This is a genomic window from Actinomadura madurae, assembly GCF_900115095.1.
Taxonomy (GTDB): domain Bacteria; phylum Actinomycetota; class Actinomycetes; order Streptosporangiales; family Streptosporangiaceae; genus Spirillospora; species Spirillospora madurae.
In genome coordinates this window covers 110118-166589 of the sequence record NZ_FOVH01000017.1, presented here as the reverse complement: position 1 = coordinate 166589, position 56472 = coordinate 110118, and the positions used below count along the sequence as shown (strand labels likewise).

At 72.5% G+C, this 56472-nt stretch carries 51 protein-coding genes (2 of these 51 running past the window's edge); 32 read left to right on the top strand and 19 right to left on the bottom strand.

Annotation, left to right across the window (positions count from 1 at the left end):
* From BM339_RS36900 to truA, 3 genes are all read left to right on the top strand, one after another.
* Positions 1 to 645, top strand: the 3' portion of a protein-coding gene (locus tag BM339_RS36900) for a DNA-directed RNA polymerase subunit alpha (RefSeq protein WP_021596708.1). Its footprint begins 369 nt before the window's first position; the window shows 645 of its 1014 coding nt (coding positions 370-1014); its start codon lies beyond the left edge, outside the window; it ends in the stop codon at positions 643 to 645.
* Positions 646 to 740: 95 nt separating this feature from the next.
* Positions 741 to 1298: a 50S ribosomal protein L17 gene (gene rplQ, locus BM339_RS36895; RefSeq protein WP_021596707.1), complete on the top strand. Its 558-nt coding sequence runs from the start codon at positions 741 to 743 to the stop codon at positions 1296 to 1298.
* Positions 1299 to 1507: 209 nt separating this feature from the next.
* On the top strand, positions 1508 to 2404 hold the full coding sequence (gene truA / locus BM339_RS36890; RefSeq protein ID WP_024934176.1) for a tRNA pseudouridine(38-40) synthase TruA: 897 nt from the start codon (positions 1508 to 1510) through the stop codon (positions 2402 to 2404).
* Positions 2405 to 2425: 21 nt separating this feature from the next.
* On the opposite strand, the gene BM339_RS36885 is transcribed toward truA, so the two are convergent.
* From BM339_RS36885 to BM339_RS36875, 3 genes are all read right to left on the bottom strand, one after another.
* Complete coding sequence (locus BM339_RS36885) at positions 2426 to 4033, bottom strand: hypothetical protein (RefSeq protein WP_075023903.1); 1608 nt, start codon at positions 4031 to 4033, stop codon at positions 2426 to 2428.
* A gap of 24 nt (positions 4034 to 4057) precedes the next feature.
* Positions 4058 to 5245, bottom strand: coding sequence for a hypothetical protein (locus BM339_RS36880; protein WP_075023902.1), 1188 nt, complete (start codon positions 5243 to 5245; stop codon positions 4058 to 4060).
* A gap of 119 nt (positions 5246 to 5364) precedes the next feature.
* Positions 5365 to 6108 carry a CAP domain-containing protein gene (locus tag BM339_RS36875; RefSeq protein WP_024934174.1) on the bottom strand — a complete coding sequence of 248 codons (744 nt, stop codon included), beginning with the start codon at positions 6106 to 6108 and terminating at the stop codon, positions 5365 to 5367.
* A gap of 729 nt (positions 6109 to 6837) precedes the next feature.
* On the opposite strand from BM339_RS36875, the gene rplM reads away from it, so the two are divergent.
* The 3 genes from rplM (at position 6838) to glmM (ending at position 9365) form a co-directional block, all read left to right on the top strand.
* Positions 6838 to 7290 (top strand): 50S ribosomal protein L13, encoded by a 453-nt coding sequence (rplM, locus tag BM339_RS36870; protein ID WP_021598219.1) that lies wholly within the window; start codon positions 6838 to 6840, stop codon positions 7288 to 7290.
* Between the two features lie 100 nt (positions 7291 to 7390).
* On the top strand, positions 7391 to 7900 hold the full coding sequence (gene rpsI, locus BM339_RS36865; protein ID WP_075023901.1) for a 30S ribosomal protein S9: 510 nt from the start codon (positions 7391 to 7393) through the stop codon (positions 7898 to 7900).
* Positions 7901 to 8021: 121 nt separating this feature from the next.
* Complete coding sequence (gene glmM / locus BM339_RS36860; RefSeq protein ID WP_075023900.1) at positions 8022 to 9365, top strand: phosphoglucosamine mutase; 1344 nt, start codon at positions 8022 to 8024, stop codon at positions 9363 to 9365.
* Here glmM and BM339_RS36855 read toward each other — a convergent pair.
* Together BM339_RS36855 and BM339_RS36850 are read right to left on the bottom strand one after the other, a co-directional pair.
* On the bottom strand, positions 9362 to 9685 hold the full coding sequence (locus BM339_RS36855; RefSeq protein WP_021598216.1) for a hypothetical protein: 324 nt from the start codon (positions 9683 to 9685) through the stop codon (positions 9362 to 9364). The genes glmM and BM339_RS36855 overlap by 4 nt on opposite strands.
* A gap of 75 nt (positions 9686 to 9760) precedes the next feature.
* On the bottom strand, positions 9761 to 10447 hold the full coding sequence (locus BM339_RS36850) for an HNH endonuclease family protein (protein ID WP_075023899.1): 687 nt from the start codon (positions 10445 to 10447) through the stop codon (positions 9761 to 9763).
* Positions 10448 to 10569: 122 nt separating this feature from the next.
* Here BM339_RS36850 and BM339_RS36845 point away from each other — a divergent pair, with 122 nt between their 5' ends.
* From BM339_RS36845 to BM339_RS36825, 5 genes are all read left to right on the top strand, one after another.
* Positions 10570 to 11526, top strand: a complete 957-nt coding sequence (locus BM339_RS36845) for a DUF389 domain-containing protein (protein WP_075023898.1) — start codon at positions 10570 to 10572, stop codon at positions 11524 to 11526.
* A gap of 85 nt (positions 11527 to 11611) precedes the next feature.
* The gene (locus BM339_RS36840) at positions 11612 to 12556 is read left to right on the top strand and encodes an ABC transporter ATP-binding protein (RefSeq protein WP_021598212.1); all 945 of its coding nucleotides are present in this window, start codon (positions 11612 to 11614) and stop codon (positions 12554 to 12556) included.
* Complete coding sequence (locus BM339_RS36835) at positions 12553 to 13431, top strand: ABC transporter permease (RefSeq protein ID WP_021598211.1); 879 nt, start codon at positions 12553 to 12555, stop codon at positions 13429 to 13431. Before BM339_RS36840 ends, BM339_RS36835 begins: the two co-directional genes overlap by 4 nt.
* Positions 13428 to 14339: an ABC transporter ATP-binding protein gene (locus tag BM339_RS36830; RefSeq protein WP_021598210.1), complete on the top strand. Its 912-nt coding sequence runs from the start codon at positions 13428 to 13430 to the stop codon at positions 14337 to 14339. Before BM339_RS36835 ends, BM339_RS36830 begins: the two co-directional genes overlap by 4 nt.
* A gap of 4 nt (positions 14340 to 14343) precedes the next feature.
* Positions 14344 to 15060 carry an ABC transporter permease gene (locus tag BM339_RS36825; RefSeq protein ID WP_024934173.1) on the top strand — a complete coding sequence of 239 codons (717 nt, stop codon included), beginning with the start codon at positions 14344 to 14346 and terminating at the stop codon, positions 15058 to 15060.
* Here BM339_RS36825 and BM339_RS36820 read toward each other — a convergent pair.
* From BM339_RS36820 to BM339_RS36805, 4 genes are all read right to left on the bottom strand, one after another.
* Complete coding sequence (locus BM339_RS36820; protein ID WP_021598208.1) at positions 15057 to 15683, bottom strand: response regulator; 627 nt, start codon at positions 15681 to 15683, stop codon at positions 15057 to 15059. The genes BM339_RS36825 and BM339_RS36820 overlap by 4 nt on opposite strands.
* Before the next feature lies 1 nt (position 15684).
* A complete protein-coding gene (locus tag BM339_RS36815) occupies positions 15685 to 16854 on the bottom strand; it encodes a sensor histidine kinase (protein WP_033330108.1) in 1170 nt (389 codons plus the stop codon).
* Positions 16855 to 16859: 5 nt separating this feature from the next.
* The gene (locus tag BM339_RS36810; protein ID WP_075023897.1) at positions 16860 to 19016 is read right to left on the bottom strand and encodes an MMPL family transporter; all 2157 of its coding nucleotides are present in this window, start codon (positions 19014 to 19016) and stop codon (positions 16860 to 16862) included.
* An 89-nt stretch (positions 19017 to 19105) separates the two neighbouring features.
* Positions 19106 to 21325, bottom strand: coding sequence for a DUF4132 domain-containing protein (locus BM339_RS36805; protein ID WP_075023896.1), 2220 nt, complete (start codon positions 21323 to 21325; stop codon positions 19106 to 19108).
* A 205-nt stretch (positions 21326 to 21530) separates the two neighbouring features.
* Here BM339_RS36805 and BM339_RS36800 point away from each other — a divergent pair, with 205 nt between their 5' ends.
* Positions 21531 to 22901, top strand: coding sequence for an alkaline phosphatase PhoX (locus tag BM339_RS36800; RefSeq protein ID WP_075023895.1), 1371 nt, complete (start codon positions 21531 to 21533; stop codon positions 22899 to 22901).
* 168 nt (positions 22902 to 23069) lie between these two features.
* On the opposite strand, the gene coaA is transcribed toward BM339_RS36800, so the two are convergent.
* Positions 23070 to 24011 (bottom strand): type I pantothenate kinase, encoded by a 942-nt coding sequence (gene coaA, locus BM339_RS36795; protein WP_021594503.1) that lies wholly within the window; start codon positions 24009 to 24011, stop codon positions 23070 to 23072.
* 123 nt (positions 24012 to 24134) lie between these two features.
* Here coaA and glmS point away from each other — a divergent pair, with 123 nt between their 5' ends.
* From glmS to BM339_RS36780, 3 genes are all read left to right on the top strand, one after another.
* Positions 24135 to 25979 carry a glutamine--fructose-6-phosphate transaminase (isomerizing) gene (gene glmS, locus BM339_RS36790; protein WP_075023894.1) on the top strand — a complete coding sequence of 615 codons (1845 nt, stop codon included), beginning with the start codon at positions 24135 to 24137 and terminating at the stop codon, positions 25977 to 25979.
* A gap of 124 nt (positions 25980 to 26103) precedes the next feature.
* Positions 26104 to 27048 (top strand): ABC transporter ATP-binding protein, encoded by a 945-nt coding sequence (locus tag BM339_RS36785; RefSeq protein ID WP_075023893.1) that lies wholly within the window; start codon positions 26104 to 26106, stop codon positions 27046 to 27048.
* Between the two features lie 5 nt (positions 27049 to 27053).
* The gene (locus BM339_RS36780; protein ID WP_075023928.1) at positions 27054 to 28022 is read left to right on the top strand and encodes an ABC transporter permease; all 969 of its coding nucleotides are present in this window, start codon (positions 27054 to 27056) and stop codon (positions 28020 to 28022) included.
* A 163-nt stretch (positions 28023 to 28185) separates the two neighbouring features.
* On the opposite strand, the gene BM339_RS36775 is transcribed toward BM339_RS36780, so the two are convergent.
* From BM339_RS36775 to BM339_RS36765, 3 genes are all read right to left on the bottom strand, one after another.
* Entirely contained in the window at positions 28186 to 28392 is a 207-nt protein-coding gene (locus tag BM339_RS36775; protein WP_075023892.1) for a DUF397 domain-containing protein, read from the bottom strand.
* 260 nt (positions 28393 to 28652) lie between these two features.
* Positions 28653 to 28874, bottom strand: coding sequence for a DUF397 domain-containing protein (locus BM339_RS36770; protein WP_075023891.1), 222 nt, complete (start codon positions 28872 to 28874; stop codon positions 28653 to 28655).
* 40 nt (positions 28875 to 28914) lie between these two features.
* Positions 28915 to 29775: a helix-turn-helix domain-containing protein gene (locus BM339_RS36765; RefSeq protein ID WP_075023890.1), complete on the bottom strand. Its 861-nt coding sequence runs from the start codon at positions 29773 to 29775 to the stop codon at positions 28915 to 28917.
* Positions 29776 to 30001: 226 nt separating this feature from the next.
* Here BM339_RS36765 and BM339_RS36760 point away from each other — a divergent pair, with 226 nt between their 5' ends.
* Positions 30002 to 31510, top strand: coding sequence for a bifunctional ADP-dependent NAD(P)H-hydrate dehydratase/NAD(P)H-hydrate epimerase (locus tag BM339_RS36760; protein WP_075023889.1), 1509 nt, complete (start codon positions 30002 to 30004; stop codon positions 31508 to 31510).
* A 346-nt stretch (positions 31511 to 31856) separates the two neighbouring features.
* Here the strand turns inward: BM339_RS36760 and BM339_RS36755 are convergent, their stop codons facing one another.
* Entirely contained in the window at positions 31857 to 32735 is an 879-nt protein-coding gene (locus tag BM339_RS36755; RefSeq protein WP_075023888.1) for a helix-turn-helix transcriptional regulator, read from the bottom strand.
* A gap of 137 nt (positions 32736 to 32872) precedes the next feature.
* On the opposite strand from BM339_RS36755, the gene BM339_RS36750 reads away from it, so the two are divergent.
* From BM339_RS36750 to tsaD, 8 genes are all read left to right on the top strand, one after another.
* Positions 32873 to 33901: a zinc-dependent alcohol dehydrogenase family protein gene (locus BM339_RS36750; RefSeq protein WP_075023887.1), complete on the top strand. Its 1029-nt coding sequence runs from the start codon at positions 32873 to 32875 to the stop codon at positions 33899 to 33901.
* Between the two features lie 143 nt (positions 33902 to 34044).
* Positions 34045 to 35169 carry an alanine racemase gene (gene alr, locus BM339_RS36745; RefSeq protein WP_075023927.1) on the top strand — a complete coding sequence of 375 codons (1125 nt, stop codon included), beginning with the start codon at positions 34045 to 34047 and terminating at the stop codon, positions 35167 to 35169.
* Between the two features lie 11 nt (positions 35170 to 35180).
* Positions 35181 to 36257: an alpha/beta fold hydrolase gene (locus BM339_RS36740; protein ID WP_021594493.1), complete on the top strand. Its 1077-nt coding sequence runs from the start codon at positions 35181 to 35183 to the stop codon at positions 36255 to 36257.
* Positions 36254 to 36724 (top strand): tRNA (adenosine(37)-N6)-threonylcarbamoyltransferase complex ATPase subunit type 1 TsaE, encoded by a 471-nt coding sequence (tsaE, locus tag BM339_RS36735; RefSeq protein WP_021594492.1) that lies wholly within the window; start codon positions 36254 to 36256, stop codon positions 36722 to 36724. The genes BM339_RS36740 and tsaE overlap by 4 nt, the downstream gene beginning before the upstream one ends.
* Before the next feature lie 126 nt (positions 36725 to 36850).
* A complete protein-coding gene (locus tag BM339_RS49165; protein WP_111832386.1) occupies positions 36851 to 37939 on the top strand; it encodes a hypothetical protein in 1089 nt (362 codons plus the stop codon).
* A 35-nt stretch (positions 37940 to 37974) separates the two neighbouring features.
* The gene (gene tsaB, locus BM339_RS36725) at positions 37975 to 38655 is read left to right on the top strand and encodes a tRNA (adenosine(37)-N6)-threonylcarbamoyltransferase complex dimerization subunit type 1 TsaB (RefSeq protein WP_021594490.1); all 681 of its coding nucleotides are present in this window, start codon (positions 37975 to 37977) and stop codon (positions 38653 to 38655) included.
* Positions 38656 to 38675: 20 nt separating this feature from the next.
* The gene (rimI, locus tag BM339_RS36720; protein ID WP_033330102.1) at positions 38676 to 39143 is read left to right on the top strand and encodes a ribosomal protein S18-alanine N-acetyltransferase; all 468 of its coding nucleotides are present in this window, start codon (positions 38676 to 38678) and stop codon (positions 39141 to 39143) included.
* A 43-nt stretch (positions 39144 to 39186) separates the two neighbouring features.
* Positions 39187 to 40221 carry a tRNA (adenosine(37)-N6)-threonylcarbamoyltransferase complex transferase subunit TsaD gene (tsaD, locus tag BM339_RS36715; protein ID WP_218163856.1) on the top strand — a complete coding sequence of 345 codons (1035 nt, stop codon included), beginning with the start codon at positions 39187 to 39189 and terminating at the stop codon, positions 40219 to 40221.
* 19 nt (positions 40222 to 40240) lie between these two features.
* On the opposite strand, the gene BM339_RS36710 is transcribed toward tsaD, so the two are convergent.
* The 3 genes from BM339_RS36710 to BM339_RS36700 form a co-directional block, all read right to left on the bottom strand.
* A complete protein-coding gene (locus BM339_RS36710) occupies positions 40241 to 41182 on the bottom strand; it encodes a phosphotransferase family protein (protein ID WP_033330065.1) in 942 nt (313 codons plus the stop codon).
* 232 nt (positions 41183 to 41414) lie between these two features.
* Positions 41415 to 43064, bottom strand: a complete 1650-nt coding sequence (locus BM339_RS36705; protein ID WP_021594486.1) for an apolipoprotein A-IV repeat region-like domain-containing protein — start codon at positions 43062 to 43064, stop codon at positions 41415 to 41417.
* A 646-nt stretch (positions 43065 to 43710) separates the two neighbouring features.
* Positions 43711 to 44931 (bottom strand): THUMP-like domain-containing protein, encoded by a 1221-nt coding sequence (locus BM339_RS36700; protein WP_075023886.1) that lies wholly within the window; start codon positions 44929 to 44931, stop codon positions 43711 to 43713.
* Between the two features lie 235 nt (positions 44932 to 45166).
* Between BM339_RS36700 and groES the strand changes: the two genes are divergently transcribed.
* The 4 genes from groES to BM339_RS36680 all read left to right on the top strand — a co-directional run bounded on the left by groES (position 45167) and on the right by BM339_RS36680 (position 48930).
* On the top strand, positions 45167 to 45475 hold the full coding sequence (gene groES, locus BM339_RS36695) for a co-chaperone GroES (protein WP_021594484.1): 309 nt from the start codon (positions 45167 to 45169) through the stop codon (positions 45473 to 45475).
* Positions 45476 to 45560: 85 nt separating this feature from the next.
* Positions 45561 to 47186: a chaperonin GroEL gene (gene groL / locus BM339_RS36690; protein ID WP_021594483.1), complete on the top strand. Its 1626-nt coding sequence runs from the start codon at positions 45561 to 45563 to the stop codon at positions 47184 to 47186.
* 215 nt (positions 47187 to 47401) lie between these two features.
* A complete protein-coding gene (locus BM339_RS36685) occupies positions 47402 to 48094 on the top strand; it encodes a sigma-70 family RNA polymerase sigma factor (protein WP_412516175.1) in 693 nt (230 codons plus the stop codon).
* Positions 48091 to 48930, top strand: a complete 840-nt coding sequence (locus BM339_RS36680) for a hypothetical protein (RefSeq protein WP_075023885.1) — start codon at positions 48091 to 48093, stop codon at positions 48928 to 48930. The genes BM339_RS36685 and BM339_RS36680 overlap by 4 nt, the downstream gene beginning before the upstream one ends.
* A gap of 34 nt (positions 48931 to 48964) precedes the next feature.
* Here the strand turns inward: BM339_RS36680 and BM339_RS36675 are convergent, their stop codons facing one another.
* The gene (locus BM339_RS36675; RefSeq protein ID WP_075023884.1) at positions 48965 to 49354 is read right to left on the bottom strand and encodes a DUF5319 domain-containing protein; all 390 of its coding nucleotides are present in this window, start codon (positions 49352 to 49354) and stop codon (positions 48965 to 48967) included.
* 243 nt (positions 49355 to 49597) lie between these two features.
* On the opposite strand from BM339_RS36675, the gene guaB reads away from it, so the two are divergent.
* From guaB to BM339_RS36660, 3 genes are all read left to right on the top strand, one after another.
* Positions 49598 to 51088 carry an IMP dehydrogenase gene (gene guaB, locus BM339_RS36670; protein WP_021594103.1) on the top strand — a complete coding sequence of 497 codons (1491 nt, stop codon included), beginning with the start codon at positions 49598 to 49600 and terminating at the stop codon, positions 51086 to 51088.
* A 337-nt stretch (positions 51089 to 51425) separates the two neighbouring features.
* A complete protein-coding gene (locus BM339_RS36665; RefSeq protein ID WP_075023883.1) occupies positions 51426 to 52541 on the top strand; it encodes a GuaB3 family IMP dehydrogenase-related protein in 1116 nt (371 codons plus the stop codon).
* Positions 52542 to 52639: 98 nt separating this feature from the next.
* Positions 52640 to 54379 carry a glycerol-3-phosphate dehydrogenase/oxidase gene (locus BM339_RS36660; protein WP_024934165.1) on the top strand — a complete coding sequence of 580 codons (1740 nt, stop codon included), beginning with the start codon at positions 52640 to 52642 and terminating at the stop codon, positions 54377 to 54379.
* 161 nt (positions 54380 to 54540) lie between these two features.
* Here the strand turns inward: BM339_RS36660 and BM339_RS36655 are convergent, their stop codons facing one another.
* Entirely contained in the window at positions 54541 to 55158 is a 618-nt protein-coding gene (locus BM339_RS36655; RefSeq protein WP_083598369.1) for a TetR/AcrR family transcriptional regulator, read from the bottom strand.
* A gap of 253 nt (positions 55159 to 55411) precedes the next feature.
* Here BM339_RS36655 and BM339_RS36650 point away from each other — a divergent pair, with 253 nt between their 5' ends.
* On the top strand, positions 55412 to 56472 hold the 5' portion of the coding sequence (locus BM339_RS36650) for a succinic semialdehyde dehydrogenase (protein ID WP_075023882.1). It continues 520 nt past the right edge of the window; 1061 of the gene's 1581 nt are visible here — the first part of the coding sequence; the start codon lies at positions 55412 to 55414; its stop codon lies off the right edge, out of view.

Here is a 56472-nt window from a genome sequence, read left to right as displayed (position 1 = left end):
CACATCGCCACGCTGAACAACAAGGCCAAGCTGGAGATGGAGCTGACGGTCGAGCGCGGCCGCGGCTACGTCTCCGCCGCGCAGAACAAGCAGCCGGGCCAGGAGATCGGCCGGATCCCGATCGACTCCATCTACTCGCCCGTGCTCAAGGTCACCTACAAGGTCGAGGCCACCCGAGTCGAGCAGCGCACCGACTTCGACCGCCTCATCCTGGACGTGGAGACCAAGGCGTGCATGCTGCCGCGCGACGCGGTCGCGTCCGCCGGCAAGACCCTCGTCGAGCTGTTCGGGCTGGCCCGGGAGCTCAACGTCGAGGCCGAGGGCATCGACATGGGCCCGTCCCCGACGGACGCCGCGCTCGCCGCGGACCTGGCCCTGCCGATCGAGGAGCTGAACCTGACGGTCCGCTCCTACAACTGCCTGAAGCGCGAGGGCATCCACTCGGTGGGCGAGCTCGTGGCCCGCAGCGAGCAGGACCTGCTCGACATCAGGAACTTCGGCGCCAAGTCGATCGAAGAGGTCAAGCAGAAGCTCAACGACATGGGCCTGTCGCTGAAGGACTCCCCGCCCGGGTTCGACCCGAGCGCGGCGGCGGACAACTACGGCGACGACGACCAGAGCTACGCCGAGACCGAGCAGTACTAGACACCCGATTCCGGCGGCCGGGGGCACCGTTCCCCGGCCGTCCCGGAACCAGCTGACACCGGTACCTGATACGGCCGGTGCAGGAAGGACGCACCATGCCCCAGCCCACCAAGGGCGCCCGCCTCGGCGGTAGCGCGGCGCACCAGAAGCTGATCCTGGCGAACCTGGCCACGGCCCTGTTCGAGCACGGCCGCATCACCACCACCGAGGCCAAGGCCCGCCGGGTCCGCCCGCTGGCGGAGAAGCTGATCACCAAGGCCAAGAAGGGCGACCTGCACAACCGGCGCCTGGTGGCCCGCACGATCCGCGACAAGGGCGTGCTGCACGAGCTCTTCACCGAGATCGCGCCGCGCTTCGAGAACCGGCCCGGCGGCTACACCCGCATCACCAAGATCGGCCCGCGCAAGGGCGACAACGCGCCGATGGCCGTGATCGAGCTGGTGCAGGAGCAGCTGGCCGCGTCCACCGGCAAGGCCGACACGCCCACGATCGCCGAGGAGGACCTGCCCGCCGAGGGCGAGGTCACCCTCAGCAAGGCCGCCGCCGACGACGAGCCCGAGGCCGCGGACGCGAAGGCCGGGCAGGACGACACCGCGGCGGACGAGGCCAAGGATGACGCCGAGGACGACGCCAAGGCCGAGGGCAAGGAGTAGTTCTCCACGCGACCTAGGCGAGCGTTTGCTCGACATTCGTGAGGGCCCGCCGTTTCCTTCGGGACGGCGGGCCCGAACTTTGCCAGACTTGATCTCATGGTCATGGCAGGCGGGCGGCGGTTAAGCGGGGAGCGTGTCAGGGAAGTGCCCGATGGACGCGGATCATCGGGGGGAACGGACGCACGGTGCAGAGGGACGATACGGCTGACATGACCGCTCTGGTACGACTCCGGCTCGACATCGGCTACGACGGGTCGGACTTCGCGGGCTGGGCGAGGCAGCCGAACCAGCGGACCGTCCAGGGCGTCATCGAGGACGCGCTGGCGCGGATGCTGCGCCTGGACCCGCCGCCCATGCTCACCGTCGCGGGACGCACCGACGCCGGCGTCCACGCGCGCGGGCAGGTCGCCCACCTGGTCGTCCCGGTGGCCGCCTACTCGGCGATCAACGGGACGATGCCGCGCCGGCTCGCCGGGCTGCTGCCGCCGGACGTGCGGGTGTGGCGCGTGTCGGTCGCGCCCGAGGGGTTCGACGCGCGCTTCTCCGCGCTGTCCCGCCGCTACGTGTACCGGGTGTGCGACAACCCGGTCGGGGTGGACCCGCTGCGCCGCCACGACGTGCTGTGGCACCCGCGCCCGCTGAACCTCGGCCGGATGAACGAGGCCGCGCGGCTGCTGGTGGGGGAGAACGACTTCGCGGCGTACTGCCGGAAGCGGGAGGGCGCGACGACGATCCGCGAGCTGCTGCGGTACGAGTGGGCCCGCGACGACCGTGACCCGCACCTGGCGCTCGCGACCGTGGAGGCCGACGCGTTCTGCCACTCGATGGTCCGCGCGCTCGTCGGCGCCCTGCTCATGGTCGGGGACGGGCGGCGCGAGGCCGACTGGCCCGCGCAGGTGCTCGCCGCCCGCGTCCGCGACTCGGGGGTGAACGTCGCGCCGGCGCACGGCCTGTGCCTGGAGGAGATCCGCTACCCGGACGACGACAGCCTGGCCCGCCGCGCCCAGGAGACCCGCCGCGTCCGGACGCTGAACGCCACCGCCGCCGCGGCGGCCGCGGAGCAGCCCGCCCCGTCCGGCGGGGCCGCGCCCCGGCAGGGCGGCTGACCCGCGGGCGTCCGCGCCGGCTCAGCCCCCGGCGCGTTGCACGATCGGGCGCAGGTCGTGGTCGAGGAACTGCTGCGCGATCTTCTTGATCGTCGGGTCGCCGGGCTCGGCCGTCCTGCCGTTCGCCCACTGCACGTAGGCGTAGGCGACGTACCGGCCGCGGACGGTCGCCGCCGCGTACCCGCCGGCCCGGTCGATGTCCGGGGAGCGCTTGCCCGCCATGCCGCGGAACCACTCGTACTTGGCGGGGTCGCCCGCCTTGCTGACGGTGAGCGCCGCCGCCTTCGTCGGCATCACCGCGATGCCGGAGGTGACGGCGAGCTTGCTGCGCGGGTCGATGTACGTCGCGCGGACGATCTTGCGGCACCTCTCCCGTTTCAGGGTGGCGAGCATCGAGCCGCGCGCCGCGTACGCGACGTCCCGGTTGAGGGACCAGCGGTCGCGGGTGAAGGTCCGGCCGCCGAGCCGCAGAATCTCGGCCGGGAAGACGTCGTGGAACGCCAGGTCGCCGGGGTCGGTCTTCTCGTTGTCGATGCGCGTCGCCGGCGCGCCGCCGCCACCGCCGGCGCCGGGGGACGGCGTGGCGGGCGGGGTGGACTGCGACACCGGCGGCGGCTCACCGCTCTGCTTCTTCCCGCCGCCTTCGCCGCTCGCACCCGTCCCGCCGACGAGGAACAGGGCGGCCGCCGCGGCGAGGATGATCGCCGCGCCGCCGCCGATCAGCAGGGTCCGGCGCTTGTTCCCGCCCTGGCCCGCGGTGTCCCGCGGGGGTCGCCCGGGCGGTGGAGGCGTGTCGTTCGGGACGCCGCCCTCGGCGTGGTAGACCGGCGTGATCACCGCGGGCTGCTCGGCGGTCGGCGCGGCGCCCGCGTCGGGTTCGGTGCTGGGGAACGGGCCGCTGCCGGTGGGCGGGACGAACCCGGGCGGCAGGATCGCGTCCGGGACGAGGACCGGGGCGAGGGGCGCCGCGTCCTCGGCCTCCTTGGCCTTCTCGAACGCCGAGACGGGGGTGGGGGTCCCCTCCACGACGGTGTCGTCCACGGCGGTGTCGTCCGCGGTTTCTTCCGGGGTGGTCTCGTCCCGCGGTGTCTCGCTCGCCGCGGTGGCGTCGTCCTGGCCGCCCTGTTCGGCGGCGTCCTCGGACACCTCGTCCCGAGGATCGTCGGACGGGTTCTCGTCCTCCGCCGGGATGGGCTTGAAGCCGTCGGGGTCGGTGTCGTCCGGGGAGACCGGGGGCTTGACGATCGGCTCGGCGGGGACGGCCCGGCGCGAGTCGACGCTCGGGACCCCCTCGCCCGCGACCAGCGTCCCGGGCGGAGCCGCGGCGGGCTCAGGCTCGGCCCGTGGGGTGTCCGGCTCGTCCTCGGCCACCGGTTCCGGCCGCGCCTCCGCGTCCTGCGGGTCGTCGTCCTCCGGCGGGGAGGTGTCCGCGGACTCGGCGGCCCACCAGGGGGCCTCCAGGCCGAAGGCTGGGAGCTTGAGGGAGGCGGACTCCGCCTGCGGCGCCTCCTCGGCGACCGCGTCGGCGGGGGGAGCCGCACCGCCGAAACTGGGCGGGGCCGCGTCGGCGGGGACGGCGGCCGTGCCCGCGTCCTCGGCGGTCTCCCGGGTGTCTCTAGGTCCAGACATAAGCAGAGAGGGTATTCAACCAGGTCACTTTTGGAGGGGCTTGCCTTCGGTTTCCCTGTAGTGCAGGGCCAGGGCCAGGTTGCTGCCCTTGACCATCTGAGTGCCGAAGACCCGGACGGCGGCATGGTACTTGGTCGCTATCTTCTTGCCGTCCGGCCGCTGCACCCACGTCATGATGACGTAGTGGCCGCGCGCCTGCGACGTGCCGAGCGCCTCGCCCTTGCCGTTGTTCTTCGAGACGCCCTTGCCGGGCAGCGCCTGGAGGAAGGCGTCCTTGCCGCCCGCGGCCTTGACGGCCAGCTTGGCCGCCTTCTCGTTCTCCAGGTTGAAGACGCCGACCGTCCCGATGAGGGCGCCGGTGCTGAGCGCGTAGGTGGCGCGGAGCGCCTGCGTGCAGCGCCCCTTCTTGAAAGTCTTCTCCAGGGTCGTGCCGCCGACGACGCCGGTGCAGCTCTTCTGCGAGTTGACGGCCGTGCGGACGTACTTGTGGCCGCCCGCGGTGAACCTGCTCTTGCCGAAGACCTCCTTGAGGGTCAGCGGCGAGGGGTCGGTGGTGCGGCTCTGCAGCTTCACCGGCGCGAGGACGGGCTTGGTGGGGCTCGGCGTCGCCTGGGGCTGCTTGGAGGCGGCGCCGGCCGGTGCCTTCTTCTCCGGCTCGTCGTCGCCCTTGAGCATCGACGACAGCCCGACACCGCCGCCGATGAGCAGGATCCCGGCGACCGCCGCGCCGCCGATGATCAGCGGGAGGTTGCGGCGGCGCTCGGGCGGGACCGGCCCGCCGCCGGGGCCGCCGGCCGGGCCCGGAGGCGGGCCCTCGTAGGCGCCGTAGGGGTCCGGGCCGGCCACGTTGCCCGCGACGGGCTCGTCTCCCCACGCGGGCGGCTGGTCGGACCACGCGGCGGTGTCGCCGGCGGGCGACCCGCCGAACGGCTCGTTGCCGGACGGCTGCCCGAGCGGCTCGTTACTGGACGGCTGCCCGTACGCCCCCTGGCCGAACGGCTCTTGGCCGAACGGCTCCTGGGCGAAGGGCTCCTGCCCGAACGGCTCCTGCCCGAACGGCCTGGCGCCCGGCGCCTCGTCGCGCGGTGCGAAGGGGGCTTCGTTGTTGTCGTGGCCGTACGGCGGCGCTTCTTCTCCGGGTCCGTACGGCGCGTGCGGCGACTGCCGCGGAGGCCAGTCGCCGGGTTTGCCTTGATCGCCCGGATAACCCATGGTGTGGACCTTACCGTTCCTCGTTCAGGGCTCTGGACCTTCGAGACACCCACCATGACATGGGGGCGAACCGGACGCCGGTGATTTCCCGAAGGTCATGACCGCGAGGAACGCGGGGGTCACTTCCAGCCGAAGTTCTGCGTCCAGAGCGGCCCGCCGGGGCCCGAGGCCTTGCCGACCCCGACGGCGCGCAGGCCGCAGTTGAGGATGTTGGCCCGGTGCCCGGGGCTGTTCATCCAGCCTTTCACCACGGCCGCGGCGGTCGGGTAGCCCTTGGCGATGTTCTCCGCGCCGGGGCTGGGGTAGCCGGCGTCCTCCATCCGCTTCCACGGGCTGTCGCCGTTGCGGGACGTGTGGTCGAAGTAGTTGTTGGCCGCCATGTCCGCGGAGTGCTTGCGGGCCGCGACGACGAGCCGCTGGTCGATGCGCAGCGCCTTGCAGCCGTTCTTCGCGCGCTCGGCGTTGGTCAGCGTCACCACGGCGGTCTCGGTGCTCGACGAGCCGCCGGTGCTGCCGCCCGCGGAGCCGCCGCCGGACGACGGCGAGCCCGACCTCGGCGGCGCGTCGGACTTGGACGGCTTCGCCGCGGCGGTCGTCCGCGGGTGGATCGGCTTCAGCGGCGGCGTCGGCTCCGCCGTGGTCGGCGAGGGCGCGGCGCTCGGCGAGCCCTCGCCGCCGGCGCCCGTGCCGGAGCCGTTCCCGGTTCCGGCCAGCGGGTCGCTCTGCGGTCCCGGCAGGGACACGGTCGACGGGTCCTTCTCGGGCCCGGACGCGGCGGTCTTCTCCGACCGCAGCTCGGGCAGGACGAGCCGGTCGATCGCGACGCCGATGCCGATCGCGAGCCCGGACGCGGTGATGGCCACCACGATCCCGGTCGCGCTCTTGCCGCGGCGCCTGCGTCCCGGCGGACGGCCGGAGCCGTCGCCGGACGGACGTCGCCCGCCGGGCGGCGGGCCGGAGCGGGCACGGCGCGGGGCGCCGGCGACGAGCTCGTCGCGGGGGGCGGAACCGCCGCGCGGGGCGGCGTCGTACGGTGCGGGACGCTCGCGCCCGTGGCCGGGACTGCGGCGTCCGGCGGGATCGCCTGGTCTGCGGGGAGAGGACAGCGGGGGCTCCCGGGTGCGGGCCGGCTCGCGCCGGCGTGGACCGGTCGCCCGGCACCATATCCCGATATCAACCCCCAGTTACGAAGATCTCTCAAGAAAGATCAAAATCACTACATTCCGTGATCGGCAGAGCGCTGACGGTTCCTGATTCGGGAGGAATGTCGGAGTGCGCGATAATGGCGAACACGGCCGATGCCGTCAGGGCGCCTTGTTTTGACCCGCACGCGCGCGGCCGAGTATCCTGCGTGTTTGTTGTGTGCGTTCACGCCTGGCCCGTACGGGCGGGGGAGACGCGACGACGTGCCGGTGTGTCCCGAGCATGCGCCTCTCGCGGCGCCGTGCGGGCCCCGGCCTCCCGGAGCGCCAGGTCGGAATGATCCTCTGATCGGCGCGAGCAGGATTCCGCTGCCAGGTGGTGCTCGCCCGTACGGGCGGGCGGAGGATCGAAACCGCTCAGAAGTCGACGAGAAACGAAGGCTTACGACCGTGCGCACGTACACCCCTAAGCCCGCTGACGTCCAGCGTCAGTGGTACGTCATCGACGCGACCGATGTCGTGCTGGGCCGTCTCGCCAGTCATGTCGCGCAGCTGCTTCGGGGTAAGCACAAGCCGATCTACGCGCCGCACCTCGACACCGGTGACTTCGTCGTCATCGTGAACGCCGAGAAGGTGGCGCTGTCCGGCAACAAGCTGGAGCAGAAGAAGGCGTACCGGCACTCCGGCTACCCGGGCGGCCTGCGCTCGGTGAACTACGCCGACCTGCTCGCCAAGCACCCCGAACGGGCCGTGGAGAAGGCGATCAAGGGCATGCTGCCCAAGAACTCCCTCGGCCGGAAGATGTTCGGCAAGGTGAAGGTCTACGCCGGGCCGGACCACCCGCACCAGGCGCAGAAGCCGGTCCCGTTCGAGATCACCCAGATCAGCCAGATCAAGAAGTGACACCCGCGCGCGACCCGATCGCGCGCACCGCGACATGAGGCCGCCGGGGCACCCGAGAAGACGGGCCAGCCGCCCTGGCTAGAACACCCCAAGGAGAACCGTGGACGAGACCACCGGCGCCGAGCAGGCCGCCGAGACCGAGTCGTACGAGGACGCGCCGTCCGAGTACAGCACCGAGACCCCCGAGGCCGCCGGCGAGAGCTACCTCGGCCAGCCGGTCGCGACCGGCCCCGCCGCCGGCACCGGCCGCCGCAAGCAGGCCATCGCCCGGGTCCGGATCGTCCCCGGCAGCGGCCAGTGGAAGATCAACGGCCGTACCCTGGACCAGTACTTCCCGAACAAGGTGCACCAGCAGATCGTGAACGAGCCGTTCGTGCTGCTGGGCCTGGAGGGCCAGTTCGACGTGCTCGCCCGCGTCAACGGCGGCGGCACCACCGGCCAGGCCGGTGCGCTGCGCCTCGGCATCTCCCGCGCGCTGCAGTTCGCGAACATCGAGCACCGCCCGGCGCTGAAGAAGGCCGGCTTCCTCACCCGCGACGCGCGGGTGCCGGAGCGCAAGAAGGCCGGCCTCAAGAAGGCCCGCAAGGCTCCGCAGTACAGCAAGCGTTGATCGACGGCACGAGCCGTCGCACCCCGTGGCTTCTCCGCGGCCGGCCCCGCGTGGCCGGCGCACCGGGTGCGGCGGCTCGTCCGCTTTTCCGGGGTGCCCCTCTCTGATCGGGAGTTGAACTGTGGCTCGTCTCTTCGGAACCGACGGCGTGCGCGGGCTCGCCAACCGCGACCTCACCGCCCCCCTGGTGATGGACCTGTCCGTCGCGGCGGCGCGGGTGCTGGGCGAGCAGGGCGCGTTCAAGGGGCACCGGCCGGTCGCGGTGGTCGGCCGCGACCCGCGCGCCTCGGGCGAGTTCCTGGAGGCGGCCGTCGTGGCGGGCCTCGCCAGCTCCGGGGTGGACGTCCTGCGGCTCGGCGTCCTGCCGACGCCCGCGGTCGCGCACCTGACGCACGAGCTGGACGCCGACATCGGCGTGATGCTGTCGGCGTCGCACAACCCGGCCCCCGACAACGGCATCAAGTTCTTCGACCGCAGCGGCCACAAGCTGCCCGACGAGATCGAGGACCGGATCGAGGCGCGCCTCGGCGAGGCGTGGGACCCGCCGACCGGCGCGGGCGTCGGCCGCGTCCGGGAGGCGCACGGCGCGGTCGAGCAGTACGTGGCGCACCTGCTCTCGACGGTCCCGGTGTCGCTGGACGGCCTGCGCGTCGTGGTCGACTGCGCGAACGGCGCGTCCAGCGACGTGGCCCCGGAGGCGCTGCGCCGCGCCGGCGCCGAGGTCATCACGATCGGCACGGCGCCGGACGGGCTGAACATCAACTCCGGCTGCGGCTCCACCCATCTGGGGGCGTTGCAGAAGGCCGTCCGGGAGCACGGCGCGGACGCCGGCATCGCCAACGACGGCGACGCGGACCGCTGCCTGGCCGTGACCGGGTCCGGCGAGATCGTGGACGGCGACCAGATCATGGCGATCCTGGCCCTCGACCTGCGCGAGGCGGGCGCGCTCGCCGCCGACACCGTGGTCGCGACCGTCATGTCGAACCTCGGGTTCAAGCTCGCGATGCAGCAGGCGGGCATCACCGTCGTGCAGACCGCGGTCGGCGACCGGTACGTCCTGGAGGCGATGAAGGAGGGCGGCTTCGGCTTCGGCGGCGAGCAGTCCGGCCACGTCATCATGCTGGACCACGCCACCACCGGCGACGGCGTCCTCACCGGCCTGCACCTGCTCGCCGCGATGGTCCGCCGGGGGCAGCCGCTGGACGAGCTGACCAAGGTGATGACGCGGCTGCCGCAGGTCCTCATCAACGTCAAGGACGTCGACAAGACCCGCGCGAAGACGTCCCCGGACCTGGCCGCGGCCGTCGCCGCCGCCGAGGCCGACCTCGGCGAGACCGGCCGCGTCCTGATCCGGCCGAGCGGAACCGAGCCGATGGTCCGGGTGATGGTCGAGGCCGCCTCCGAAGCCCAGGCCCGGTCGGTGGCCGAGCACCTCGCGGGCGTGGTGAAGGCGGCCCTCGGCTAGCGCTCGTCGATCTCCAGGCGCCCGACCTTCAGGTGCCTGATCTCGACGGTCCCCGCCTCCAGATGGGCGATCACCGCCCGCTTCACGACGAGCTTGCCGATCGCGACCGCCCCGACGGCGACCGCGCCGACCGCCATCGCCCCGAGCGCCAGCGACCCGAGCCCGTTGCCCGCCCGCAACGCCACCCCGGTGGCGGACGCCCCGGTCACCTCGGCCCCCGTCGCCCGCGCGCCGACGCCCCGCTCGGTCCGCACCCGCGGCCGCTCGTCCTTGGCGCCGTCCCCGCCCTCACTGTCAGTCCGCTCCGGTTCGCTGCTCATCTCACGAGCATATGGCTCCGCCCTGCCCTCGGGGGTGACCCGACCACCATCACGGGCAGGGGGGCGCCCCCTGGATCAACACCGGCCGAGGAAGTCCTGGAGGGCGTTGTGGTCGGGGCGGGTTATGGGGAGGGCGTACTTGTCGGCGATCGCTATGTACTTGATCGCGTAGGTGCACTGGAAGGCCTTCTGGGGTTTCCATTCGCCGGGGCCCGAGTCGCTTTTCTGCCGGTTCGGTACGCCCCAGACGGCGAGGAGGTTGGCGTGGTCGTTGGCGAACCGCTCGCGGCGGTCCTCGCTCCAGCGGGACGCGCCCATGCGCCAGGCGAGGGCGAGCGGGTAGACGTGGTCGATCTGCACCTCGGCGGCGTCCTTCTTCGCGAAGGTGATCGTCTTGCCGCTGTAGGGGTCGTCGAGGCGACCGGCGAGGACGACGCAATCGCCCTTCTTCTCGACCTTCGCCAGGTCGCGGGCGAGGACGTCGTTGCGCTGGTCGCAGCCGTTGCGGTCGGTGTCCTTCCAGCGCGTGCCGAACTTGCCGCGCTCGTAGCCGCCGCCGTCGCCCTCGGACGCGACGCGCAGACCGGCGAGGTCCTTGCGGGCGCGGGCCGCGTCGCCGGACTTCGGCGTACCGGACGGCGGGGCGCCGGTCTCCGAGAGGCCGACGCCGCCTTCGCAGGCCGCCGTGGCGAGGGGCACGGCGAGCGCGAGGGCCGCCGCGGCCGTTCGTAGAGCGTGCACCAGCGCAGGGCCACCGGCCATGCCGTCACCGTCCTGGGGGTTTTTCTGTTGGTTTTTGCCGCCTCGTCAGCAAATAACCGATCAAACCGTATGGGCTGGCTTCCCGGCCACACGGCTTCGGCCGTCTGGGGCAGGATTGGCCCGTGCTGCATCTCAGAGCGATCGTCCCGGCGGACCGCACGGAACGGGTCTGCGCGGTGCTGGACGGCTGCGCCGGGGCCGCCAACGTCGTCGTCCTCGAAGGCGCCGCGCGTGCCCCGCGCGGCGACCTGGTGACGGCCGACGTCGCGCGCGAGTCGGCGAACGAGGTGCTGGACGCGCTGCGCGCGCTCGGCGTCGACCGGGACGGGTCCATCGCGCTCGACAAGGTCGACCTGACGCTGTCGGAGCGCGCCGAGCTGGCCAGGGAGCGGGCGCCCGGCCACGGCGACGACGCCGTCGTCTGGGAGGAGCTGGACCGGCAGGTCAGCGAGGGCACCGCGCTGACCTGGTCGTTCGTCGCGTTCCTGGCGCTGGCCACGCAGCTCGCCGGGATCGCGGCGCTGATCGACTCGCCGGTCCTGGTGGTCGGCGCGATGGTGCTCGGGCCGGAGTTCGGCGCCGTCGCGGCGATCTGCTACGGCCTCGTCCGCCTCCAGCCGGGCCGGATCGTGGAGGCGGTGCGGGCGCTCGCGGCCGGGTTCGCCGTGGCGATCGTGATCACGTACGTGTGCGCGCTGGTCAGCCGATGGATCGGCGTGATCGAGCTGGACCGGCTGCCGGACGAACGGCCGCTCACCGCGTTCATCTACAGCCCGGACCGCTGGTCGTTCATCGTCGCGCTGCTCGCCGGGGCCGCCGGGGTGCTGTCGCTCACCGCGGGCAAGTCGTCGGCGCTGGTCGGCGTCTTCATCTCGGTCACCACCGTGCCCGCCGCCGGGAACCTCGCGGTCGCGATGGCGCTCAAGCACGCCAGCGAGATCACCGGGTCGCTGCTCCAGCTCGCGGTCAACTTCGCCGGGATGATCATCGCGGGCGCGCTGACGCTGGTCGTCCAGCGCGCGGTGTGGTCATCGGTCCTGCGGCGCCGTGGCCGAAAGTCGCTCATCCGGGGAACTTAGGTCGCCGCGACATCGGCCTAAAGGCTGGCCGGCATCGCACTTGAGGGTGACGTGGCGCACGCGCCCAGCCACTAGGTTCGGTGATATGCCGATCATCGCCACCCAGGGCCTGACGATGAGGTTCCCCCGGGTGACCGCCCTGGACGACCTGTCCATGGCCGTCGAGCCGGGCGTCGTCGGGCTGGTCGGCGCCAACGGCGCCGGCAAGTCGACGCTCATCAAGATCCTCCTCGGGCTGCAGCCGCCGACCTCCGGCACCGCGACCGTCCTCGGCCTCGACATCGCCCGCGAGGGCCTGCGGATCCGGGAGAGCGTCGGGTTCATGCCCGAATACGAATGCCTGCCGCCGGACGTGTCCGCGACCGAGTTCGTCGTGCACATGGCCCGGATGTGCGGGCTGCCGCCGACCGCGGCCCGCGAACGCGCCGCCGACACGCTCCGGCACGTCGGCCTGTACGAGGAGCGCTACCGCCCCATCGGCGGCTACTCCACCGGGATGCGCCAGCGGGTGAAGCTCGCGCAGGCCCTCGTCCACGACCCGAAGCTCGTCTTCCTGGACGAGCCCACCAACGGCCTCGACCCGGCCGGGCGCGACGAGATGCTCGACCTGATCCGCCGCATCGGCGCCGAGTTCGGGATCAGCGTCCTCGTCACGTCCCACCTGCTCGGCGAGCTGGAGCGGGTCTGCGACCACGTCGTGATCATCGACGGCGGGAAGCTGCTGCGCTCGCAGGCCGTCGAGGCCTACACCAAGGAGAGCGGCGTCCTCACCGTCGAGGTGGACGAGGGCCGCGACACGCTCGGGCAGCACCTCTACGACCAGGGCGTGTCCGTCCATCCGGAGGGCCGGTTCCTCGTCGTCGACATCGCCGGCGAGCAGACCTACGACCTGATCCGCGACGGTGTCGCCGACCTCGGGCTGCGGCTGATCCGGATGGAGCAGCGCCGCCACCACATCGAGGAGGTCTTCCAGACGCCGCCCGCGCCGCAGGCGCCCGCCGGGACCGTCCAGGAGGGGGCGCCGCGATGAGCACCAGCACGATCCACGACATCGGGTACCGCCACTACGAAGGGCGCCGCAACGGCCGCGCGTACGTGCTGCGGTCGCTGTACGTCCACAACCTGCGCGCCGCCTTCGGCCTCGGCCGTCCCGCGCGGGCGAAGGTGATGCCGTTCCTGCTGGCGGCGATCATGATGCTGCCGGCCGCCGGGTCGGTCGCGGCGTTCTCCTTCACCAAGGAGCCGGACGCGCTGATCCGCTACTCGGGCTACGCCGTCATCATGCAGGTCATCGTGGCGATCTTCCTGGCCACGCAGGCGCCGGTGCTGGCCTCGCGGGAGGTCCGGTTCCACGTCATCCCGCTGTACTTCTCGCGCCCGGTCGGCCATCTCGACTTCGTGCTGGCCAAGGGCGCCGCGATGGCGTCCGCGCTGTTCGCGCTGATGGCCGTGCCCGTCACCGTCCTGTACGTCGGCGGGCTGGTCGCCAAGATGCCGGACTCGGGCGAGCAGGTGCTCAAGTACCTCGGCGCCCTGGTCGGCTGCGTGCTGTTCGCGCTCGTGCTGGCCGCGATCGGGATGGTGGTCGCGGCGTTCACGCCGCGCCGCGGCTTCGGGGTCGCCGCGGTCATCGCCGTCTACATGATCAGCACCGCGTTCGTCGGCGTCGTCCAGGGGATCGCCGAGGAGCAGACGAACTTCACCCTCCAGGGCTGGGCGGGGCTGTTCGCGCCGTTCAACCTGGTGGACATCGTCCAGGTCAGGCTGCTGGGCGCGCAGTCGTCGTCAGGAGGGGTGCCGTCCGGCATCGAGGGCGGCGTGGTGGCGCTGGCGCTGTGCACCGTCATCGTCCTCGGTTCGATCGCGGTCCTTTACCGTAGGTTCCGTAAGGCGGGGCTGTCATGAGCGAGTTGATTCTGGAGAACGTGTCCCGCTGGTACGGGAACGTCGTGGCCGTCAACGGCGTGTCGATGAAGGTCGGGCCGGGGGTCACCGGGCTGCTCGGGCCGAACGGCGCCGGCAAGTCGACGCTGATCCACATGATGGGCGGGTTCCTCGCGCCGTCGTCGGGGTCGGTGACGCTCGACGGGACGCCGATCTGGCGGAACCCGGGCATCTACCGCAGCCTCGGCCTGGTCCCGGAGCGGGAGTCGGCGTACGACTTCCTCACCGGCGAGCAGTTCATCCTGGCGATGGCGAAACTGCACAAGCTGCCCGAGCCGGGTGCCGCGGCCCGCCGCGCCATCGGCCTGGTGGAGATGGACTACGCGGCCGACCGCCAGATCGGCAACTACTCCAAGGGCATGAAGCAGCGCATCAAGATGGCGTCGGCGCTGGTGCACGACCCGCCGGTGCTGCTGTTGGACGAGCCGTTCAACGGCATGGACCCGCGGCAGCGGCTGCAGCTGATGGACCTCATCCAGCGGATGGCCGCCGAGGGGCGCACGATCCTGTTCTCCTCGCACATCCTGGAGGAGGTGGAGCGGCTCGCCAGCCACATCGAGGTGATCGTGGCGGGGCGGCACGCCGCGTCCGGCGACTTCCGCAAGATCCGGCGGCTGATGACCGACCGGCCGCACATCTTCCTCGTCCGGTCGGGCGACGACCGCCGGCTGGCCGCCGCGATCATCGCGGACGGCTCGGCGCGCAGCGTGCAGCTCACCGACAAGGGGCTGCAGGTCGAGGCGATCGACTTCCAGCGCTTCACCTGGCTGCTGCCGCAGATCTCGCGGGACGCCGGGGTGCGCCTCTGGGAGGTCTCCCCGGCCGACGAGTCCCTCGAAAGCGTGTTCTCCTACCTGGTGGCCCGGTGATCCCATGAATGCAACGATCGCGATGATCACGTTCCGGGCGATGCTCGGCCGCAAGCGGGCCCTGCTCCTGCTGGGGCTGCCGCTGCTCCTGCTCCTCCTCGCGGCCGCCCTGCGGGTGACCGGCAACAACGACCTGGACATCTCGGCGAACGTGCTGCAGACGTTCGGCCTCGCGACGCTGCTGCCGCTGCTCGCGCTGATCGCCGGCAGCGGCGTGATCGGGCCGGAGATCGACGACGGCCAGATCATGTACGTGCTGACCAAGCCGATCCGGCGCGAGGTGGTCGTGCTGACGAAGCTGGTCGTGGCGATCGTCCTGGTGACGGCCTTCGCGGTCGTCCCGACGGCCCTCGCGGCGCTCCTGCTGACCGGGACGACGGCCGGGCTGACGCCCGCGTTCGCGGTCGGCACGCTGGTCGGCGGCCTCACCTACAGCGCGGTGTTCGTGGCCCTCGCGGTCGCGAGCCGCAACGCCGTCACGATCGGCCTGCTGTACGCGCTGGTGTGGGAGACCCTGCTCGGGACGTTCGCGCCGGGCGCGCAGCAGGCGTCCATCCAGCAGTGGGCGCTGTCGGTGATCGACGCGCTCACCGGAGCGTCGCCGGTCAAGTCGGTGGTGGACCTGCCGGTGGCGATCACGCTGCTGGTGGTGGTCACGGCCGCCGCGACGGCCCTCGCCACCGTCCGGCTCCGCACCCTCGCGGTCGCGAGCGCCGACTAGCGCGCGAGCAGGCCGCGGTCCATGGCGACGACGACGGCGTGGGTGCGGTCGCTGACGTCCAGCTTCGCGAAGACGCGCAGGAGGTGGGTCTTGACGGTCGCCTCGGCGATGACGAGCCGCCGCCCGATCTCGGCGTTGGACAGGCCGTCGGCGACCGCCCGGAGCACGTCGATCTCCCGGGCGGTCAGCGCGGCCGGCTCGGGGCGGCGCATCCGGGCGACGAGCTTCTCCGCGACGCGGGGCGCGAGAACGGTCTCGCCGCGGGCCGCCGCGTGGATGGCGTCCACGAGCTGCTCGCGGGTGGTGTCCTTCAGCAGGTAGCCGATGGCGCCGGCCTCGATCGCGCGCTCGATCTCGGTGTCGGTGTCGTAGGTGGTGAGGACGAGGACGCGGGTCCCGGCGGCGCCGATCTCGGTGGTGGCGGCGACGCCGTCCAGCACGGGCATCCGCAGGTCGAGCAGCGCGACGTCGGGGCGGAGCCGGCGGGCGAGCGCCACCGCCTCGCGGCCGTCGCCGGCCTCGCCGACGATCTCGATGGTGGGTTCGGCGGCCAGCAGCGCGACGAGGCCCGCGCGCATGACCGTGTGGTCGTCCACCACGATGATCCTGAGCCTGCCGGTCATGTCATGCCTTCGCGGGGATCGTGGCGAGGACCCGGGTGCCGTCGCCGGGGGAACTGGTCACGGTGAGCTCGCCGCCGAGCTCGGCGAGGCGGCGGCGCATCCCGTCCAGGCCGAAGCCGCGGGACTCCGCGACCGCGAAGCCGCGCCCGTCGTCGGTGATCTCCAGTTCGACGCCGTGCGGGCGGCGTTCGAGGACGACCCCGACCGTGGACGCGGCGGCGTGCTTGCGGATGTTGGCGAGCGATTCCTGGGTGCAGCGCAGCAGCGCGATCCGGGTCGTCTGGTCGCAGTCGACGTCCGGGAGGTCGGCGGTGACGGTGAGCCCGGTGTCCTCGGCGAACCGGTCGAGGGTGCGGCGCAGCGTCCGGGCGACGGAGGCCGGGGCGACGCTGCCCGCCGACGCCGTCCCGACGAGGACGCGCGCCTCGGCGAGGTTCTCCCGGGCGGTCTGCTCGATCGACAGGAGCTGCTGGGCGCTGCGGTCCGGGTCGGCGCGAAGGCCCGTCCGGGCCGCCTCGGCCAGGACGACGATGGACGCGAACCCCTGCGCGAGCGTGTCGTGGATCTCGCGGGCGAGCCGTTCGCGCTCGTCGGCGGCGCCCTGCCGGCGCTGCGCCTCGGCGAGCCGCCGCTCGGCGTCCTCCAGGTCGGCGGCGAGGAGCCGGGCGCGCGCGTCGTGCTGCCCGACGACCCGGTGCATCCACAGCCCGAACAGCACCCCGGCCGCGTAGCCGATGAGCGCGGCGACGGAGTTGCCGCTGAGCTGCGCGCCGTCCGGCGCCGACCGGACCGCGTCGCCGGCGACCGCGGCCGCGGCGGCGGCACCGCTGAGGACGACCGCGCGCCGCGGGCTCCCCGCGAGGATCCAGAAGTGCGGGAGCGAGACGATGAGCAGGGACGCGGCGCCGTCCATGAGGTAGGCGACGGCGCCGATCCCCGCGACGAGCACGCCGAGGAACGTGAACCGGCGGAGCGCCGGATTCCCCGGGAACGTCCCGGTGATCGGGTAGCAGAGCCCGATCACCGACAGCAGCGACAGCGTGGCGGACCTGGTGGAGTCCGGCTGGTCCCACACCGCCAGCGCGGGCGGGACCAGCCCGAACACCACCCAGGCGGCGGCGTACCACCTGCGCAGCGCCCGCACCTGGGGACGTTCGCCGGGCCGCGCCATGCCGATCAGCCTACGTTCTGCCGCGCGGGCTCGGCCGCCCCCGCCACCGCCGGGCGCGCCACCCGGGACGGCCACCAGCACCGGTCGCCGAGCAGCAGCATCAGCGCCGGGAGGATCATGATGCGGATGACGGCGGCGTCCAGCAGCACGGCGACCGCGAGCGCGAAGCCCATCTGCTTCAGCTCCATGATGTGGACGAAGACGAAGCTCGCGAACACCGTCACCATGACGAACGCGGCGCTGGTCACCACGCTCGCCGAGCCGCCGACCCCGTCCAGCACCGCCTGCCGCGTGGGGACGCCGCGCCGCGCCCCCTCGCGGATCCGGCTGATCACGAACACCTGGTAGTCCATCGACAGCCCGAACAGGATCACGAACAGGAACAGCGGGACGCGGGAGCCGACGGACCCGGTGGAGGTGAAGCCGAGGAGCCCCTCCGCCCACGTCCCCTGGAACACGAGGACGAGCACCCCGAGCGAGGCCCCGGCCGACAGCAGGTTGAGCAGCACGCCGATCAGGCCGAGGACGACCGAGCGGAACGCCCACACGGTCATCGCGAACGTGACGAGCAGCAGCGCCCCGACGACGAACGGCAGCTTGCTCTTCTGGTGCTCGGGGTAGTCGGCGTAGCGGGCGACGTCCCCGGTCACCGCGGCCTCCATGCCGGGCTTCCCGACGGTCGCGGGCACGTACTCGCCGCGGATCCGGTCCAGGGACCGCTGTGCCTCGTCGGTGCTGACGTGGTGCGGCACCGCGAGTTCGAGGAGGTGGATCCGCCGGTCCGGCGAGGCGTGCAGCTCGGACGTGCCGGCGAGCAGCGGGTCGCGCTTCGCGCGCCCGGCCAGGTCGCGCAGGGCGGCGGTCACGTCGGGCGCGCGTCCGGCGTCGGCCTTGACGACGATCCGGTGCGTGGCCTTCAGCTCGGGGAACGCCGCGTTCAGCCGGTCGTAGACCTGCATGGCGGGGATCTGGCGCGGGTGGCTGTCGCGTCCCATGTCGGTCAGGTTGAAGTTCAGCAGCGGCGCGGCGAGGGCCAGCATGGCCAGGACGGACACCGCCAGGGTCGCCGCCGGGTGCCTGCCCGTGGGCCCCAGCATCGCCTTGGTGATCCGGCCGCCTCCGGTCCGCGGAGCCTTCGGGGCCTTCCCGCGCCGGGCGGCCCGCCGCTCCGCCCACCCGCCGAGCTTCGCCAGCACCGCGGGCAGGACGGTCAGCGAGCTGACGACGGCGACCAGCGTGACGACGATCGCGGCGGTCGCGATCGAGGAGAAGATCACGTCGTCCGCGAGGTACAGGGTCGCGCTGGACACCGCGACCGCCAGCCCGGACACCACCACCGCGCGCCCGGACGTCGCCGCGGCGATCTCCACGGTCGCCCGCGCGCTCAGCCGGCCGGCCGAGCGGGCCCGTTCCTCCCGTTCCCGCTTGAGGTAGAAGAGCGTGTAGTCGACGCCGACGGCCATGCCGATCAGCAGGATCACGCTGGCGCCGACCCCGGCGTCCGGGAACACGTGCGAGGCGAGCATCGACAGGCCGATCGCCGCCGCGATCGAGGTCAGCGCGAGCACCACCGGAACGATCGCGACCGCGAACGAGCCGAACACCACCAGCAGGGTGACCAGCGTGATCGGCAGGGCGATCACCTCGGTGCGGGCGAGGTCGTCGTCGCGCAGCTCGCCGACCCCCTTGCTGATGGACGGGCTGCCCGTCTCCTCGACCCGCACGCCCGGATGCGCGGCCCGCACGGCGGCCGTCTGGGCGTGCAGGGGTTCGATGTGGTCCTTGCCCTGGAGTTCGGGGCCCTTGATCGTCACGTCGACGCGGACCGCTGAGCCGTCCTTCGACCGGACGGGCGCCGACACCGACTCGACCTCCGGGAGCCGCTCCATCCGCGCGGCGGCGTCCCGCGCCGCCGCGTCGGCCGCCGCGCCGGTGCCGGTGATCAGTACGTGCTCGACGGGCTTCTGCTGCAGGCCGCCCTCGGCGGCCATCGCCTCCGCCCGCCCGGCCTCGCCGATGCGGTAGTCCTCGGTCGTGGCGGCGTGCCCGCCGGCCGCGATCCCGATCCCGAGGCACAGGGCGACGAACAGGAACCAGGCGGCGATCCCGCGCCAGGGGTGCCCGGCGCTCCACCGGGCCATGCGTACGGTGAGATTCGTCATGCGGAAAATGCTCGCCGCGAGCACCCGTCCCGCATGAGCCTCGACCGGTTGAACCTGCCGTCCACCGATCGGTGGACGGCAGGCCCGCCTCAGCCGGTGACGCGGGTCAGCTCGGCGATGATCTCGGACGCGGTCACCGGGTCGAGCGCGCCGAACGGGTGCCCCGTGCCGGAGTAGCGGCCCGTCATCAGCATGACGCGCTCGATGGTCTGCTCGGCGTACTCCTCCGGGGACAGGACGCGGATGCCGGGCTCGACGGCCACCATCACGTGCCGGCCGTCCGGTGTCATCAGGTTCACCTGGCGGCGGAACCCGCCGGTCTCCTTGTCACCGAGCTCCCAGCCGCGGGACGTCATGCCGAGGAACCTGCCGAAGTGGGCGGTGCGCCCCTCGAAGCGCGCCAGGCGGGTGCCGTCGCGTTCGTCGTCCGCGAGCACGTGCACGGGACGCCCGAGCTGCTCGAACGGCTGGAGGACCTCGTAGTCGGCGAAGACCGAGGCCCAGGCCGCGACGGTCTTCTCGTCGAGCAGGACCGGGTGCGGGAGGGTGACGGCGGTGTCCGGCGGCAGGGTGAACTCGTCGTCGTGGACGTCGGCGAGCGTGCCGTCCTCGGCCACGCGGAACACCGCGTCCCCGGCGGCCCACACGAGGCGCCGGGCGATGTGGCCCATCAGCGGCTGCTCGACGAAGAGGGCGCGGAACTCCTCCGGCGTCCAGGACCGCCCGGTCACCATCGCGCGCTCCAGGCGCTTGATCTGGTCGGCGGCGACCGTCCGGGCCTCCTTCTTGAGGTCGGCGAAGCGCTTGTAGGCGGCCGGCGCGAGGGTCTCGTCGTCCTTGACGCCGGGCTTGGGCAGCGACTTGCGGGGCTTGCCGTCCTCGTCGGTCACGAACGGCTTGAGCTGCTCGTCGAACCCGACCACGAACCGGCGCCCGCCGTAGTCGAGGGTCATCCTTCCGTCGGCGTCCAGGTCGAGGTCGGGGACGAGCCGGTCCGCGAGCTGCTCGGAGGTGAGCCCGCGCTCCCTGGCGACGGCGTTGAGCCGGCCCTGCGCCTGGGGACGCATGTGCTTGGCGTCGGCGGCCCGGCGGGCGAGCCGGTCCAGATGGCGCAGCGTGGCGTCTCCGGGCGTGTAGATCGCCATGAGGACGTCCAGCGCCGTCAGACCCTTGAACGTCCAGGTGTAGTAGTTGTCCCAGCGCGCCATCCGGGCGGCCAGGCGCGCGGCGGTGCCGGCGTCGCCGAGCCGCCGCAGGGCGTACTGCACGCCCGGCGCGGCCCACAGCCCGCTGGAGCGGTCGTTCACGCACAGGGCCCAGGCGAAGTCGGCGAGAGAGCCGGGATCGCACAGGTCGATGACCTGCTCGCACCCCGGATAGGGGTCCTTGGGCGTGGAGATCAGCAGCATGGTCACGAAGTTCCGGGCGGCCCGCACCGGCAGTGCCCGCTCACGGCCGCGCAGCAGGATCTGCGGGAGCTTGTCGCGGACGACCTCCTCGTCCCATTCCGGCAGCTCGTCGGGGTACTGGTCGAGGGGATCGGTGCGCAGCGCGCCCATCGCCGCGACGGCCTCGTCCCCGTACCGCCGCGCCGCCTCGACGAGGCAGTCCCCGCCGTGCTCGCGGCCGATGAGCATGAGCCCCTGCTCGGCCTTCGTCCGCTTGGGGCCCGGCTTGCGCAGCGCGTCCGGGATGACGAACGGGGCCGCGGCCGGGCCGTGCCAGCCGAACCAGAGCCGCGCGGCCTCGTCGACGCGGCCGAGCGCGTTGACCATCAGCGCCGCCGTGGCGTCGTCCAGGAACGGGACGAGGGCCTCCGCGCATCTGATGTGCTCCTTGGCCGCGTGCAGGATCAGCCTGTGGGCGGCGATGCCGCGCCGGGCGGCGAAGTGCTTGAGCGGGATCCGGTACACCCAGCCGGCCCAGTCGTCGTGGTAGCGCTCGTCGGCGAGGAGCTCGTCCGCGAGGTCGCCGGGTCCCTGCATCACCAGCCGGTGGTACCTGCGGCTGCGCTCCCCGCCCCGCGGCTCGCCCAGGGCGGCGCCGCTGCGGTAGTGCTCGGCCACCGCGTCCCAGTCGGTGTCCTCGGGAAGCGGTTCGTACGCTTTCGCGAAGCCGTCCGGAGTCTTCAGCCACTCCTCGCGCAGGCCGGGCGGCCACGACTCCTCGGCGGGCGTCTTCGGGCGCTTCAGCCCCTTCAGGACGACCGGCTCCGCGTCCGCCCGCCTCGGGCCGGTCCAGGGCGGCTCGACGAGCAGGCGGGGCAGCGCGCTTTCGGGGGCGTCTTCGATGCGGGGGTTCTCTGTCATCGCTCCGGTTTCAGGGCAGGGGTCGCTTCTTGATCGTCCGACGCCGGCGCGGACCCCGGAGTTCCGGCCGCCGGCCATGCCGGCGACACCGGTTCTTGACGACCACCTGCACGGCACTGTGCATGTGTGCCATACCGGTGCGGTGAGACCCGTGTTACAACGGCCTGGGAGGTCTTTGATCGTTCCAGAACCAGGGAGTGTGCCCATGTCAGTCTCGCGCCGCCAGCTCCTGGCGGGGACCGGTGCCGTCGGGGCGGGGATCGCCTTCACCGGCGCCGTCGAGCAGTTGTTCGCCGGGGCCGCGTCCGCGGCGCCGACCGGCGGCCATGACGGGTACGGGCCGCTCGTGCCCGATCCGAAGGGCCTGCTCGACCTGCCGCGCGGGTTCCGCTACACCGTCCTGTCCCGGGAGGGTGAGCCGCTGCGCTCGGGAGAGGGGCCCGTGCCGAGTCACTGCGACGGCATGGCCGCCTTCCCCGGACGCGGGGGCCGCACGTGGCTCGTCCGCAACCACGAGAACCGTCCCGACGCCGAGAACCGCGTGCCGCCGGTCAAGGGCGTCACCTACGACCCGGCCGGCCTCGGCGGCTGCACCGCGCTGGAGGTCGACCGCGCCGGGCGCGTGCACACCGAGCGCGTCGCGATCGCCGGGACGGCCGTCAACTGCGCGGGCGGCCCCACCCCGTGGCACACCTGGCTGACCTGCGAGGAGACCGAGGACAAGGCCGGGACCGGCGACTACACCAAGGACCACGGGTTCATCTTCGAGGTCGACCCCTATCGGCAGGAGCGGACCGTCCCCGAGCCGCTGACCGCGATGGGACGGTTCCAGCACGAGGCGATCGCCGTCGACCCGCGCGACGGCACGGTCTACGAGACCGAGGACGCGTTCGAGAAGCCGTTCGGGCTGTTCTACCGGTTCCTGCCGAAGAAGCCGCGCGGCGGGTTCGGCAGCCTGCGCGCCGGCGGCCGGCTGGAGGCGCTGTGCGTCCCCGACGTCCCCGACCTGTCGGCCGTGCGGGAACCCGGCACGGTGTTCCGGAACGTCGAGTGGAAGAAGGTCCCCGACCCGCTGGCGAAGGAGACGGCGATCCGGTTCCAGGACTTCGGGCCGGGCGGCGTCACGCACGCGCAGAAACTGGAGGGCTGCTACTGGGGCGGCGACCGCGTCTACTTCGTGTCGAGCTTCGCGAAGACGGCCGAGGGGTCGCGCGCCGACCACTTCGGGCAGGTGTGGTCGTACGAGCCGCGGCACCGCCGCCTCACCCTGGTGATCGTGTTCGGCCCGGACTCCGACGTGCAGAAGCCCGGCGAGTCGCCCGACAACATCTGCCTGGCGCCGCAGGGCGGCCTGATGGTCTGCGAGGACGGCGGCGGCGCCCAGCACGTCTACGGCGTGTCGCGCCGGCGCACGGTCTACCCGGTGGCCCGGAACCGGCAGAACACCGGCACCGAGAGCGAGCCCGAGTGGGGCGAGTTCGCCGGCGTCACCTTCAGCCCCGACAACCGGACGATGTACGTCAACGTCTACGACCCGGGCACCACCTTCGCCGTCACCGGCCCCTGGAGCCGCTAGCCGGGCGGCGGCCACGCGAGGACCTCCGGCGTGCGATCGCGTCCGAAGGCAGTTTCGAGCTTGCGAGAAACTGATCGCGCAGCGAGCCGCAAGGCGAGCCGGAGCGATGCCAGCGATCGCCGGATCTCTCGACGATGGAAGGCCGCCAGGCCCGAAGGAGGAGAGAGATCAAATTCTACGGAGCCGGACGCGCTGGACGGCGTGGTCGCGGTCCTTGTGCAGGACGAGGGTCGCGCGGGCGCGTGTCGGCAGGATGTTGGAGACGAGGTTGATCTCGTTGACGTCCCGCCACACGCGCTGCGCGAACGCGGCCGTCTCGTCCTCGTCCAGTTCGTGCGCGTACTTGTGGAAGTAGGAGCGCGGGTCGGTGAACGCGGTGCGGCGCAGCGCGAAGAGCCGGTCGATGTACCACTGGCGGATGTCCTCGACCCGCGCGTCCACATAGATGGAGAAGTCGAAGAAGTCCGACACGCCGAGGGCGCCGGCCGGCGGCGCCTGCAGCACGTTCAGGCCCTCGACGATGAGGATGTCGGGCCGCCGGACGGTCTGCTTCGCGTCCGGGACGATGTCGTACTCCAGGTGCGAGTACACCGGGATCGACGCCTCCTCCGCGCCCGCCTTGACCTCGGACACGAACCGGACGAGGGCGCGCCGGTCGTAGGACTCGGGGAAGCCCTTGCGGTCCATGATCCCGCGCTCGGACAGCACGGCGTTCGGGTACAGGAAGCTGTCGGTGGTGACCAGCTCCACGCTCGGATGGTCCGGCCAGCGCGCGAGGAGCGTCCGCAGCAGGCGGGACGTCGTGGACTTGCCGACCGCGACGCTGCCCGCCACGCCGATGATGAACGGGGTGGGCCGCACCTCGCCGCCGAGGAAGCCGCTGACGGTGTCGCGGAGCCGCCCGTCCGACTGGAAGAACAGGTTGAGCAGCCGGGACAGCGGCAGGTACACCTCCTCGACCTCGGTGATGTCGATCGGGTCGCGCAGGCCGCGCAGGGCGTCCAGCTCGCCGGGCGTGAGCGGCAGGGGCGTGTTCTCCCGCAGGCCGCGCCAGTCGTCCCGGGAGAGTTCCACGTAGGGGCTCGGCACGGTGTCCCATCCGCTCGTCATGCCTGAACAGTAACCGGGCAGGTCAGCCCGTCACCGGGTTTTCACCGGGCGTACACGTTAGTGCCAGGCGTCTACGCCCCTTGCAGGTAGGTCCCGGGCGGGACACCGAATAGAGTTGCCGCCATGTGCGGAATCGTGGGGTACGTAGGCGGCCGGTCGGCGCTCGACGTCGTCGTCGAGGGGCTGGCGCGGCTGGAGTACCGCGGCTACGACTCGGCCGGAGTGGCCGTGCTGGCCGACGGGAAGCTGGCGACGGCCAAGCGCGCGGGCAAGCTCGTGAACCTGCGCGGCGCCCTCGAAGAGGCGCCGCCGCCCGCGGGCACGCTCGGCATGGGGCACACCCGGTGGGCGACGCACGGCCCGCCGAACGACCGCAACGCGCACCCGCACGTCGACTGCACCGGCTCCGTCGCGGTCATCCACAACGGCATCATCGAGAACTTCGCCGAGCTGCGCGCCGAGCTGGAGGAGGGCGGGCACGGCCTGGTGTCCGACACCGACACCGAGGCCGTCGCGCACCTGCTGGAGGACGAGCTGAAGGCGGGCGGCGACCTCGCCGCGGCGATGCGCCGCGTCTGCCGCCGGCTGGACGGCGCGTTCACACTCGTCGCCGTGCACACCGGCGATCCCGACCTGGTCGTCGGGGCGCGCCGCAACTCGCCGCTCGTCGTCGGGGTCGGGGACGGGGAGAACTTCCTCGCCAGCGACGTCGCCGCGTTCATCGCGCACACCCGGAACGCGATCGAGCTCGGCCAGGACCAGGTCGTCGAGCTGCGCGCCGGCGGGGTGAGCGTCACCGACTTCGAGGGGCGCCCCGCCGAGGTGAAGGAGTACCACGTCGACTGGGACGTGTCGGCCGCGGAGAAGGGCGGCTTCGACTACTTCATGCTCAAGGAGATCGCCGAGCAGCCGCGCGCCGTCGCCGACACGCTGCTCGGCCGGATCGGCACCGACGGGCGCCTGCGCCTGGACGAGATGCGCATCCCCGACCGGGAGCTGCGCGAGGTCGACAAGATCATCATCGTGGCCTGCGGGACGTCCTACCACGCGGGGCTGATCGCCAAGTACGCGATCGAGCACTGGGCCGGGCTGCCCTGCGAGGTGGAGCTGGCCAGCGAGTTCCGCTACCGCGACCCGATCCTGTCCCCGGCGACGCTGGTCATCGCGATCTCCCAGTCGGGCGAGACGATGGACGCGCTGATGGCCGTCCGGCACGCCCGCGAGCAGAAGGCCAAGCTGCTCGGCATCTGCAACGTCAACGGCTCCACGCTGCCGCGCGAGTGCGACGGCGTCCTCTACACGCACGCCGGCCCGGAGATCGCGGTCGCGTCCACCAAGGCGTTCCTCACCCAGCTCGTCGCCGTCTACCTCATCGCGCTCTACCTCGCGCAGGTGCGCGGCACCAAGTGGGGGGACGAGGTGTTCGCGATGATCCAGCTCCTGGAGCGGATGCCGGAGAAGGTGGAGAAGGTCCTGGAGACCATGGAGCCGGTGCGCGAGCTGGCCCGGTCGCTGGCCGGTGAGCGGTGCGTGCTGTTCCTCGGCCGCCACGTCGGCTTCCCGGTCGCCCTGGAGGGCGCGCTGAAGCTCAAGGAGCTGGCGTACATGCACGCCGAGGGCTTCGCCGCCGGGGAGCTGAAGCACGGCCCGATCGCGCTCATCGAGAAGGACCTGCCCGTCGTGGTCGTCGTGCCGCCCCGGGCGCGGGACGTCCTGCACGACAAGATCGTGTCCAACATCCAGGAGATCCGGGCCCGCGGCGCCCGGACCATCGTGATCGCCGAGGAGGGCGACGCGTCGGTCGAGCCGTACGCCGACACGCTGATCGCCGTCCCGGCCGTCCCGACGCTGCTGCAGCCGCTGGTCACGACCGTCCCGCTCCAGGTGTTCGCGTGCGAGCTGGCCACCGCGAAGGGGCATGACGTCGACCAGCCGCGCAACCTCGCCAAGTCCGTCACCGTCGAGTAGCCGGGCGTTTCCCGGAACCCGCGGGCGCCGCGCCGCGTCTCACCGGGCATCGGGACCGGTCTGCTCCCCGCGGGGATGATCTGCGCATCCCCCGACGGGCCGGCGCGGCGTCCGGAGGTGACGGGTGGGAGTAGACGGCGGCCTGGGGATCGAGGCGCGCGGAGTCGCGCGCCGCTTCGGCCCGGTCGAGGCGCTGCGCGGGCTGGACATCGCCGTCCCGTACGGCCAGGTCACGGCGCTCGTCGGGGCCAACGGCGCGGGCAAGACGACGCTGCTGCTGATCCTCGCGACCCTGCTCGCGCCCGACGCGGGCACGGTGCGGATCGCCGGGCACGACGCGCTCGCCCGCCCCGCCGAGGCCCGCGACGCGCTCGGCTGGATGCCGGACACGTTCGGCGTGTACGACCAGCTCACGGTGGACGAGTACCTCGCGTTCTTCGCCGAGGCCTACGGGCTGCCGAAGCAGGAGCGCCCGCGCCGGATCAGGGCGCTGCTCAGCCTCGTCCACCTGGAGGACCACCTCGGGCAGCCCGTCCACGCCCTGTCGCGCGGGCAGAAGCAGCGGCTCGGGATGGCGCGGGCGCTCGTGCACCGGCCCCGCGTCCTGCTGCTGGACGAGCCCGCGTCCGGCCTCGACCCGCGCTCGCGCGTCGAGCTGCGCGACCTGCTGCGCTCCCTGGCCGCGGACGGGGCGGCGGTGCTGGTGTCCAGCCACATCCTCAGCGAGCTGGAGGAGATCGCCGACCGCGTCGTCCTCGTCGACCACGGCCGGACGGTCGGGGACCACGCGATGGCGGAGCTCGCCGGCGCGTCCGCCCGCGTCCGGTGGCGGATTCGCGCGCTCGACACCGGGCGGCTGGAGACGGCGCTGGCGGGGGCGCTCGACGGGCTGCCCTGGCTGGAGACCACCGGGCTCCCGGGCGGCGCCGAGGTCGGCCCGCTCACCGAGAACGAGGCCGCGGGCCTGCTGGCCGAGCTCGTCCGGGCCGGGGTGCCCGTCTGCGGGCTCGCCCCGGCCGGCAGCGCGCTCGAATCGGCCTACCTGGCGATGACCGAGAACCGGAGGTGACCGGCATGACCGCGCGCGGAATCGGCCTGGTGGCACGGCAGGAGATCAGGACGCGGCTGCGGACCGGCCGCTGGAAGATCCTGCTCGCGGCCTGGTTCGTCATCGTCAACGGGCTCGGCCTGATGTTCCGGCTCGCGCTGGAGGTGGACTCCTCCACCGACGAGGACGCGGGGATCCCGATGTTCGGCGGCGTCCTGCTCGGGGTGCTGGTGCTGATGATGCTCGTCACCCCGGCGCTCAGCGGCCAGTCGATCAACGGCGACCGGGAGCGGGGGACGCTCGCCACGCTCCAGGTCACCCGGCTCACGCCCGGCGACATCGCGCTCGGCAAGCTCGCCGCCGCGTGGGGGACCGGCCTGGTCACCCTGCTCCTGACGCTGCCGACCCTGCTGCTCCCGGTCGCCGAGGGCTCGATCGGGGTGGCGCGCGTCGTGGTCGTCCTCGCCGTCACCGGCCTGCTCATCGGCGTGGTGTGCGCCGTCTCGCAGGCGTGGTCGGCGCTGCTCGCCCGCAGCATCACCTCGGTGCTGATGTCGTACCTCACGGTGTTCGCCCTGCTCGCCGGGACGCCGCTGGTGTTCGCGATCGCCCTCCAGCTGACGGCGGAGCACCGGCCCGGCCCCTACGGCGGGTACAGCGTCGAGCACAGCGAACGCGTCTGGTGGCTGCTGTCGCCGAACCCGGTCGTCGTGCTCGCCGACGCCGCGCCGCGACTGCCGGAGGAGAGGATCGTCGTCGGCGACGAGGTGGTGAGCCGGTCGGCGTCGGACGACCCCCTGGGCGGGCTCAGCCGCAGCGTCCGCGACGTCCGCGAGGGCGAGGACGCCGACGACGGCGGCTCGGCGGAAGGGGGCGCGGTGTGGCCCTGGGGCCTCGCCTTCGACCTGGCCCTCGCCGCGGGCGCCGTGTCGATCACTGCGTCCCGGCTGCGAACCCCCGTCCACCGCATTCCCCGAGGCGTCCGCGTCGCCTGAATAAAGCGTCCCGCTGATCACCTCATCAAAACACGCCCGGCCCGGGCTCGTCCCGGCGCGAAAATATTCAGCGTGCTCCGGAACATCACACGTTCCCTGCCGCGGGATGCAATTCTCGTATTCGCTGAAATTCTCAGTCGCCGTGAAAGTTGCAGAGACTCTTTCAGGGGCGGTCGAAACGGCCGCGCTTGACCTCGTCGGTGAATCTGCGCCATTCTCCGGCGCCGAACGCGAGGATCGTCACCGCGTCCTCGGTATCGCGCACGGATATGGCGTCGGCGTCGAGCCGTGCGACCTCGACGCAGCCGTTGCTGGCGCCGCATCGGGTGCTCTTTCTCCATCGGGCGGGCGGTGTCCCACGGAAACTCATGACGGCTCCCTGCGTCGAACGGTGCCTTGGATTCGCGGCGGCGCTGCCGTGTTCAAGCACACGGTAACAAGATCGCAAAAAACGCCTGATCACCTCCGGGTAGCGCGGTACCCGTGGGTCAGGCGTGCCGAGGTGGTTCCAGAGTTGCCGGTGGGAGGCTCGTCGAGCCGGGTCGGTCGTGGACCCGGCCCGTACGGCGTGGCCCCCGGGGCGCCCTCGTGAGGCGCCGGCCAAGGGCTCAGAAGCGTGTCAACGCCCTGTCATCGGCCCAAATCGAATTCGCCCTTCTTGGCTCGATGGAGGAAGTCCCGCCACTCTCCCTGGGAGAACGACAGGACCGGGCTCTGCGTGCCGTGCTTGGCGTCCCGCGCCCCAATGAAAGGGGACGAACCAGCCAGTGTGGCGATTTCCACGCACGTGTTGCTCGCCCCGCAGTGGGCGCTTCTCCTCCACTGGGGAGCAGGAGTGGCGAAAGGGGACACTCGGTGCCTTTCACAAGGTTTGAGCCACTTAGCGGACCCGTCACCATGCGTCCTTGGCCTCGGCGATCCGCCGCCGTGATTCCTCGGTGTCCAGTGCCTGGCCTGCCAGGCTTGAATAGGCTAGCCGGTACATATAGGTAACAGCCTCATCCGCGAGGTGGCTGATTGTCAGGGATTCGGTGTGCACGATATCAGGAAATACGATGTCATGCACCGGTGAGAATTCCAGAAGGATAAACGATTCGGCCAACACCGAGTGTGCGATCCCCAACGGCAGGATCTGTACCGTCACGTTCGGCCGCTCGGTCATCCGGCACAGATGTTCGAGTTGCTCGCGCATCACCTTGTGGTCGCCGATCCGGCGCAGCAGAACCGCCTCGTCGAGAACCGCCGACAGTTCCAGGCCGGACGGCCCGTCCAGCAGTTCGCGGCGGCGCATTCGCACGTCCACCCGGCGTTCCAGTTCCTGCGGCGGGAGCGTGGCGAGGTCGCTCCAGCCGCCGATCACATGGCGCGCGTAGTTCTCCGTCTGCAGCAGCCCCGGAAAGACGGTGCTGCCCCATTCCCTGAGCGCGGTGGCCTCGGCCTCCAGGGCGATGAAGTCGGCGAGCGGGCTCGGCAGGTCGCGGTAGTCCTCCCACCAGCCCCGCTGCGCGGCGTCGTGCGCCAGCGAGATCAGGTCACCGCGCCGCGCCCCGTCCACCTCGTAGAGGTCGAGCAGGCGCCGCACGTCGCCGATCTTCGCGCCGGTCCGCGCGTTCTCGATCCGGCTGACCTTGGCGGTGGACCAGGCGAGCCGTTCGGCGACCTCGTCTCCGGTGAGGCCCCTGCGTTCGCGCAGCCTGCGGAGCTCGGCGGCCAGCCGCCGCTGCCGGACGGAGGGACCGCGGGAAGTGCTCATGGCTCGGGCCTCTCCAGTCCCGGCGGACTGATCTTGGCGCATTCTGCCGCACCGGGGGGTCGCGGCGCGAATACATCGGACCGGATGAAGAAGATTCTACGGCCGATGATTCGTATGCGCACATGACACCGAAAGTTGCACCGTAAGGTGCAATTGGCGCGGAGGCAGGGTTGGAGACCCGCCGCTCGTGGCACGCTGAGTGTGTGATCGACTTGGGGAGCCGCGGATGAGGTACGCGCACGAGGTCGGCAAGGTCCGGGCGGCGGAGCGCGCCCTCATGGCCCGGCTCCCCGAGGGCACGCTGATGCAGCGCGCCGCAGCGGGCCTGGCCTCGGTCTGCGCGCGCGTCCTGCCCGCCGTGTACGGGTCCCGCGTCGTCCTCCTCGTCGGCGGCGGCGACAACGGCGGCGACACCCTCTACGCCGGCGCCCGGCTCGCCCGCCGCGGCGCCCGCGTGCACGCCGTCCAGGCCGGCCCCAAGATCCACGAGGCCGGGCTGGCCGACCTGCGCGCCGCCGGCGGCCGGCTGCTCGGCGGCGGCGAGGAGGCCGCGATCGCCGGCGCCGACCTGATCATCGACGGCCTGACCGGCATCGGCGGGAGCGGCGGCCTGCGCGAGCCCCACGCCGCCTACGCCGCGCTCGCGTCCGAGTCCGCGGGCATCGTCGTCGCCTGCGACGTCCCGAGCGGAGTGGACGCCGGCAGCGGACGCGTCGCGGGCACCGCCGTCCACGCCGACGTCACGGTCACCTTCGGCACGCACAAGCCGGGACTGCTGATCGACCCGGGCGCGTCCTACTGCGGTGTGGTCGAACTGGTCGACATCGGGCTCGGCCCCGACCTGCCCGACCCGGACGTCGTCGCGGCCCGCCCGGTGGACGTCCAGCCCCCCGAACCCGGCCCCGAGTCCGACAAGTACCGCCGCGGCGTCGTCGGCATCCTCGCCGGCGGCGACGCGTTCACCGGGGCGGCCGTCCTCAGCGCGGGCGGCGCCGTCCGCGGCGGCGCCGGAATGGTCCGCTTCGCCTCCGTCGCGCACCCGGTGGAACTCGTCCGGCACCGCTGGCCCGAGGTCGTCACCACCGTCATCGAACCCGGCCGCGCCAAGATCCTGGAGCGCATCGGGCGCGTCCAGGCCTGGGTCGTCGGCCCCGGCCTCGGCACCGGAGCCGCCGCCGAGTCGCTCGTGGAGGCCGTCCTCACCACCGACCTGCCCGCGCTGGTGGACGCCGACGGCCTCACGGTCCTGTCCCGCCGCCGCGATCTGCTGCGCCGCGCCGCGCCGACCGTCCTCACCCCGCACGCGGGCGAACTGTCCCGGCTCATCGCCGCCACCCGCGACGACATCGAGGCCGCCCGCCTCGACCACGTCCGCCGCGCCGCCGCCGAACTCTCCGCGACCGTCCTCCTCAAGGGCTCCACCACCCTGGTCGCCGAGGAGGACCGCCCCGTCCGCGTCAACCCCACGGGCACGCCCCGCCTCGCCACCGCCGGAACGGGCGACGTCCTCTCCGGCCTGATCGGAGCCCTGCTGGCCGGCGGCATGCCCGCCCTCGACGCGGCCGCCGCCGGCGCCTACCTGCACGGCCTGGCCGCCCGCCTGGCCGCCGCCCCCACCCCCGGCCCCGAATCCCCGATCAGCGCCGAAGACGTCATCACCGCCCTCCCCGCCGCCTTCCGGACCCTCGTGGCGCCTATGGCGGGGACGCCGGGTCCGGCGCCCGGGGGCGCCTGACCCGGCGTCCCCGCTGTGTTTATTGCAGTGCCCTTCTCCTTTGGGCCTGGCGGCCCTCCATCGTCGGGTACTGCGGGCGATCGCTGGCATCGCTCCGACTCGCCTTGCGGCTCGCTTCGCGATCAGGTTCTCGCAAGCTCGAACCTGCCTTCGGACGCGATCGCAACCATTGAGGTCGTCGCGTGGTTGCGGCGGTGGCTGAGGTCGACGCGCCCGACGTGTTTATTGCAGTGCCCTTCTCCTTTGGGCCTGGCGGCCCTCCATCGTCGGGTACTGCGGGCGATCGCTGGCATCGCTCCGACTCGCCATGCGGCTCGCTTCGCGATCGCGGCTCCTGCGGCAGGTGTCAGGTGGGGTCGGTGGCCTGGGTCGGGCTGGGGTGCGCGGGGTCGGGGGTGGTCCAGCTGGCGAGGAGGCTGAGTTTGTCCTCGGAGTCGCTGCCCGGTTCGGCGTTGTAGGCGATGAGGGTGAGGCCGTCCGTGGTGAGATCCAGGGACTCGTAGGCGAGGTGGAGGTCGCCGACGACCGGGTGGTGGAAGGGCTTGGCGCCGTTGTGGTGATGGCGGACGTCGTGGCGGGCCCAGCGGGTGCGGAAGTCCTGGCTGCGGGTGGACAGCTCGCCGATGAGGTCGGTGAGGGCCTTGTCGAAGGGGTCGCGGCCGGCCTGGGCGTGGAGGAGGGCGACGGTGGTGTCGGCGGCGCCTTCCCAGTCTCCCCAGAACTCGCGGGAGTGGGGGTCGAGGAAGGTGAAGCGGGCGATGTTCGGGACGGCGCCGCGGGCTGAGTCGATCATGGGCGCGTACAGGGCGCGGCCGAGGGCGTTGGCGGCCAGCATGTCGCTGCGGCCGTTCTTGACGAACGCCGGGCCGGTCATGGAGTCCAGGAGCCGCTGCACCGAGGGCCGGACCGTCGTCGAGGCGGCGCGGCGCCCGCGGCGCGGGGACGGGCCGGCGGCGCGGGCAAGGTACTCCAAGTGGGTGCGGTCCTCGTCGCCCAGCCGCAGGGCGCGGGCCAGGGCGTCCAGCACCTGGTCGGAGACGCCGGACAGGTCACCGCGTTCCAGGCGCGAGTAGTACTCGACGCTGATGCCGGCGAGTTGGGCGACCTCGGCGCGCCGCAGGCCCGGGACCCGGCGGGTGCCGTAGGACGGCAGCCCGGCGTCCTGCGGAGTGATCCTGGCGCGGCGCGAGGTCAGGAACTCGCGGATCTGGCTGCGATGGTCCACGCCCTCCAGGCTAGGCGGGCTCGTGCCGAGGAGGGGTGCCCTGCCAGTACACCCTTCAGCAGTGCCTTCCACCCGATCGGGTCGGCGCCTTCTGATGGTGGTGCACGCAAGCGGAACGTGAAGAAGGAGTGAAGGTCATGCGTGGTGTGGTGTTGCACGCTCCTGGCGATGTGCGGGTGCGGGACCGCGAGGACCCGCGGATCGTCGAGCCGACCGACGCGGTCATCCGGGTGGCGGCGGCGTGCGTGTGCGGTTCGGACCTGTGGCCCTACCGGGGTGCGAACGGGCCGGTCCACGACCGGCCGATGGGCCACGAGTACGTCGGCGTGGTCGAGCAGGTCGGCGACGAGGTGCGGAACGTCAAGCCCGGCGAGTTCGTGGTCGGGTCGTTCTTCGCCTCCGACAACACCTGCGAGATCTGCCGGGCGGGCTACCAGTCCCGCTGCGTCAACGCCCAGCTGGTCGGGGCGTCCGGCACCCAGGCCGAGTACGCCCGGATCCCGCTGGCCGACGGCACCCTGGTCGCCGCGCCCGGCGTGCCCGGCGCGGATCTGGTCCCGTCGCTGCTGACCGCCTCGGACGTCCTCGGCACCGGCTGGTTCGCCGCCGTCGCCGCGGAGGCGGGGCCGGGCCGGACGGTGGCGGTCGTCGGGGACGGCGCGGTCGGCCTGCTCGGCGTCCTCGCGGCCCGGCGGCTGGGCGCCGAGCGGATCGCGATCTTCAGCCGGCACGCCGACCGGCAGAAGCTCGCCCTGGAGTTCGGGGCCACCGACGTGATCCCCGAGCGCGGGGACGAGGGTGTCGCGCGGCTCAAGGACCTCCTCGGCGGGCTCGGCGCGCACAGCGCGATCGAGGCGGTCGGCACCCAGGAGTCGATGATGCAGGCCATCCGCTCCACCCGGGCCGGAGGGCACGTCGGCTATGTCGGCATGGCCCACGACGTCCGGATTCCGGGTGACGAGCTGTTCTACTCCGGGGTGCACCTGCACGGCGGTCCGGCTCCGGTACGCCGGTTCCTGCCCGAGCTCATCCAGATGATCTGGGGCCGCGCCATCGACCCCGGCCGGGTCTTCGACCTCGAACTCCCCCTGGAGGACGCGGCCGAGGCCTACAAGGCGATGGACGAGCGCCGCGCCATCAAGGCCCTGCTGCGCCCCGAGGGCTGACGGCGGCGGCCCCCGGCGGGTTGAACCTGGGAACGGACGTTTGCGTCTTAGTGGACGAAGAGTGTTCGTTGGCGGGGCGTCCGGGCCGTGAGCTGGGCGATGATGCTCCGGGCACGGCCGTGGGGGCGGCACACTTGGTGTTCATGAGGGTTCCTGTGGAGGCGCGGGTCGAGGTCGGTGCCATCGGCGGCAACGTCGGGCTGCTGCGCGAGCGCGCGCGGGGCGCCGAGGTGATGGCCATGGTGAAGGCCGAGGCGTACGGGCACGGGCTGGCCGAGGCGGCCCGCGCGGCGCTCGCCGGAGGCGCCTCGTGGCTCGGCGTCGCGAAGCTGGCGGAGGCGCTGCGGCTCCGCGACGAGGGCATCACCGTCCGGACGCTGGTGTGCGTGGGCGTTCCCGGCGAGCCCTACGCGGAGGCCGTCACGCGGGACGTTGACCTGACCGTGGGGGCGGTCTGGCTCCTGGACGAGGTGGTCCGGGCGGCGGAGGCCGCGGGACGTCCGGCGCGCGTGCATCTCAAGGCCGACACCGGCATGTCGCGCGGCGGCGCGCGGGGCGGCGACTGGGACGCGCTGGTCGGCGCGGCGCTGAAGGCGGAGGCCGCGGGCCACGTCCGGGTGGTCGGGGCGATGTCGCACTTCGCCTGCGCGGACGAGCCGGGCCACCCGTCGATCGCCGCGCAGCTCGCCGCGTTCACCGACATGGTGGCGCACGCGGAGAAGGCGGGCGCGCGGTTCGAGGTGCGGCACCTGGCGAACTCGGCGGCCACGCTGACGCTGCCGGAGGCGCGGTTCGACCTCGTCCGCCCGGGGATCGCGACGTACGGGCTGACGCCGGTGCCGTCCCTCGGCACGTTCGGGCTGCGCCCCGCGATGACGCTGGTGGCGGACGCGGCGCTGGTCAAGCGGGTCCCGTCGGGCAGCGGCGTGTCGTACGGCCACACCTACCGCACCGAGCGGGAGACCACGCTGGCCGTGGTCCCGGCCGGGTACGGCGACGGCATCCCCAGGCACGGGTCGAACGTGCTGGAGGTCCTCGCGGGCGGGCGGCGCAGGAGGATCGCCGGACGGGTCTGCATGGACCAGTTCGTCATCGACCTCGGCGACGACGCGCTCGCCGCGGGGGACGAGATCATCCTGTTCGGGCCGGGCGACCGGGGCGAGCCGACCGCGCAGGAGTGGGCGGACGCGCTGGGCACGATCTCCTATGAGATCGTCACCCGCATCGGGTCCCGGGTACCGAGGGCGTACCCGGGAGGGGCGCTGTAGGGAGCGCGTGCATGGACAGCAAGAGCAGGCGCAGGATCGGCATCGCCGGTGTCGTGGCGGGTGTCGGCGCGGCGGGCGTGGGCGCGGCGGTCGGGCTGCGGCACCTCGCCGTCGGGCGGGTGCGGCTCCGGCCGGATCCGGACGCCGGCGAGCCGTTCGGCGAGCTGCGCGGCCGGGCGACGACCGTCGTCGCCGACGACGGCGTGCCGCTGCACGTCGAGGTGGACGGCCCCGAGGACGCCGATCTCACGGTCGTGTTCTGCCACGGCTACGCCCTCAACCAGGATTCCTGGCACTACCAGCGGCGCGACCTTCAGGGGTCGCTGCGGATGGTCTTCTGGGACCAGCGCAGCCACGGCCGTTCGGGACGCAGCGATCTCGCGAACGCGACGATCGAGCAGACCGGGGACGACCTGCGCGCCGTGCTGGAGGCGACGGTCCGGCCGGGCGCCCCGGTCGTCCTGGCCGGGCACTCCATGGGCGGGATGGCGATCATGGCGTTCGCGGACCGGCACCGGGAGCTGTTCGAGGAGCGGGTGGTGGGCGTCGCGCTGGTGAACACCTCCTGCGGGGATCTGGCGGAGATGACGCTGGGGCTCCCGATGGTGCTGGCCAAGGCCGTCCGGCCGCTCGCCCCGCGGACGCTGCGCGGCCTCGGCCGCCGCGCGGAGCTGGTGGAGAAGGCGCGCGGGCTGGGCGCCGACCTGGCGTTCGTCGTGACGCGGAAGATGGCGTTCGCCGACAAGTACGTCAGCCCGTCCGTGGTCGACTTCCTGGAGCAGATGATCCGGGCGACGCCGATCGACGTGATCGCGGAGTTCTACCCGGCGCTGATGGCGCACGACAAGGCCGGCTGCCTGGACGTCCTCGGCGGCGTGCCGGCGCTGGTGCTGGTCGGCGGGCGCGACCGGCTGACCCCGGCCGCGCACGGCCGGCGCATCGCCGAGGCGATGCCGGAGGCGGAGCTGGTCGAGGTGGAGCAGGCCGGGCACGTGCTGCCGCTGGAGTACCCGGGCGTGGTCACCGGCGGCCTGCGCCGGCTGATCGACCGCGTCCGTCCCGAGTACGCAGAGGAGCGCAGCGCGTGAGGGCCTTCACCATCACCGTCCCGACGGCGGAGGACATGCGCGAGCTCGGCCTGCGGCTCGCCGGGCGGCTGCGCGCGGGTGACCTGCTCGTGATGACCGGGCACCTCGGCGCGGGCAAGACGACGCTGACGCAGGGCATCGGCGAGGGCCTGAAGGTGCGCGGGCCGATCACGTCGCCGACGTTCGTCATCGCGCGGGTGCACCCGTCGCTGGCGGGCGGACCTCCGCTGGTCCATGTGGACGCCTACCGGCTCGGCGGATTCGCGGAACTGGACGATCTTGACCTGGACGCGTCCGTGGCGGAATCGGTGACGATCGTGGAATGGGGAGAAGGGCTCGCCGAGGGCCTCGCCGAGGACCGGCTGGAAGTGATCATTTCGCGCGGCGACGGACCCGGCGAGGAACGCGAAGTAAGGATCGTCGGGGTCGGTCATCGCTGGGCCGACCTGGAACTCGGCCCTGGATGACGATCGTCCGGCAACTTCTTCGGTTTTTGCCAGTCTGGATGGACCACTTTACGGCTACATGTCGTACTCTTTGCCGAACGAACCTCACCTTCGCGACCTATCGATTTCCAACGGGAGTGGGAACCGGTGAGTGGTAGCCATCGCAGCGGTAGTCACCGCGACAGCTACCGCGGTTCGGGCGGTGGCCACGAGTCTGACGGCGGTTACCGGCGGGACGGCGGTGGGTACGGCGCGGGCGGCGACGAGTACGGACGGTACTCGTCGGGGCGTTCGGGTAGCGGGCCCTACCAGAGAGAGACCGGGCCCTATGAGACCGGTAGCGGCGGCTATCGTTCCGACAGCGGCGGATACCAAGCTGAGAGCGGCGGATACCGCACCGAGAGCGGGGGCTACCGCACCGAGAGCGGCGGTTACCGCACCGAGAGCGGCGGTTACCGCACCGGCAGCGGCGGCTACAGGACGGACAGCGGCGGATACCGGTCCGGCAGCGGCGGATACCGCACCGGCAGCCACCGGGTCGTGCGCGACCGCCGTGCCGGACGGCGCTGGGCCGTCATCGTCGGCGGCGCCGTCGCGGGCATCGGCGCCTGCGTGCTGGCCGCGTTCGTCGTCCTGAGCGGGGTCGGCGCGAGCGGCGAGAAGGGCAGCGGGCAGGTCGTCGGCAGCGGCGCCTCCGAGAGCTCGCCGACGGCGAAGGGCGAGCGCGCCGCCGTCCCCGACTCCTGCACGATCGTCGGCGACGATCTGATCAACAAGCTGGCGCCCGACTCCGAGCGCAACGTGGCCGACAACTACCAGGGCGACGACCAGCAGAACCAGTGCGTCTGGGGCGCCTACGCGGGCGACCGGAAGCGGCAGCTCACCATAGAGCTCCGCGCGATCGCCGGCGGCGCCGACCAGACCCCGACGGACGCGGCCCGCAAGACGTTCACCACCGAGCGGACCGCCGACGAGTCCGGCAAGGCGCTGCTGGCCGGCCAGGAGCTCAAGGACAAGATCCGGCTGGAGGGCGTCGGCGACGAGGGCTACATCGTCTACAGCGTCGACGACAAGCAGGGCTCCGGCGAGGCCGTCGGCAACGTCCGGCTCGGGAACGTCCTCGTCACCATCCACTACTCGGGCTCCAACAAGGGCGGCCCGCTGGCGTCCCGTGACGCCACCGGCGGCGCCACCGAGGTGGCCAAGGCCGTGGTGACGGCGCTGAACCAGGGCTGACCATCCCCCGCCACTGACCGGTAGGCTTACAACCCGTGCTGGTCTTGGCTTTCGACACCGCGACCGCCGCGATCACCGTGGCGCTCTACGAGTGGACCCCGGGTGAGGGCGCGGTGCCGCGCGGCCTGGCCGAGGACGTCGATCCGCGGCGCCACACCGAGCTGCTCATCCCGTCCATCGCGGGGGTGATGGCGGAGGCCGGGGCCGCGTCCGGCGACCTCAGCGCGATCGCCGTCGGGGTCGGCCCTGGACCGTACACCGGCCTGCGCGTCGGTCTCGTCACCGCCCGCGCGATGGGCGAGGCGCTGAGCATCCCGGTGCACGGCGTCTGCACGCTGGACGTCATCGCCTGGGCCACCGGGAGGGACGAGCCGTTCGCCGTCGCGACGGACGCCCGCCGCAAGGAGGTCTACTGGGCGCGGTACCACTCGGCCCGCGCCCGCGCGACCGGGCCCGCCGTCGGGCCGCCGTCCGACGTCCTGGACGGCGCGCCCCACGGGCTCCCCGTGGTCGGTGAGGGCGCCGCCCTCTATCCGGACGTCCTCGGCGGTTCCGGGCACGAGCCGCTGCTGCCCACCGCCGGCGCCCTCGCCGAGCTGGCGATCGCGCGGCTGGCGGGCCTGAAGGTGCCGCCGCTCCTGCCGCCCGAGCCCCTCTACCTGCGCCGGCCGGACGCGAAGGAGCCGGGCCCGCGCAAGAAGGTGACGCCGGCGTGAGCGGGATCGTGCTGCGGCCCATGACCGGCGACGACCTGCCGGCGGTCCACCGGCTGGACCGCTCGCTGTTCCCCGAGAACGCCTGGAGCGAGGAGATGCTCGCCGGGGAGCTCGCCGACCAGCCCCGCACCCGCCACTACGTCGTCGCGGCCGATCCCGGCGGCGAGATCGTCGGCTACGCGGGCCTCGCCGCCGCGGGCGGGCAGGCCGACGTGCAGACCATCGGGGTCCGTGCGGACCGGCGCAAGCACGGCATCGGCGCCGCGCTGCTCACCGAGCTCCTCGACGAGGCCGTCCGGCGGCGCAGCGAGTCGGTGTTCCTGGAGGTCCGCGCCGACAACGACGCCGCCCACCGCCTCTACGAGCGGTTCGGCTTCACCCGGGTCGGCGTCCGCAAGCGCTACTACCAACCATCGGACGTGGACGCGATCGTCATGTGCCGGACGCTCCGCGACCGTCCGCCCATCGGCTTCACCAGACCCGAGTGACCCGCGGGCACCTCTGCAGGCACTCGACACAGGGAGAGTCAACGTGATTCGGGACGAGCCGCTCGTGCTCGGGATCGAGACCTCGTGCGACGAGACGGGGATCGGGATCGTGCGGGGGCACACGCTGCTGGCGGACGCGATCGCCTCCAGCGTCGACCAGCACGCCCGGTTCGGCGGCGTCGTGCCGGAGGTCGCGTCCCGCGCGCACCTGGAGGCGATGGGGCCGACGGTCGAGCGGGCGCTGGCCGAGGCCGGCGTGGCGTTCACCGACGTGGACGCGTTCGCGGTGACGGCCGGGCCGGGCCTGCCGGGCGCGCTGATGGTGGGCGTCGCCGCCGCCAAGGCGTACGCGCTGTCGCTCGGCAAGCCGCTCTACGGCGTCAACCATCTCGCCGCGCACGTGTGCGTCGACCAGCTCGAACACGGCCCGCTGCCGAAGCCGTGCGTGGCGCTGCTGGTGTCGGGCGGGCACTCGTCCCTGCTGCTGGTGCCGGACGTGGCGGGCGACGTCCGTTCCCTCGGCGGCACCGTGGACGACGCGGCGGGGGAGGCGTTCGACAAGGTCGCGCGGGTCCTCGACCTCGGTTTCCCGGGCGGCCCCGTCATCGACCGCAGGGCCCGCGACGGCGACCCGGCCGCGATCGCGTTCCCCCGCGGCAAGTACGACGACGGCACCTACGACTTCTCGTTCTCCGGCCTGAAGACGGCCGTGGCCCGCTGGGTGGAGGCGAGGGAGCGCTCGGGCGAGCCGGTCCCGGTCGCGGACGTGGCGGCGTCCTTCCAGGAGGCCGTCGTGGACGTGCTGACGCGCAAGGCGCTGAAGGTCTGCAAGGACAACGGCGTCGGCGACCTGCTGATCGGCGGCGGTGTCGCGGCCAACTCGCGGCTGCGCGCCCTCGCCGCGGAGCGCTGCGAGGCGGCGGGCGTGCGGCTGCGCGTCCCGCGCCCGAAGCTGTGCACCGACAACGGCGCGATGGTCGCCGCGCTGGGCTCCGAGCTGGCCGCCGCCGGCGCGCCCCCGTCCGCCCTGGGGCTGCCGGCCGACTCCAGCCTCCCCATAGAGACCATCAGCTGCTGACCCCGGGTGCTCCGCCGGGCTAGCACTCCGCCAGCAGTCTCGCCAGGTAGTCCTCGTAGAGGGGGACGTGGGCCTCGTCGATGGTGCGGTCGTCGTCCTCGGGGAGGAGGTCGAGGACGCTGCGGACGTCCCAGTACGGGTCGTGCCGGTGGCCGCCGGAGACCTGGTCGAACGTGGCGAGGAAGTGGTCGGCGACGCCGGTGCCGTGGCGCAGGGCCAGGCCGCGGCGCATGCGGGCGATGTCGACGGCGACGGGGCCGGACGAGGCGTCCGACCAGTCGACGACGCCGGTGAGCCTGCCGAACGACCACAGCGTGTTGTCGGCGTGGTAGTCGCGGTGGATGAACCGGACGGGCGCCTCGGGGGCGGGGCGCTCGGCGACCTCGAAGGCGCGCTCCCACAGGCCGGGGCGCAGCGCGTGCACGGGCGGGACCCGCACGTCGAGCCGGTTGTGCGGCACGTACGGCGGCATGGTGGACGCGCCGTTCAGCGCGTGCACCGACAGCAGGGCGGCGGCCAGCTGGATGAGGTACTCGGGCATGTCGTCGGGCGAGGGGCGCGGCGGGTGGCCCTTGAGCCGGGTGATGAGCAGGGCGGGGACGTCGCAGTAGGCGCCCGCGGGGTCGGCGGCGACGAGCGCCGGGGTGGGGATCTCGCAGCCGGCGAGCAGGGCCAGCGCGGCGATCTCGCGCTCGGGGGAGAACTCGGTGTCGCCGTAGCTGCGGCGCGCGGGCCCGGGGGCGCGGGACGTCCAGCGGCGCAGGACGAGGCGGTGCGCCTCGCCGGAGCGGGTCTCGACGAGGAGGGCGTGGTTGGCGTGGGTGCCGCCGCCGGCGAGGGGCCGCACCATGCGGACCTCGGCGCCCTTGCCGAGGCACTCCTCCACCCAGCGCAGGGTGGTGGAGGCGGGCGGGGCGCCGGTCTGCAGGCAGGGAGCCGGTGTGTGGGTCACCTGATCCATCAAAACGGATTCCGAAGGGTATTGGGAGTGATTTTGCGAAGACGGAACGTAACAAAATGCACGTCATCGGGGTCGCTTGAGGGAGGTCCTCCGGTCGTCACACCCCTTAGCCGGACAAACACCACGGATTCCGTTGGGTATCCGAATGCGGCCGGGTGGGGCCCGCGCCGGCCCCACCCGGCCGCCGTTCGGCGCGGGCCCGGGGGCTGCCCCCGGGCCCGGTCCGGTCCGGTCAGTCCTTGGCCTCCCGCCGGGGACGCAGCAGCGCCTCGGCCAGGGCGAGCATCGTCTCCTCCAGGGTGGACAGCCGCTTCAGCACGTCCTCGTGGACCGCGTTGACCTGCTTGGAGACCTCGTCGTGGACGCCGTCCACCTTGCGGCCGACCTCGTCCTGGACGTTGGTGAAGCGCTTGGCGAACTCGGCCTGCGCGGCGTCGGCGCGCCGCCCGGCCTCGTCCTGCATGCTCTCCACCCGCCGCGCGAACTCCGCGTGCACGCCGCCGACCTGGCGCGCGACGTCCTCCTGCATGTTGCCGACCTGCTTGGCGACGTCCTCATGGATGGTGCCGACCTGCCGCGTGACGTCCTCGTGGATGTCGCCGATCCGCTTGCCGAAGTCGTCGTGGACGCCGCTGACCTGCCGCGCCACATCGGTGTGCACGGCCTCGACCTGCTTGGTGACGTCGGCGTGCACCGACTCGACGCGGCGGGAGACGATGGCGACCTGGGTGGTGAACTCCTCCAGCGCGACGTCGACCCGCTTGGTGACCTCCTCGTGGATGTTCTCGATGCGCTTGCGGACGTCGTCGTGCACGTCCTCGAACCGGCGGGAGAACTCGTCCATCCGCTTGGCGACGTCGCTGTAGGCGGTCTCGGCGATCTGCGACATGGTCGCCTTGACCTCGTCGCGGTCCGGCCGGGCGCGCAGCTCCTCGATCAGCGGGTCGACGGCCTCGGCGAGGTGCTTCTCCAGCGCGTCGAAGCGGTCGCCGTACTCGGCCGCCGGGCGCTGCGCGACCTCGTTCAGCAGCCGGTGCAGCTCGGCGATCTCCAGCGTGGCGGGCAGCCGGGCGATCCGCTCGCCCACCCCGTCGATGCGGCCGTCGAGGCTCTCGAAGCGGCCGTCCATGCCGTCCAGCTTGCCGGACACGCCTTCGAGGCGGCCGTCGACGCCGTCCAGCCGGCCGTCCAGGCCGTCGAGCCGCCCGCCGACGCCCTCGACCCGGCCGTTGACGGCCTCCAGACCCTGCTCCATCCGCTCGGCCATCTCGCCGAGCGCCTGGTCGACCCGGGCCGTGACCCCGTTGATCGAATGCTCCAGCCGCTCGGACCGGTGGCCCAGCTCGGCCAGCGACTTGTCGAGCCGGTTGAAGCGGACGGACGCGGCCTCCATGCTGCCCTGGAGCTTGTCGAGCCGCTTGGTCATCTCGTCCATGCGCTGCGACGCCTGCTGCGTGGCGTCGGTGATCTGCTGCGCGGAGTCGAGGACGGCCTGGATGCGGGTCAGGCCCTCGTCGACGTTCTCGGCGACGACGCCGACGTCGGCCCACAGCGCGGGCAGCTCGGCGACGGGCTTGACCCGCTCGCCGAACGCCTCGATGTGCTCGGCCAGGCCTTCGGCCCATTCCGGGGGCTTGCCGGACAGTTCGTCGACCTGCCCGCGGACGCTCTCGATCTGCCCGGTCAGCCCGCTGAGCTCCCGCTCGCGGACCTCGCGGAGCAGCCACTCCATGCCTTCCAGCCGCTGGCGAATCTCGTCCAGGACCTGACCCTGTGAGCGCTGTTCATAGACGTGGTCCTGCGCCGCACGGGCGAGCAACTCCCGCATCCGATCCGAGACCGGTTGACCCCCCGTCTGCAGGAAGTTGTGATTCGTTTCCACCCGATGCTCCTTCGTGTGCCGGCGCGACGAAATGACGCACGGCAAATGAATCTCTGGAGTGGCCACTGTAGTGCGTGTAGAGCACTGCTAAAACGGGTAGCAGAGAAGATTATGAGTTCTGCGGAATGCGCCTGTTATCCGGCTGGGGCGAATAGCGAGAAATAGCCGGGCGGGCGTGGAATTCCCGCTTCACGGCCCTTGTGGTGATCGTGGTGATGGGTACCGTCCGGGGGCGGCAGGGGAGGTCGCAGGGTCCGGCGTTCTGTCCGTACATCTCGTCCAACATCGGCAGTTCCCGAACCCGCGGTCCGCTACGGCCGGGCGATGCGTGTGTGAACCGCGTGATGCAACGGAACGGGCCGCGGGGCATTTCGGGGACGCATTGGGGCCTTCGGAGTCCCGGCCGCTGAACCTGCCTTGGTGTTTTCCGGCCGGTTGATCTCACCGGGCCGTTTCCCCGCCTCCGCCGGCGCTTGCCGGGCGCCCGCAATCCCGGTGGTGAACGCAATGCCGGAAAGCGCCGATGATTTGCACCGCCATGGCGCGTCGCCCGGCCCCGCTTGGTGTTGCCCCGCCACGGGAAGATCTTTGGGCACGGTTGCCGTCCGGCCGCCCGTCCGGGCGGGTCAGGCGCCCGCGACGCGGCTCAGGCGCCCGCGACCGGGTGGGCGAGAAGCGCGACCGGGTCGCGCCCGACGCGCGTGACCACCAGGGTCAGCTCCTTCGCGCCGCGTCCGGGGCGCCGCCTGCCGAAGCCGAGGTCGTGCCGGAGCCGGTCGACGTCCACGGCCGAGCCGCGCTTCTTGACGGTCAGCACCCCGATCTCGCGCCGGCGCAGTTCCGCGCGCAGCCGCTTCACCGAGAACGGCAGCACGTCCTCTATCGCGTAGGCGGAGGCGAACGGGGTCGGACGCAGCTCATCGGACGTGATGTACGCGATGTGCGGATCGGCCAGACCACCGCCGACCAGCTCCGCCACCTCGCCGACCAGATGGGCGCGGATCACGGCTCCGTCAGGCTCGTACAGGTAACGGCCCCACGCGCGCACGTCCGGGGCGTCGAACCCCTGCGGCGTCAGCGTCCACACCTCTGGATCGAGGTCGGACGACAGCAGCGTGGCACTGCGCCCCACATCCCCGGCCAGCTCACCGAGCCACAGGGCCGCTTCCTTGACGTCACCGCCGACCGAGACCCACTCGGCCTCCGCGCCGTCGGGCACGGCCTCGTGCGGGATGCCGGGCGCGACCTTCACGCAAGCGGCCGGCACCTTGGCGGCCATGTCGAGGACGACGTCGAGCGGCGGCTCATACGCGCGGGGATCGAAGACCCGGCCCCGTGCGGTTCTCCGTCCAGGGTCGGCGAACGCCGCGCCGAACCCGGACGGGTCCTCGTTGGTCGCGTCACCCACCCGCACAGAAGCGAGACCGTCCAACCCGAGAGCGGTCACGTTCGCCTGGGCGACCTCGGCCGTGAGCGGGTCGAGCTCCACGCCCTCCCCGGCGAGCCCCGCGCGCGCTCGGGAGACGAGGTCGGCCCCTATCCCGCACCCCAGGTCGAGAACACGCGCGCCGGGGAGTCGGTCCGCGAACCGTCCCGCCCTGTAGGCCGCCACGCTCGCACGGGTCGACTGCTCCAGCCCCGCCTGGGTGAAGTACATGCGCTCGGCGTCCGCGCCGAACTTGGCCCGCGCCCGCACACGCAACCGCGCCTGCGTCAGCGCGGCGGAGACGAGCGCGGGATCGTGCCGTTCACGCAAGCGGGACGCGGTGGCGAGCAGGGCGTCCTCGCTCACGTCGGCCGCGGCCGTCTCGCTGAGGAGCGCCTGCCCGGAGGGGGTGCGCAGGGCCCGGAACGACGGGATGTCCATAGGGTGGAAGTTAGCCCCCGGTGAACGGCGCGTGGTGCCTCCGTGTCCGTGTTGACGGGCCAACGGCCACGGAATAGTCTCCATGTCTGGCACTCTCATAGTGAGAGTGCCAATACAGCGACAAAGGTCGGTCTGGCACCCGCGACGGCAGGCCGGTCCAGGGTCGCCTCTCTGTCACATGTGCTGGCCGGCCATCCGTGGCCGGCCGAGGACCAATCGAAGGGGAGGTCAGATCGTGACGACCGCCACCAAGGTTGTTCTCAAGCCGCTTGAGGACCGCATCGTCGTCCAGCCGCTTGAGGCCGAGACCACCACCGCGTCGGGCCTGGTGATCCCGGACACCGCCAAGGAGAAGCCCCAGGAGGGCACCGTCCTTGCCGTTGGCCCGGGTCGCGTCGACGACAAGGGCGAGCGCGTCCCCGTCGACGTCAAGGTCGGCGAGGTCGTGCTCTACAGCAAGTACGGCGGCACCGAGGTCAAGTACAACAACGAGGAGTACCTCGTCCTCTCGGCCCGCGACGTGCTCGCGGTCATCGAGAAGTAATCACCGAGACGTGATGCACCCGCCCCGGTCGGCGCCGCCTTCGGCGGGCCTGCCGGGGCGGATCGCGTGAAAGAGGAGTATCCGCATGGCGAAGATCCTGGAGTTCGAGGAGGACGCTCGCCGGGCTCTTGAGCGCGGCGTCAACGCTCTCGCGGACGCCGTCAAGGTGACGATCGGCCCGCGCGGCCGCAACGTCGTCATCGACAAGAAGTTCGGCGCGCCGACGATCACCAACGACGGCGTCACCATCGCCCGCGAGGTGGAGCTGGAGGACCCCTACGAGAACCTCGGGGCCCAGCTCGCCAAGGAAGTGGCGACCAAGACCAACGACATCGCGGGCGACGGCACCACCACGGCGACCGTCCTCGCGCAGGCGCTGGTCCGCGAGGGCACCCGCAACGTGGCGGCCGGCGCGTCGCCGCTCGCCCTCAAGCGCGGCATCGACGCGGCCGCCCAGTACGTCTCCGACCAGCTGCGCAAGTCGGCCCGCGAGGTCGGCGAGAAGGGCGAGATCGCGCACGTCGCGACCATCTCCGCGCAGGACCCGCAGATCGGCGAGCTGATCGCCGAGGCGTTCGACAAGGTCGGCAAGGACGGCGTCATCACCGTCGAGGAGGCCCACACCATGGGCCTCGAACTGGAGTTCACCGAGGGCCTCCAGTTCGACAAGGGCTACCTGTCGCCGCACATGGTCACCGACCACGAGCGCATGGAGGCCGTCCTGGAGGACGCCTACGTGCTCATCGTGGACGGCAAGATCTCCAACGTGCAGGAGTTCCTGCCGCTGGCCGAGAAGGTCGCGCAGACCAAGAAGCCGCTGCTCGTGGTGGCCGAGGACGTCGAGGGCGAGGCCCTGGCGCTGCTCGTCGCCAACAAGATCCGCGGCACCTTCACCTCCGTCGCGGTCAAGGCGCCGGGCTTCGGCGACCGCCGCAAGGCGATGCTCGGCGACATGGCCACCCTGACCGGCGGCCAGGTCGTCAGCGAGGCCATCGGCCTCAAGCTCGACTCCATCGGGCTGGAGGACCTCGGCCGTGCCCGCCGGATCACCGTCACCAAGGACGCCACCACCATCGTCGACGGCGAGGGCTCCGCGGACGAGATCAACGCGCGGGTCAACCAGATCAAGGTCGAGATCGAGAACAGCGACTCCGACTGGGACCGCGAGAAGCTGCAGGAGCGCCTGGCCAAGCTGGCCGGCGGCGTCTGCGTGCTGCGCGTCGGCGCCGCCACCGAGGTGGAGCTGAAGGAGAAGAAGCACCGCCTGGAGGACGCCATCTCGGCGACCCGCGCGGCGATCGAGGAGGGCATCGTCTCCGGCGGCGGCAGCGCGCTGGTGCACGTCGGCAAGGAGGGCTTCGACTCCCTCGGCCTGTCCGGCGACGAGGCCACCGGCGCCGAGGCGGTCCGCCGCGCGCTGAACGAGCCGCTCCGCTGGATCTCCGAGAACGCCGGCCAGGAGGGCTACGTCGTCGTCTCCAAGGTGCAGGCGCTGCAGTCGGGCCACGGCTACAACGCCGCGACGAACGAGTACGGCGACCTGATCGCCCAGGGCGTCATCGACCCGGTGAAGGTCACCCGCTCCGCGGTCACCAACGCCGCCTCGATCGCGGGCATGCTGCTCACCACCGAGGCGCTCGTGGTCGACAAGCCGGAGGAGCCGGAGGAGGCCGCCGGCGGTCACGGCCACGGCCACGGGCACGGCCACTGAGGTCGGCTCACCCGGAGGGACACGTCCCGTCCGGAATGTTTCGGCAAGACCCCCGTCCGTCCGGGCGGGGGTCTTGTTCGTCTCCGGGACCCTCTTCGAACGGCAACACACGGCAGTCGTGCGGAAACGTTGCGTAGTATCCCCAGGTTCGATCCCGCACTGTGACCATTCCGTTGTAGAGGACAGTGGAGACACGCCCGGGGGTGCTGGGCATCATGCTTGACGTGACCGAGGGATGCTACGCCGGGACCGTGACCGCGCGCGCTGCCGAACCCTCGGGAGGGCCGGCCCCTCCGCCGGCCCGCGACGGCGGGCGCGGGACGCGGGCGCTGCGCGCCGCGGACGCGGGCGACGGCGACCTCAAGGAGCTGACGAACCGCGCCGTCCAGGGCGACCCGGGGGCCATCGAGGTCCTCATCGCCGAGGTGCGGCCCATGATCGTCCGGTACTGCCGGGCCCGGCTCGGACGGGTCTCCGGGCAGTACCACATCGCCGACGACGTGGCGCAGGAGGTCTGCATCGCCGTCCTGTCGGCGCTGCCCCGCTACCGCGACATGGGCCGTCCGTTCGCCTCCTTCGTCTTCGGCATCGCCGCGCACAAGATCGCCGACGCGCTGCGCAGCGCGGTGCGCGCGGCCGTCCCCACCGAGGACCTGCCGGACGGCCCCGACGACCGGCCGGGGCCCGAGGAGACGGTGGTGCGCTACATCGAGGCCCAGCGCGCCCGCGACCTGCTCACGCGGCTGCCCGAGCACCAGCGCGAGCTGGTGCTGCTGCGGGTCGTCGCGGGCCTGTCGGCGGAGGAGACCGGCAACGTGCTGGGCATGTCCGCGGGCGCCGTCCGGGTCGCCCAGCACCGGGCCCTGGCCCGGCTCCGGGCGATGGCCAGAGAGGAGTCGATCGCTTGACGGAGCGCGGCCCCCTCACCGGCGTCCGGGGCGGCCCGAATCCGGCCGAGCCTTCGCATTCCGGCGACGCGCCGTCCCCGCCCGGCGGCCCGCCCGCCGGTCCTCCCGAGGACCTCGGCGCGGTGCGCCGCACCGACGCCCTGATCGAGTCGCTGGCGGCGCGGCGGCGCGCCGGCGACCGGGCGGCCCGCCCCGGCCCGGCGCCGGAGGGCTCCCCTTCCCGCCCGCCGGGCGAGCGTGCGGCCGACGACCCCGACCCGGCGGTGCGGCTGCTGCACGCGCTGATCACCGATGTGGACGACCCGGACTCCGGCTCCGGCCCCGGCACGGCGCCGCCCGCGCCGCAGGGGCCCGGACCCCGCCGCCGCGGGCCGCGCACGATCGTCGCCCTCGGGGTGGCCGGTGCCGTCCTCGCCAGCAGCGGTGTCGCCGCGGCGGGCGGCGTCGCCGACCAGACCACCGCGTCCCCGGCGCCGAGCACGGCCGGCGCGCCGGACGTGCCCCGGGCCGGGACCGACACCGACGCCGCGACGCGCGAACGTCCGCGGCCGCCCGCCCGCTCCTCCCCGGAACCCGGCGGCGTCACCGCGCCCGGAGGTCAGGAGCGCGAGAGGATCGACCGCTTCAAGCGCCGCCTCGACCCGGTCCTGCGCCGCCGTCCCGAGCCTCCCGAGCGTCCCGAGGCGCCCGCCCCGATGGTGAACTCCGCCCCGTCCACCCGGCCGGACGGCCCGGCCGAGGACGACCCGCGCCGCCGCATCGAGGACCTGCGCAGGGAGGCCGAGAAGCGCGCCCTCCGGCACCCGCCCCGCGAGGACCGTCCCCGCGGGGACTGACCGGGGGCTGGTGGGGGACCGACCGCGCGGGCGGTCAGTTCTCGTCGCGGCCCTCTTCGCTGTCGATCACGCCGTCGACGTAGCCGCGGGCGTACTCCCAGCTCACGTAGTCGACGGGATCGGGGGACAGCGCGGGTTCGTGCACGCGCGGAAGGCCCTCGTCGAGCAGGTGGCGCAGGTTGCCGTGCAGCAGGTCCCAGTCGATGTAGTGGAGCTTGCCGCAGTCGCCGCAGTCGACGGTGAGGCCGCGCACGCCGAGCGGCTCCAGCAGCGCCCGGAACACCTCCAGGTCGGCGAGGTCGGCCAGCACGTCCTCCCGCTCCGTCACGCTGAGCGGAGCGGTGTCGTCGCCGGGGTCGCCCAGCGCCGCCGCCGGATCCTCCGGATCGCCGGCGAACGGGTCGAGCGGTGCGTCGTCGTGCACACCCCCACGCTACTGCGGGACCGCCCATGAGGTGCACCCCCCGCTCTTCTCCGTGTGTGAACGGTCACGATGCGTGGCTGAACGAGGGGAATGGACAGGACCGTCCGTGTTGTTGCGAGATGTCATCAAGGCCACGTGACCGCCGTGCGCAACACCCCGTCCGGGCGCGGGCCCAGCCCCTACCATGGAAGCCGGGTCCCGCGTGACCTGGCCCGATGCCGCGACCACCACGGGAAGGTTGTCATGAACCCCGCCGCCGACAAGATCCTCCCGCAGGGCCTGACCTTCGACGACGTCCTCCTGCTCCCGGGCTACTCCGACCTGCAGCCGGGCGAGGCCGACACCACCACCCGGCTCACCCGCGAGATCTCGCTGCGCATCCCGCTGGTGTCGGCGGCGATGGACACCGTCACCGAGTCCCGGACGGCCATCGCGATGGCGCGGCAGGGCGGCATCGGCGTGCTGCACCGCAACATGGCGATCGAGGAGCAGGCCGAGGAGGCCGACCGCGTCAAGCGGTCCGAGTCCGGCATGATCACGAAGCCGGTGACGTGCCTGCCGGACGCCACCCTCGCCGACGTCGAGGAGCTCTGCGCCCACTACCGGATCTCCGGCGTGCCCGTCACCGACGTCCGCGGCGTCCTGGTCGGCATCGTGACGAACCGCGACATGCGCTTCGAGTCGGACCTGTCCCGCCCGGTCCGCGAGGTCATGACGCCGATGCCGCTGGTCACCGCCCCGGTCGGCGTGTCGCGGGACGAGGCGTTCCGGCTGCTGGCGGGCAACAAGGTGGAGAAGCTCCCGCTCGTCGACGCCGACGGGCGCCTCAAGGGCCTCATCACCACCAAGGACTTCACCAAGAGCGAGCAGTACCCCGACTCCACCAAGGACGCCGACGGCCGCCTGCTCGTCGCCGCCGCGGTCGGCGTCGGCGACGACGCGATCCGCCGCGCCCGCGCCCTCATCGAGGCCGGCACCGACGTGGTCATCGTCGACACGGCGCACGGCCACTCCAAGGGCGTCGCCGACACCATCGCCGCGATCAAGGGGAACGCGCCGGTCCAGGTCGTCGGCGGCAACGTGGCCACCCAGGCCGGCGCCAAGGTGCTGGTGGACGCGGGCGCCGACGCGATCAAGGTCGGCGTCGGGCCGGGCTCGATCTGCACCACCCGCATCGTCGCCGGCGTCGGCGTCCCGCAGATCACCGCCATCCTGGAGGCGTCCCGCGCGGCCCGCGAGGCCGGCGTCCCGGTGATCGGGGACGGCGGCCTGCAGTACTCCGGCGACATCGCCAAGGCCCTCGTCGCGGGCGCCGACACGGTCATGCTCGGCAGCCTGCTCGCCGGGGTCGAGGAGTCCCCGGGCGAGCTGATCTTCGTCCACGGCAAGCAGTACAAGTCGTACCGCGGCATGGGCTCGCTCGGCGCGATGCGCAACCGCGAGCGCGGCGCCTCCTACTCCAAGGACCGCTACGCCCAGGGCGACGTCACCGCCGAGGAGAAGCTGATCCCCGAGGGCGTCGAGGGCCAGGTCCCCTACCGCGGCCCCCTCGCCAACGTCGCGCACCAGCTCGTCGGCGGCCTCCACCAGTCCATGTGGTACGCGGGCACCCGCACCATCCCCGAACTCCAGGAGCGCGGCCAGCTCATGCGCATCAGCGCCGCCGGCCTGCGCGAGAGCCACCCCCACGACATCCAGATGACCGTGGAGGCCCCCAACTACCAGGGCCGCTGACCTTCGGCCCTCGGTGCGCATGGGGTGCACAGTGGTGCTCGCGGCAGGCCTTACGGCTCCCTGGTGTCGGCTCGTCCGAACCTTTCGGGGGTGGGGCGCGTCATAACCAACGAGAGCGCGCCGGTCACTTCTGCGGGGGATGTGGCCGGCGCGTGGTCTGTCTCCGGCCCGTGTGGTCTGTCTCCGGCCCGGTCCGGATCGGCGCGGCGGCCTGCGATCTCGCCGTCGCGGCCGTGTCTCGCGTGCGCTCGGGGCTGACGTAAGCTCTTCCGGGGCTTGTTGCCGCCGTCCGCGGGAACACCGGATCACGTGAGGGAAGGGCGCAGTGGCTGCTGAGGTGGAGATCGGCCGTGGCAAGAGCGGCCGCCGGGCGTACGCCTTCGACGACATCGGCATCGTGCCGTCCCGCCGGACGCGCGATCCCGAGGAGGTCAGCGTCGCCTGGCAGATCGACGCCTACCGGTTCGAGATGCCGCTGGTCGTGGCGCCGATGGACAGCGTCGTCAGCCCCGCCACCGCGATCGCCGTCGGACGGCTCGGCGGGCTCGCCGTCCTCGACCTCGAAGGCCTGTGGACGCGGTACGAGAACCCCGAGCCGCTGCTCGCCGAGATCGCCTCGCTGGACGACGTCCGCGCCACCCAGCGGCTCCAGGAGATCTACTCCGAGCCGATCAAGGAGGAGCTGATCGGCCGCCGGATCGAGGAGGTCCGCGAGGCGGGCGTGACCGTCGCGGCGCGGCTGTCCCCGCAGCGCACCGCCCAGTTCCACAAGGCCGTGATCGACGCGGGCGTCGACCTGTTCGTCATCCGCGGGACGACCGTGTCCGCCGAGCACGTGTCCGGGCGCGCCGAGCCGCTGAACCTCAAGCAGTTCATCTACGACCTCGACGTCCCGGTGATCGTCGGCGGCTGCTCCACCTACACCGCGGCGCTGCACCTGATGCGCACCGGCGCCGCCGGCGTGCTGGTCGGGTTCGGCGGCGGCTCCGGGCACACCACCCGGACCGTCCTCGGCGTCGCCGTGCCGATGGCCACCGCGGTCGCGGACGTGGCCGCCGCCCGGCGCGACTACATGGACGAGTCCGGCGGCCGGTACGTGCACGTGATCGCCGACGGCGGCATGGTGAACAGCGGCGACATCGCCAAGGCGTTCGCCTGCGGGTCCGACGCCGTCATGGTCGGCTCGCCGTTCGCGCGCTCCACCGAGGCGCCCGGACGCGGCTATCACTGGGGCAGCGAGGCCCACCACGGCGACGTCCCGCGCGGCACCCGCATCGAACTCGGGACGATCGGGACGATGGAGCAGATCCTGCACGGCCCGTCCCACGTCGCGGACGGCTCCATGAACCTCATCGGGGCGCTGCGCCGGGCGATGGCGACGTCCGGCTACACCGAGTTGAAGGAGTTCCAGCGGGTACAGGTCGTCGTGGCCCCCCGCCGGTCCAGCGACTGAGAGCGAACCCACGCCGAATCGGTCGTTTCCAGGGTGGACCCGTCCCTACTCTTGGGTAGGAACCGTTCGGAAAACGAACCGCTCTGGGGGGATACGCGATGACGGCATCACCGGTGACCGGCCTTGGAAGCTCCCGGCTCGGCCCCGCCGAGCGCGCGGCGGCGCTCGACCGCATGGCCCAGGAGGAGTTCGACGTGGTCGTCGTCGGGGCCGGCATCGTCGGCGCCGGCGCGGCCCTCGACGCGGCCACCCGTGGACTGTCGGTCGCGGTGGTGGAGGCGCGCGACTTCGCGTCCGGGACCTCCTCCCGCTCGTCCAAACTGATCCACGGCGGGCTGCGTTACCTGGAGCAGTACAACTTCGACCTGGTCCGGGAGGCGCTGACCGAGCGCAGCCTGCTCCTCCAGCAGATCGCCCCGCACCTGGTGAGGCCCGTCCCGTTCCTGCTGCCGACCACGCACCGCGTGTGGGAGCGCGCGTACTTCGGCGCCGGCGTCGCCCTGTACGACCTGCTGTCGCTCCAGATGGGCAGCACCCGCGGCGTCCCCCACCACCGGCACCTGACCCGGCGCGGCGCGCTGAGGCTCGCCCCGTCCCTGCGCAAGGACGCGTTCGTCGGCGCGATCCAGTACTGGGACGCCCAGGTCGACGACGCCCGCTTCGTCATGACGGCGCTGCGGACGGCCGCGGAGTACGGCGCGCAGATCGCGTCCCGCACCCAGTGCCTCGGGTTCCTGCGCGAGGGGGAGCGCGTCACCGGCCTGCGCATCCGCGACCTGGAGGGCAACACGACCAGCGAGGTCCGCGCGAAGCAGGTCGTCAACGCCACCGGCGTGTGGACCGACGACATCCAGGAACTCGTCGGCGGGCGCGGCCAGATCCACGTGAAGGCCTCCAAGGGCATCCACCTGGTCGTCCCGAAGGACCGCATCCACTCCTCGACCGGGATCATCCTGCGCACCGAGAAGTCCGTCCTGTTCGTGATCCCGTGGGGCCGCCACTGGATCATCGGCACCACCGACACCGCGTGGGACCTCGACCGCGCCCACCCGGCCGCCTCGAAGGCCGACATCGACTACGTCCTCGACCATGTCAACTCCGTCCTCACCACGCCCCTCTCCCACGACGACGTGGAGGGCGTCTACGCGGGCCTGCGCCCCCTCCTCACCGGCGAGACCGAGGAGACCTCCAAGCTCTCCCGCGAGCACGTCGTCGCGCACCCCGTCCCCGGCCTCGTGCTCGTCGCCGGCGGCAAGTACACGACGTACCGCGTCATGGCCAAGGACGCCATCGACGCCGTCGCCCACGGCCTCGACGGCAAGGTCGCCGAGTCGTGCACCGACCGGATCTCACTCGTCGGCGGCGACGGCTTCCAGGCCATGTGGAACGCCCGCCACCGCCTCGCGTCCCGCTCCGGCCTGCACGTGGCCCGCATCGAGCACCTCCTGCGCCGCTACGGCTCCCTGCTGGACGACCTGCTCGAACTCATCTCCGACAAGCCCGACCTGGCCAAGCCGCTGGCCGGCGCCGACGACTACCTGCGCGCCGAGATCGTCTACGCCGCCACCCACGAGGGCGCCCGCCACCTCAACGACGTCCTCGCCCGCCGCACCCGCATCTCCATCGAGACCTGGGACCGCGGCGTAGGCGTCGCCCAGGAGGCCGCCGACCTCCTCGCCCCCGTCCTCGGCTGGTCCAAGAAGCAGCGCGACCGCGAGATCGAGTACTACCGCAAGCGCGTGGAGGCCGAGCGAGCCTCCCAGACCCAGGAAGACGACCAGGAAGCCGACGCCCACCGCCGAGGCGCCCCGGACATCGTCCCCACCGCCACGCCCTAGCCGCCTCCGGTCAGTCCCGCCGGCGCCGCCTCACCCCCCGACGAGGCATCGGCCCTATGCCTGGAAAGCGCCCTCCGCCTCTGCGGAGCCACCCCGACCCACCAAACCTGACACCCCCACCCCCGACCTGCACCCACCACGCTCTGCGCGTTGGGGTGGGATTAGGGGGTGGGGCGTTGCATTAGGGTTTTGCCGGTCTTGTAGAGGTCGGTGGGGACTCGGGCGGGGTCCAGGAGGTGTTGGAAGGCCAGGCCGACGTCGAGGGCCATGGTGAGGGTGGCGCGGTCGGCGGGGGGCACGTCGTCGGCGGGGTCCAGCTCGCTGGCGAGCTGGGCGCGGCGTTCGGCGTACCAGTCGGCGATGCGCCAGCCGGCGGCGTAGTCGCGCATTCCGTAGAGCCAGAACTCGACGAGGAGCAGGGCCAGGCGGCGGGGGGCGTCGTCGGCGTCGTGGCGGGGGGACGAGCGGCCGGTGGGGTCGGCGTCCTCCGCGGCGGCGTGGAGCTCCTCGCAGACGCCGGTGCGGGTGCGGTCGCTCGTGATGCGCTCCATCAGGGCGAGCAGCAGGTCGGTCTTGCCCGCAAAGTTGGAGTAGACCGCGCCCTTGGTGAGGCCGGCGGCCGCGGCGATGTCGTCGAGGGAGGCGCCGTGGATGCCGCGTTCGGCCCAGAGGCGCTCGGCGGCGGTGAGCAGGGCGGTGCGGGTCCGCTCGCGCCTGTCGCGGCGCGGCCGGGGGCCGCCGCCGGACGGCCGCTTCGCCTCGGGTCGCTCGTCGGTCATGTGCTGTTCCCCTCCGTCAGCGGCGGCGCGTCCGGCGGCGGTCACGCGCCGAGATTCTCTCCCTACTCTTCGAAATACACCGGTCGGAGGCGGTCGGTCCCCGAGTTGCGCAACTCTGCCTGGCTTGGAACGGTCCGTTCGAGGGAGTTCGTCAGCCGAGGACGGAAAACACCGGCGAGGTGGGGCATATCACCCCGAGTAGTGCGTTACTTGCGGGTAGCCAGATATGGGCGGCTGGTCATACTCTGCCTCCATGGCATCCCCGACGGTCCCTGCCACAGGCGCGGCAGAGCACGAGCTCCCCCAGACCCTCATCGACCGGCTGGCCTCGCACATCGCCTCGGACGGCGCCGAGACCGCGACCATCCCCGGCCCGTTCACGGGTGAACCTCTCGCCACCGTTCCCGTTTCCGGTGCCGATGACGTCCGCAAGGCCTACGAGCGGGCTCGCGAGGCGCAGCTGGCCTGGGCGGCGCGGCCGGCGGGCGAGCGGGTCAAGCCGTTCCTGCGGCTGCCGGACGCGCTGGTGGACCGGCGCGAGGAGATCCTCGACATCATCCAGCTGGAGACCGGCAAGGCGCGCCGGCACGCCTTGGAGGAGTTCCTCGACGTGGCGCTGTGCTCGCTGTACTACGCGCGGCGGGCCCCGAAGCTGCTGAAGCCGCGGCGGAGGCAGGGGATGATGCCGGGCGCCACGCGCGTCCAGGAGCTGCGGCACCCGAAGGGCGTCGTCGCGCTGATCGCCCCGTGGAACTACCCGTTCTCGCTCGGCGCCAGCGACATCGCGCCCGCGCTGATGGCGGGCAACGCGGTGATCCACAAGCCGGACACCCAGACGTGCCTGTCCAGCCTGTGGGTGCTGGACCTGCTGATCTCGCTCGGGCTGCCGCGCGACCTGTGGCAGATCGTCGTGGGGGATCCAGGCGAGATCGGCGATCCGCTGGTGGACGAGGCCGACTACGTGTCCTTCACGGGGTCGACGCGCGGTGGCCGGGCCATCGCCGAGAAGGTCGCGCCGCGCCTGGTCGGCTACTCGCTGGAGCTCGGCGGCAAGAACCCGATGATCGTCATGGCGGACGCCGACGTGGAGCGGACCGCGCGCGGTGCGGTCCGCGCGTGCTTCACCAACGCCGGGCAGCTGTGCATCTCCATCGAGCGGATGTACGTGCACGAGGACATCTACGACCGGTTCGTTCCCCGGTTCGCCGAGATGGTCACGGGCATGAAGCTCGGCACGGGCCTCGACTTCGACGTCGAGATGGGCTCGCTGACCTTCCGGCGCCAGCTCGACGCGGTGACGCGGCACGTCGACCA

What these genes read in the sequence shown, in the direction of transcription:
- BM339_RS36660 (WP_024934165.1), top strand. Translation starts at nt 52,640, where the DNA reads ATGACGGCATCACCGGTGACCGGCCTTGGAAGCTCCCGGCTCGGCCCC.
- alr (WP_075023927.1), top strand. Translation starts at nt 34,045, where the DNA reads ATGAGGGTTCCTGTGGAGGCGCGGGTCGAGGTCGGTGCCATCGGCGGC.
- BM339_RS36765 (WP_075023890.1), bottom strand. Translation starts at nt 29,775, where the DNA reads ATGAGCACTTCCCGCGGTCCCTCCGTCCGGCAGCGGCGGCTGGCCGCC.
- BM339_RS36760 (WP_075023889.1), top strand. Translation starts at nt 30,002, where the DNA reads ATGAGGTACGCGCACGAGGTCGGCAAGGTCCGGGCGGCGGAGCGCGCC.
- BM339_RS36810 (WP_075023897.1), bottom strand. Translation starts at nt 19,016, where the DNA reads ATGACGAATCTCACCGTACGCATGGCCCGGTGGAGCGCCGGGCACCCC.
- BM339_RS36850 (WP_075023899.1), bottom strand. Translation starts at nt 10,447, where the DNA reads ATGGCCGGTGGCCCTGCGCTGGTGCACGCTCTACGAACGGCCGCGGCG.
- BM339_RS36840 (WP_021598212.1), top strand. Translation starts at nt 11,612, where the DNA reads ATGCCGATCATCGCCACCCAGGGCCTGACGATGAGGTTCCCCCGGGTG.
- rimI (WP_033330102.1), top strand. Translation starts at nt 38,676, where the DNA reads ATGACCGGCGACGACCTGCCGGCGGTCCACCGGCTGGACCGCTCGCTG.
- BM339_RS36780 (WP_075023928.1), top strand. Translation starts at nt 27,054, where the DNA reads ATGACCGCGCGCGGAATCGGCCTGGTGGCACGGCAGGAGATCAGGACG.
- rplQ (WP_021596707.1), top strand. Translation starts at nt 741, where the DNA reads ATGCCCCAGCCCACCAAGGGCGCCCGCCTCGGCGGTAGCGCGGCGCAC.
- BM339_RS36830 (WP_021598210.1), top strand. Translation starts at nt 13,428, where the DNA reads ATGAGCGAGTTGATTCTGGAGAACGTGTCCCGCTGGTACGGGAACGTC.
- BM339_RS36740 (WP_021594493.1), top strand. Translation starts at nt 35,181, where the DNA reads ATGGACAGCAAGAGCAGGCGCAGGATCGGCATCGCCGGTGTCGTGGCG.
- coaA (WP_021594503.1), bottom strand. Translation starts at nt 24,011, where the DNA reads ATGACGAGCGGATGGGACACCGTGCCGAGCCCCTACGTGGAACTCTCC.
- BM339_RS36815 (WP_033330108.1), bottom strand. Translation starts at nt 16,854, where the DNA reads ATGGCGCGGCCCGGCGAACGTCCCCAGGTGCGGGCGCTGCGCAGGTGG.
- guaB (WP_021594103.1), top strand. Translation starts at nt 49,598, where the DNA reads ATGAACCCCGCCGCCGACAAGATCCTCCCGCAGGGCCTGACCTTCGAC.
- BM339_RS36825 (WP_024934173.1), top strand. Translation starts at nt 14,344, where the DNA reads ATGAATGCAACGATCGCGATGATCACGTTCCGGGCGATGCTCGGCCGC.
- BM339_RS36805 (WP_075023896.1), bottom strand. Translation starts at nt 21,325, where the DNA reads ATGACAGAGAACCCCCGCATCGAAGACGCCCCCGAAAGCGCGCTGCCC.
- BM339_RS36775 (WP_075023892.1), bottom strand. Translation starts at nt 28,392, where the DNA reads ATGAGTTTCCGTGGGACACCGCCCGCCCGATGGAGAAAGAGCACCCGA.
- BM339_RS36800 (WP_075023895.1), top strand. Translation starts at nt 21,531, where the DNA reads ATGTCAGTCTCGCGCCGCCAGCTCCTGGCGGGGACCGGTGCCGTCGGG.
- BM339_RS36835 (WP_021598211.1), top strand. Translation starts at nt 12,553, where the DNA reads ATGAGCACCAGCACGATCCACGACATCGGGTACCGCCACTACGAAGGG.
- truA (WP_024934176.1), top strand. Translation starts at nt 1,508, where the DNA reads ATGACCGCTCTGGTACGACTCCGGCTCGACATCGGCTACGACGGGTCG.
- BM339_RS36655 (WP_083598369.1), bottom strand. Translation starts at nt 55,158, where the DNA reads ATGACCGACGAGCGACCCGAGGCGAAGCGGCCGTCCGGCGGCGGCCCC.
- BM339_RS36750 (WP_075023887.1), top strand. Translation starts at nt 32,873, where the DNA reads ATGCGTGGTGTGGTGTTGCACGCTCCTGGCGATGTGCGGGTGCGGGAC.
- BM339_RS36820 (WP_021598208.1), bottom strand. Translation starts at nt 15,683, where the DNA reads ATGACCGGCAGGCTCAGGATCATCGTGGTGGACGACCACACGGTCATG.
- BM339_RS36885 (WP_075023903.1), bottom strand. Translation starts at nt 4,033, where the DNA reads ATGTCTGGACCTAGAGACACCCGGGAGACCGCCGAGGACGCGGGCACG.
- glmS (WP_075023894.1), top strand. Translation starts at nt 24,135, where the DNA reads ATGTGCGGAATCGTGGGGTACGTAGGCGGCCGGTCGGCGCTCGACGTC.
- BM339_RS36700 (WP_075023886.1), bottom strand. Translation starts at nt 44,931, where the DNA reads ATGGACATCCCGTCGTTCCGGGCCCTGCGCACCCCCTCCGGGCAGGCG.
- BM339_RS36685 (WP_412516175.1), top strand. Translation starts at nt 47,402, where the DNA reads ATGCTTGACGTGACCGAGGGATGCTACGCCGGGACCGTGACCGCGCGC.
- BM339_RS36855 (WP_021598216.1), bottom strand. Translation starts at nt 9,685, where the DNA reads ATGAGCAGCGAACCGGAGCGGACTGACAGTGAGGGCGGGGACGGCGCC.
- groL (WP_021594483.1), top strand. Translation starts at nt 45,561, where the DNA reads ATGGCGAAGATCCTGGAGTTCGAGGAGGACGCTCGCCGGGCTCTTGAG.
- BM339_RS36710 (WP_033330065.1), bottom strand. Translation starts at nt 41,182, where the DNA reads ATGGATCAGGTGACCCACACACCGGCTCCCTGCCTGCAGACCGGCGCC.
- BM339_RS36880 (WP_075023902.1), bottom strand. Translation starts at nt 5,245, where the DNA reads ATGGGTTATCCGGGCGATCAAGGCAAACCCGGCGACTGGCCTCCGCGG.